This window comes from Mesorhizobium sp. WSM4829 (assembly GCF_055811475.1).
Window position 1 is genome coordinate 113,560 of record NZ_JBVVQJ010000012.1, and the last position, 55,477, is coordinate 169,036.

The window sequence follows — 55,477 nt, forward strand, 5'->3', positions numbered from 1 at the left end:
GGCAGTCTTCGCCCATCTCGTCATACAGCTGCAGGATGACCTCGGTGTCGCTCGACGTGCGAAAGCGCCGGCCCTTGGCTAAAAGCCCTTCGCGCAGTTCCAGGTAGTTGAAAATCTCGCCGTTGAACGCAATCGTCAAATTGCCTGACGCGTCGGACATCGGCTGCTGGCCATCGCCGATGCCGATCACCGACAGCCGCGCATGGCCGAGCCCAGCGTCGGCTGTCATAAATTTCCCTTGCTCATCCGGCCCACGATGGGCGATCGCAGCTGTCATCCGCGCAAGCAAAGCTTCCGCATCCCGGATCGAACCGAAATAGCCCCCGAATCCGCACATTGCTACGACTCATACATCGGTGAGGTACGGAACATAACCGTGAAAGCTGGCTCAAGCGTTAACCGGATAAGTTCGGCCAACGCATGGTTAACAACAATTAAAAGACAAGGTACTTTTTTGTTCTATTACCTCTTCCCGGATAGAGAAGTATATTTCAACGCGAAACGCAATTTTTTGTTCGAGCAACGGCGGCGCGCGACAGCGTTGCCCCGCATGACCGACTTGCGCAGCGACTCCAGTCCTCATCGGAGGTAGCTGATAGCACAGTACAGGCCGATGACTGGAGAGCAGGTGTGAGGCAGGATCAGCCCAACGCGGCCCTCGCGATCAGTCTGGCCAAAGCTCCCGCTTGCGTTCTTCAAAGCCGAGCACGCGTTTGCTATCGGTCCACCGCGCGACCTCGCCCTCCATTCCATCCGGGTCCTTGAAGGTCACAAGACGGACAGCGCCGAAATCTGTAATGGTCCCATCCGAAGCGCCGGCCTTCACCAGACGTCGCCTGACTTCCTGCAAGCAGTCTTCATCGTGTACCTTCAGCGCAAGATGATCTATGTGACCTCTCTTGCCCATCTGCATCGACCCATCTTCATACCCCGTTGGTTCCGGCATTTGGAACGGATGAAGGGCAAAGCCACCTCCAACGTCGATTAGTGAGTGACGAAGAGTGCCGCCACCGGGACCGGGCTCGGACAGATCGAACTTCGTTTCCGCGTCGAAGATTTCTTCATAAAAGCGAATGAAACGGTCCATGTCGTGTGTGAAAAGCGTCAGATGGTGCGCACCAACCGTTACAGGCATGCCGAACCTCCCTTGCCGATAATATGACGAACATACCATCTCGCGTTGAACCGGGCGACCTGGAGCCGCGGTACATCACTGAACGCGAACGGGCCGATTCGGTCCGCAAAGCGGCTGTTCGATACGGGTTTCGTGGCGGCTGCTGAACCGGAAAACCTCAAACCCTTGAGAAAACATGGTGGGCGATGACGCGCTCGAACCGCCGACACCTTCGGTGTAAACAATGCTCCCGCCCTTGCAGACCAGCATAAGAGCCGGCTTTACAACGTTACAGACGGGGCCGTGGCGGCAGTCGGGACTGCGGGCTACGCCAGCAATGGCGCTGGCGTTACCGTTACAAGCATAGGTGCGTGTCCCGTCGTGACTGGAAAAGCTTATAGGGTGGAACACCGTTGCACCAGCACCTGAGGAACGGATGATTTGGGTGCGGCGGCAGGCTATTCCGAGATTGAAATTTATACCCACGTCGAATTTTGGCGAAGAGACTGACTGTAGGTCTCCCAGACAAGCTATTCCCGCCTCATCAGCATGCAAAAGCCGGCAGATGTGCTGTTCGTCTCATTCCAATATTTCTTACGGTCCCAAACCGCAAGGATACTGGATGGCGAAAAGTCGTGCCTGATCTCTTTCATGTCCTCAAAAAGAAAGCGCATCCCGGAAGGGGTGGCCCGCCAATGGTCGCCAAAATACGGGCCTTCATGAACAGGGTAGAACCAGGGCATAGCGATGAAAAGGTGGCCGCCCGGCCGAACGAGGCCGGTTATGTTCGGAGCGGCAACCCACGGCCTGTCGATGTGTTCGATGACCGAGTTCGCGATTACCAAATCGTAGGTTCCGGCATCTGCCGGAAGATTCATTAAGTCCCCGTGGATATGGCGGGGGTCATCATGCGGGGCCAAGTCCAAGGTTCTGAAATCCGCGCCGGGGAAATAGTCTTCGTAAGCTCGGCCTTCCTTGTCTCTGTGGTTTGGCTTCGCGCCGACATTGAGAACCGTTTTTGCCCCCAGCGGTGAGCAAAAATCCTTCAGGCAGCGATTAACGTGCTTGCGCAAGACTGTCGTCCGGCCACGTCCGAAAATCCAAATCCGATTAAGCATCTGGCTTCGATAGCACTCAACAATGTGAGCGCGCAAGCCAGCGTTGTTCCTAGAATTCGGATTGGCGCATCGGGCTGTCTAGCCTTCGACAATACTGCAAAGGTTTACTGACATGCGCCGCTGGAAACTCTCGGCGGCTGCCGTTCTCTTTCCATGTCGGCAGGCCTTGCGACCATCCACGCCGCCGGCCGCGACCCCTATGTCGGCGAGTACAGCATGGAGTGCCCGCAAGCCCAGTGCTGGCTTGAGATCGAGAAGGGGGAAAGGGAAGACCTACAACGTCCGCTTCATTGCCGCCGACCGCGTGGATGCCTCCAAAGTCCTCTGTCGGGCGGATATCCCGATGGAAGGGGACCTTTGAGTTTCACCGCGACGGAACAGTATGAGGACGGTCTGTCCGGCTCTTACGGCGACGACCCGCTCGTCTGGATTCTGTCCTTCGGCAACGGCAGTGTCGGTTTTTATATCAACGACGACCGTGCGGGAAATTCGATATGCTCGGCGAGTACACCGCCATCGGCGATTGAGGCCCATTCGAACAAGTACGCTGGACCATCGCCACCATTTCAAGGCTTATATCGGTGGCGGTTGCCGAGGTCACCGGGAACTGGAAGCTGGTACCTATTGTGAATTTCCTTAAGAAATTTGGTGGGCGATGACGGGCTCGAACCGCCGACATCTTCGGTGTAAACGAAGCGCTCTACCAACTGAGCTAATCGCCCGCTCCGGGGCGGACCTTTAAGCAGTTAGGACCGGGTTCGCAAGGCCAAATGAGCGCGCAACGGCCTCGCCGCTGGTCGTTTTCGGCGGCAAAATCCGGCTTGTCAAAAAACCTTCTGCTGTTTGCTGTTATGCTGTCGCGCTCCGCTTGACACCCGGTGGCTTACGCCTTATCCACCGCCCCAACGACGAACACGGCTAACCGTGCTCGTCTTGCGCGGGTGTAGCTCAGTTGGTTAGAGTGCCGGCCTGTCACGCCGGAGGTCGCGGGTTCGAGCCCCGTCACTCGCGCCATTTTCAATCACTTAGCTGATTGGAAATGTAAAAAACTCTGAATGCCGGACCGGCAATTCAGATATTCGGGTCGACCTTGGCGCCCGATAAATTTCAGCGCTTGGCCTGATTTTCAGAAACCTGTTCGATCTGGCTCATCACCGCTTGCGGATCGACGTTCTGAGCTATCGGGGCAGTTCGTCATCTGCCGGCGTCGGAACCTTCAAACGCTCCGTCAGGGCGGTTTCGATCAGCCGCGTGGTCTCATGCTCGTTGAGCAGGCTGATCTGCAGATCCAGCTCGGCGCGGCGCTCGCGGCTTTCATAAGAGCATTTTCTCAACGCTCCGTGAGCCGATGCTCGGCACGTTCGCCGACCAAGCTCGGACTGGCTTCCGTGCAGAATTCGGGGACTCCGGGCTTCGGTGATCGGGATCGCTATTTTTGCCGCGGGTCTTCCAGGCCGATGCCGATCTGACGGAAACGGCCCGCCCGACGTTCGACGACCGCTTCGGCGAGCGAGCGGGCGGCATTGCGAACTTCTTCCTGGATTGTCTCGTCGGCATCGAGTTCATCATGGCTTGTAGCGTACGGCTTCCAGTAGCCGATGTAGCGGTCAAGCTCGGCGCTCGGGCCTGCCGGCGACAACTTCATGAAGCGCAGCCAGTCAGCGATGGAATGCCGCACATTCTCCGCACCTTCGACATCGCCGTGCACGATCACAGAAAACAGCCTGCCTGCCAGATGACGCGGATAGTCCCACCCGGCCAGTTCTACCTGCTTTGCCTTTGCCGCATCCTTGCCTTGTGTCAACGAGGGGTCTGGATTGCCACCGTCAGCGCAGACAAGCCTGTCCATCATCAGTTTGACAGGCGAGGAAACCTGATACCAATTCACCGGCGAGATGATCATGACGCCATGGGCGGCGACCCACATCGGGTAGATTTCGTTCATCCAGTCCTGCACTTGCCCAAGCGAATGGTTGGGATAGCAGGAACAGGGCCAATGGCAGAGCGGAGCGGCCGTCGAAAAGCACGCCTTGCACGGATGGATGTTCCTCCCGTATTCGGAAGCAAGCCGCGACAGATCGAGAATTTCGACTGCAAGTTTCGTTTCCTTGTCGATGGTCTCACGGGCGATTTCGGCGAGCCGGAAACTCTTCGACATCTCGCCGGGACAGGTGTGCTCGCTGCGCGACGACCCGTTGATGATCAACAGACGCGGCGGCACCGTTAGATCCTCGTACCGACGCTGCGCCTGCAGCACCGCTTCGTGCGCCGCAATCCAATCGACGGACAGATCGTAGTCGGGGTCGCTGAACGCAGGACCGGCTTTCCTCGTGATCGGGCTCTTGCGGGAATCCGCATAAGCCTGCCAGGCGATCGAAGCGATTTGCTCAATCGACTGGGCGAGCGGTTCGAACGCCGGGTCGACGAATTGCTGCTTGTATCTCGCCTTGAAGGCTTTCTCACTCAGTCTGGCACTAGCCATGCCCTTGCGAGGCGCCGGGGCTTTCCCGGCAAACTTGCCAACGAGACCAGCCATTTCCGAATTCCTTTCCCGAATTTTTCGTCCAGGAACGCGCAAGTCTTTGCAGTGATTTATTCATCCGTTCGTCGGCACCTCCCGCTCGGCGCTGGCTCTGAGCCACGATTCGGTGCAGGTGCGGCGGGCGCAGGTGAGCTCGTCCGGGATTGTGCCGGCGAAGCCAGCATGGCCAAAGCCGCGGCAATTGCTGTGGTCTTGTTTGCTGATGTCATCGTATTCTCCTTGGAGAATGGTGGACCGAACGTGTCGGCACCCAAGCCAAACCCGCTGCTCCCCCGCATGGTTCCTGGCGATTTGGCAGACGATCGCTGCATCTTTGGTCCCGACGAGCGACGCAATCCTTCGCGCTGCCGCGAATGAACGCTGTCACTAGAGACTCGACACAGTGACTTTGGCAGATCGGCGATCGGCAGCGAACGTCAATAAATTCCCGTCATTGGCGAATCGCAAACGTTGGAGCTTAGCCGACACACCCCTCCACTTCGTCATCCCAGGGCAAGCAAGGAGCGAAGCGACGCGCGCAGACCCTGGGATCCATGCCGTTACCTCAGCCGAGGAATGCAGCGGACCAGGATAAATGCTGATCTGTAGTGATCCTTCGCGCCCCCCTCTGTCCTGCCGGACATCTCCCCCACTTGGGGGGAGATTGGCAGCTTCGCTGACGGCGCCTGTTCATCAACGTTGGACATTGGCGAAAGCCGCAATGACGGCCGATCTCCCCCCAAGTGGGGGAGATGTCCGGCAGGACAGAGGGGGGCGCCTCGCTCCGCGATCAAAGGTTCTGCACCGCAGCAGCGCTCCGAGGTAACGGCATGGATCCCAGGGTCTCCGCGACGTCGCTTCGCTCCTGCTCCGCCCTGGGATGACGAAGGTGTGGTGGCCTGCGGCTAATCGCAGACGTTGGAGATTGCGCTGCTGGACCGTCGACAACCCTTTCAGGCTCGGTCGAAGAACCAAGTCCTCTGTGCGGAGGAACTAGGTTCCTTAATTACAAAAAGTTTCGACGTCGGTTTCCTGAGAGTTTCAACTTTTGTATTCGGTGCGTCACAAGCTGGCCATATGCGTTTGAGCATTGGATTTTCCCAGGCCCGGTCCCCACTTTCGGGTCCGATGCTCTAACGGAGAAGAAGCCTTGGATGCCCTGAAATCGCTCATCGAATCGCGCCGCTTCGACCTCGCGATCATGGTCCTGATCCTGATCAACGCCGTCACGCTCGGCCTCGAAACCTCGCCCGACGCGATTGCGGCCCTTGGCCCGCTTCTAACGGCCATCGACCGCGCGATCCTCGGCGTCTTCGTGCTCGAACTCGCGATCCGGCTGGTCGTCTACAGAACGCATTTCTTCCGCGATCCATGGCGCATATTCGACCTCTTCGTCGTCGGTTTCGCGCTCATCCCCACGACCGGCTCGCTCTCGGTGCTGCGGGCGCTGCGCATCCTGCGGGTGCTGCGCCTGATCAGCATCGTTCCGTCGCTGCGCCGCGTCGTCACCGGCTTCATCACCGCCTTGCCCGGCATGGGCTCGATCATGCTGCTGCTCGGGCTGGTGTTCTACGTCTTCGCGGTGATGGCGACGAAGCTCTACGGCTCGTCCTTTCCCGAACTGTTCGGCGGCATACCAAAATCGCTGTTCACGCTTTTCCAGGTCATGACTCTCGAAGGCTGGTCGGACGGCGTGGTGCGCCCGGTCATGGAGGTCTATCCGGCCGCCTGGCTGTTCTTCATCCCGTTCATCATCGCGACCTCGTTCACCGTGCTCAATCTGTTCATCGGCGTGATCGTTTCGGCGATGGAGGCCGAGCATGAAGCCGTGGAATCGGCCGACAGGGCGACGCTGCACAGCGATCAGGCCATGATCCTGGCGGAATTACAGGCGCTGCGGGCGGAGGTTCGCGAATTGTCCGGCGTTCGCGGCTAGATCGCCTCCGCGAGCCTTGCAAACACGGCCGTTCCTATCCGGCTTCTAATGGAGTAGCGCCGTGAGAGAGCCCGCCGCTCCATTTGCGAAGCGACGGGGCAGACTACCCCCCGATTGCCAGGTCAAAATTGCCCCCCCCCGGCATTGCTGACCGTGCAATTGCGGTGCCAGACCCTGTGACCCATTACGGGACACCTATGCCAAAGACGCAAGACAGGTTTGCCGATTCATATTCACTGTGGCTAATATGTCACCGTGGTCGGAATGGACTAAGTCGGGAGCGCCGCCGGCGCTGCGCGCTCACCCCTTGGCGGGCAACCCTCTTGCAGCGTCGGCATCGACGGCCCGGCCGCGTCAAATCACCGAAATGCCGCGCAGGCGAAGCGGACCGCCTGCAGCGGTTCCACCTGCGGATTTATTCACCCGTTTCGTCGGCACCTCCGTGGAAGAAGGATCGGATTTCCTCCCTGTCGACGCTGTCGTCGCCGTCCTCGTCGACGGCGTTGAAGATCCGCTCGACAAAATCCTGAACCTCAATTTGAGAAAGCGCACCATCGCCGTCGGCGTCGACTATGGCGACCATCATTCGCATCCGTGCGCCATGCATTATCCCGCCTCCCATTCGGCGTCCGTCATGCCGTCGGAAATCACGATGCCAACGGTCGCCACCTCGCCGTTCTGCTCGGGGGCGGCGATGCTCCGGCATTCTCTCCTCCAGCATCTCAGTCATCATCTCACGCATCGTTTGGCGCATGGAGTCTTCGGTTGGCCCGCCTGGCGATGGCTGTGAACCTTGTGCAGGTGCGGCGGGGGCAGGTGGGCTCGTCTGGGATAGCGCCGGCGAGGCCAGCATAGCCAACGCCGCGGCAACTGCTGTGGTTTTGCTTGCTGATGTCATCGTATTCTCCTTCGGAGAGACCGAACATGTCGTCCAAGCCAAACCCGCTGCTCCCGACATGGTTCCTGGCGCGTCGCAACGCTGGTGATTGGTCAAGGCGCCGATGACGGCCAATCTCCCCCCTTGAGGGGGAGATGCCCGGCAGGGCAGAGGGGGTCGGTTCGACCGGGCGCGGCCTTCTCTCTTGCGACAGTGGAGGTTGGAGCATTACGTGAGACGACCCCCTCTGTCGCCTTCGGCGACATCTCCCCCTCAAGGGGGGAGATCAGCAGCCTCAGCCCCTGGCGAGCAGCGCCTCGACCTCTTGCAGCGTCGGCATCGACGGCGCCGTGCCGGGTCGCGTCACCGAGATGCCGGCGACGGCGCAGGCGAAGCGGACCGCTTGCAGCGGGTCCACGCCTCTCGCAAGTGCTGCGGCCAGGCCGCCATTGAAGGCGTCGCCGGCGCCGGTGGTCTCGACCACGGGACCGGCTTTGATCGCGCCGACATGGTCGGAGCGGCTGGCCGTGTGCAACAGCGCGCCCTGTTCGCCGAGCGTCACGATAACCGCGCCGGCGCCTTTTTCGAGCAAACGATCGGCGGCGCGGCGGGCGTCGTCGATGGAGGACACCTTGATGCCGGTCAGTTCCTCGGCCTCGGTCTCGTTGGGCGTGACATAGTCGCAGAGCGTGTAGATGCGCTCAGGCAGGCTTGCCGCGGGCGCCGGGTTGAGGATGGTCGTCACCCCTGCCCCGCGCGCGATCTCCAGCGCCCGCATCGCCGCCTCGATCGGCTGCTCGAGCTGGGTTACGAAAACGCCGGCCGCGCGGATCAGTCCGGCGTTAGCCTCGATGTCGGCGGGCGAAATCAGCATGGCCGCACCCGGGCTGACGATGATGGCGTTGTTGCCACTCGTCTCCTCGACGAAGATATAGGCCGCACCCGTATAACTCTGCGGCGTGTCGATGACGGCGCTCTTCACCCCGGCCTGCGCCCAGGTCTGCCTGGCCATATCGGCAAAGGCATCGACGCCAAGGCGCGTCAGGAAAGTGATATCGGCGCCGAGACGGCCGGCCGCGACCGCCTGGTTGGAGCCCTTGCCGCCAGGGCCGAGGGTGAAGGACGTCCCGAGGATCGTCTCGCCCATCCGCGGCTGGCGGGCAGCGCGGTAGGCGGTGTCGGCGACGAAGACGCCCAAGATGACGACAGGCTTGATGACAGGCTTGCCTGACATCCCGCTACTCCGCGTCCGGCGGCACGACGCCCTTGCGGAAGGCGAAACAGCCATAGAAGCGGCGCTCGCCGGTCTGGATGACGCAATAGGCCTTTTTGGCACGTTCGTAGAAGGCGTAGCGCTCGACCGAAATCATCGGCCAGGCCTTGCCCTCCGCAGCATCGATCTCGCTTTGCACTTCTTGCTGCACGGCGGGGATCTCGTCCGGCTTGCCGACGACCTCCATGCGGGCGGCGGCATCGTCGACGAAAGTGTCCAGCGGATAGAGCGACAGCACCGCCTTGACCACGTCAGCCGCCGGCGCATCGATGCGCAGCAGCCGACCGAGCACCGTCTGGCGGGCCACCGAATCGGAGGGGAAGTTGGTGTCGGCGATGATCAAATCGTCGCCATGGCCCATCGCCCGCAACGCCTGGAGCACGTCGGCATTGAGCAGCGGATTGATCCCTTTGAGCATAGTTCCCTCCCGAACGGCTTTTTGATGCCAAGCCTGGCGCATGATCCCGAAGTGTTGTCGGTTTTCGGACAAGATCATGCGTAATTCAAAGTGTTTTAGAGACGATTGCCGGTCTCTGCGTCGAAGAGATGGACCTGGTCGAGCCGCGGTTTCAGGTGCAGCATGTCGCCCGGCTTGAAGTCGTGACGTTCACGGAACAGCGCCACCATCTCGCCCTCGCCGAAACGCAGGAACACCAGCGTTTCGGAACCGGTCGGCTCGACGACGGAAATCTTCGCCGGCACACCATCGGGGTGGATTTCGAGATGCTCGGGCCGGACGCCGTAGACGACATTGCGCCCGTCCTCCACCTTGCTGCTCGCAGCCATCGGGAACGGCGTCCCTGCGATCTCGACGATGGGCTTGTCGCCCTTGCGCACCACGCCCTTGAGCAGGTTCATCGACGGCGAGCCGATGAAGCCGGCGACGAACAGATTGGCCGGACGGTCGAACAGTTCCAGCGGCGCGCCGACCTGCTCGATGCGGCCGTCGCGCATCACGACGATCTTGTCGGCCATGGTCATCGCCTCGATCTGGTCGTGCGTGACATAGATGGTGGTGGTCTTCAGCCGCTGGTGCAGTTCCTTGATCTCGGTGCGCATCTGGACGCGCAGCTTGGCGTCGAGATTCGATAGCGGCTCGTCGAACAAGAACACCTGCGGGTTGCGCACGATGGCGCGACCCATGGCGACGCGCTGGCGCTGGCCGCCCGAGAGCTGGCGCGGATAGCGCTTGAGATAGGGATTGAGGTCAAGGATATCGGCGGCGCGCTTGACCCGCTCGGCGACATCGGCCGGATCGGTCTTCCGCAGTTTTAGCGCAAAGGCCATGTTCTGCTCGACCGTCTTGTGCGGATAGAGCGCGTAATTCTGGAACACCATCGCGATGTCGCGCTTGGCCGGCGGCAGATGGTTGACGACACGGTCGCCGATGGCGATCGTGCCGCCGGAAACGGTCTCCAGCCCCGCCACCATCCTGAGCAGCGTGGACTTGCCGCACCCCGAAGGGCCGACCAGCACCACGAACTGCCCGTCGGCGATGTCGACGCTGACACCGTGCAGGACCTTGACGGTTCCGAACGCCTTGGCCACATTGCTGATCGCGACTTGAGCCATCGGCCCCCCTTTCGTTGCGGTGAAGCTAAACAAGGCAAACGGCGAGGGCAAGTCAGTCTTTTATAGATAAAAAACCCTGTTCCCGTTTGACACGGCACCTGGTTGTGAGAATAGTGAACGGGCTCGGGTTTCGACCCTGTTCCGGGCGCGCCGGCACGCTGGTCCGGACCACGGAAATCGAAGCGTTGCGGGAGGAAAACTTGAGGAGGCGCTGTTGTTGGGGAACATTTCCAGCGCTCCAAACACCCGAACAATCACCATTGAGAATCGCCATTGAGATTCTCAATCATCACGAGATTCTGGGAGGAACGAAATGAAGGTCAGTCTTTACAACCAATTCATGCGCGCGGGAGCCACGCGCCGCGATGTCCTCAAGGGCGCGGCCAGCGTGGCCGCGATCGCAGCGGCATCCGGCGCCGGGCTTGGCGCGCTGACGCGCCCGGCTTCCGCGGCAAGCGAATTGCGCGCGCAGATCCTGCAGATCCCCGGTGTCGGCAAGGGCCAGCCGACCGATGCCGACTTCCAGCAGGTCGGCGAGCTTTGCCTGGAGGCGACCAAGGCCAGCGTCAAGGAAGGCGAATTCGCCGGCGTCCAGCTCACCTTCATGGGGCTCAACAACCAGAACCTGCACAATGTGCTGTTTCGCGGCTTCCTGAAGCCGTGGGAGACCTATACCGGCGCCAAGATCAACTGGATCGACCTGGCGCAGGCGGACTACAACGCTCGCCTGCAGCAGTCGATCGCCACCGGCACCGTCGATTTCGACATCATCGAGATGGGCGCGCCGTTCGAAGGCGACGTCTGCGGCAAGGGCCTGACCTCCGAAATGCCGGACTGGGTCAAGGACCAGATCGACATGAAGGACGTCGTGGCCTATCTGCAGCCACCGGTCGGCACCTGGGACGGCAAGCAGTACCGCGTGACCGTCGACGGCGACGCGCACAATTTCAACTACCGCACCGACGTGTTTGCCGATGCCGACCTCGCCAAGGCGTGGAAGGACGGCGGCGGTGGCGGTGAATGGGGCGTGCCGAAGACCTGGCAGCAGGTGCAGGCGGTGACAAAATTCCTCAAGGGCAAGCAGTTCCAGGGGCAGGACGTTTTTGGCTATCTCGACGCGCCCAAGGCCTGGGGCGGCTTCGGCTTCTATTTCCTCGGCAGCCGCGCCAGCGCCTATGCCAAGCATCCCGACGACAAGGCCTGGCTGTTCGATGCCGATACGATGAAGCCGCGCATCAACAATCCAGCCTGGGTGCGGGCGATCCAGGACGTGATCGACGCGCTACCTTCGCAGCCTGCCGACCAGATCAACGCCGACCCGAACACCACCGCCTTCCAGCAGTTCCTGGCCGGCACCGGTTCGATGCTCGCCTGGTGGGGCGACGTCGGTTCCAACGTCAAGACCAACGACAGTTCTGTCGTCGGCGACGTAACCGGCTTCTCGATCCTGCCCGGCTCGGATGACGTCTACAATTCCAAGACCGGCCAGTGGGACAAGCTCGCCAGCGGCCCGAATTATGCGCCGAACTGCGCCTATCTCGGCTGGGGCGTCTACGTCATGGCACGGGTCGACAGCGACGAAAAGAAGAAGAAGGCGGCCTGGTCCGCCGCGGCCCATCTTGGCGGCAAGGACCTGTCGCTCTGGTGCGCGGCATATCCGTCCGGATTCCAGCCCTACCGCAACTCGCATTTCGACATTCCGGAATGGGTGGCGGCCGGCTACGACGAGGCGTTCATCACCTCGTATCTGAAGTCGGAGGCCGACAGCTACAACCATCCGAACGCCGCGATCGAGCCGCGCATTCCCGGCATCTTCCAGTATTACAGCGCAGCCGAGGACATCCTGGCCAACACATTCGCCGGCAAGATGACGGCGCAGGAAGGCGCCGACGCCATTGCAGCCGCCTGGGAGAAGCAGACCGACCAGATCGGCCGCGAAAACCAGATCAAACTCTACAAGGCCTCGCTCGGCATGTAGGCTGAGACTGTGGTGAACCGTGATCCGGCGGCGCAAAGCCGCCGGACCCCAGTTTGACCGGCCAGCCGGTCATAACAGCTTGACCGGCCAGCCGGTCATAGCACCCTTCAGTGAACGGACGAGACGCGTGGCAGACCAGACTTTGCCCACCAGTGCGTGGCCGGCAAACGCCGCTCCATCCGATCTGATATCGCCGGGCCGGCGGCGGCTCGGCCGGGCGTTGATGGCTGTTGCGACGCTCGGCCTTCTGGCCGTGATCGCAATCCAGATCCTTTACAAGTCAGAGGTCAACACGATCGGCTTCGAGACCTGGCGGCCGGTCGTCTATGCCTACGTGCTGTGGGGTATAGCACTCGGCATCGGCCAGGTACTGACGCGCGGCGAAGACGGCCAGCGCGCGCTGTTCCTGCTGCCGGCGCTGCTGTTCACCATCGCCATGGTGATCTTCCCGACGCTGTTCGGCTTCTACATTGCGCTGACCGACTGGAACCTCAGTTCCTTCTCCGGCCGCAAGTTCAACGGGCTCGACAATTTCTGGCAGATGCTGGCCGATCCCTATTACCGCAACGCGCTGTTCAACATGGTGCTCTATGTTCTGGCGGTGCTGGTCGAATACGTCATCGCATTTGGTCTCGCTTTGCTGCTCAACGCACAAATCCGCGCGCGCAAATTCTTCCGTGTCGTCTTCCTGATGCCGTTGATGCTGTCGCCGGTCGCGGTGTCGTGGATGATCGGCAAGTCGCTGATGGAATACCGCTTCGGGCCAGCCGCGGCGCTGGCGCGCCAGCTCGGCTGGGAAAACCCCGCCTTCTTCTCAAACCCGATCACCGCCCGCATCTCGATCATGGTGCTGGATGCCTGGACGTTCATCCCGTTCATGATGATCATGCTGCTCGCCGGCCTTCAGGCGATGTCACGCGAGGTGCTTGAGGCGGCCAGGGTCGACGGCGCCAATGCTTGGCAGACGTTCTGGCAGGTCACGTTTCCGCTGATGCTGCCGGTATCGGTGACGGCGATCATCCTGCGCATCATCTTCAAGTTGAAGCTTGCCGACATCATCATCACCGTCACCTCGGGCGGCCCGGGCGGCGCGACCGATTCCGTGTCGAGCTTCATCTACCGCGAGTATCGCGACCGCTCGAATGTCGGCTACGGCACCATGCTGGCGATGGCCTACCTCATCATCATTATCGTGTTCGTGACGTGGCTGTTGAAATTCGCCAATCGCTTCGTGCGCAACGTCAACTGACAGGCGGCCAGATGAGCGTTCAGACCACCGACTATGCCGCTTCCGAAATCCGCTCGCCGGCGAGCTTTTTCGCCAACCGCGTCTTCATCTATGGCGCGCTGGTGTTCTGGGCCTTCATCTGCCTGTTCCCGATCTACTGGACGATAACCACCTCGTTCAAGACCGCGGTCGATGTCACCCAGGGCCATCTCATCCCGTTCGTCGACTTCCGGCCGGACTGGAAGGGCTGGCGCTCGCTCGGCCTGTCGCCGGATGCGATCTTCCGGACCTCGACGGTGCGCGACGAGTTCATCAAGCGCTTCATGAATTCGGTCATCACCTCGGTCGGCGCATCGAGCCTCGCTATCGTCATTGGCAGCCTCGCCGCCTACGGCCTCACCCGCTTCCGCTATCACTTCGCCTGGTTCAAGAATGAGGACATCTCCTTCTTCTTCCTGTCGCAGTTGATCCTGCCGCCGGTGGTGCTCGCCCTGCCCTTTCTCGTGCTATACCGGGAAGTCGGCATGCTCGACACGCGCATCGGGCTGATCCTGCTCTACACGCTGATGGTGCTGCCGATCGTCATCTGGATCATGCGCGACCAGTTCAATTCGATCCCGGTCGAACTGGAGGAAGCAGCCCTCGTCGACGGCCTGTCGATCTGGGGCGCCTTCTTCCGCATCGTCATGCCGATCGCGCTGCCGGGCATGGTCGCGGCCTTCATCCTGGCGATGGTGCTGTGCTGGAACGAGTATTTCTTCGCCGCGCTGCTGACCTCGACCGACGCAAAAACCATTCCCGTCATGGTGGCGAGCCAGACCGGCTCGCAGGGCATCAACTGGTGGTCGATGGCGGCCCTCGCCACCGCCGCGATAACGCCGCTCGCCGTCATCGGCATCGCACTGGAGCGCTACCTGATCATGGGCATGACCGCAGGCGCGGTGAAGTAGGCGGCTCCTTCTTCCCTTCTCCCCTTGTGGGAGAAGGTGGATCGGCGCGCAGCGCCGAGACGGTTGAGGGGTGTTGGACGGAATGAGGCGTCGGCGTTCCCTGGAACACCCCTCATCCGGCCGCTGCGCGGCCACCTTCTCCCACAAGGGGAGAAGGAAGAGCCGCGCTCAATGCACTATACGCAAATGAGGAAAACGGCAGCATATGAAGACACGGCGTTTCGACCGCATCGGCAATGGCGGCATCGCGTTCACGGAACTTGGCTTCGGCACGGCGCCGCTCGGCAATCTTTATCGTGCCGTCTCCGACGAGGATGCCAACGCCACCCTGGAGACTGCTTGGCGGGTCGGCTGCCGCTACTACGACACCGCACCGCTCTACGGGCTTGGCCTGTCGGAAACGCGGCTCAATCCGTTCCTGCGCTCGAAAAAGCGCGACGACTACGTGCTGTCGAGCAAGGTCGGCCGCATCATGCGCGCCTGCCCGCCGGACCAGCGCACCGGCATCGGCAAGTTCTTCGACACGCCGTCGCGCCGCGAGGTCTACGACTACAGCTATGACGGGGTCATGCGCTCCTTCGAAGCCTCGCTGGAACGCCTCGGCGTCGACCGCATCGACATTCTTTTCGCGCATGACGTCGACGTCTTCACGCATGGCAGCAAGGAGGCCGCGGACCAGCGCATCGAGGAGTTCATGCGCTCGGGCTATTACGGGCTGCTGTCCCTGCGTGACCAGGGCGTCATCAAGGCGTTCGGCGGCGGCATCAACGAATGGCAGGTTGCCCAGACACTTGCCGAGCGCGGCGACTTCGACCTGTTCCTGCTTGCCGGGCGCTATACGCTGCTGGAGCAGGAGGCGCTACAATCCTTCCTGCCGCTATGCCAGCAGCGCGGCATCGGCATCGTTCTCGGCGGGCCGTATAATTCCGGCATTCTGGCAACCGGACCGAAGCCCGGCGCCTATTACAATTATACCGAGGCGCCGCAGGACATCCTCGACCGCGTCACGCGCATCGAGGCCATCTGCAAACGCCACGGTGTGCGCCTGATCGAGGCGGCACTGCAATTTCCGCTGCTGCACCCTTCGGTCGTGTCGGTGATCCCCGGCGGCCAGCGGCCGAGCGAGGTCGAAAGCAACCGGTCGCTGCTCGACGCGAAGCTACCATCAGCACTCTGGGCCGATCTCAAGCAGGAAGGGCTGATGCGCGCCGATGCGCCGACGGCATAGAGCCGCCTGCTCCCATCACCTCGACGGTTGCCAGCCGAGACAAAAGATCGGGCGGAAAGGAAAAGCCGGGCATGCCCGGCTTTTCTGGTCCCTGAAACGGGTATGAAGGCCGCTTAGTTGACTGCGTCCTTGAGGCCCTTGCCGGCTGAAAACTTCGGCACGGTGCGCGCCGGAATCTGCACTTCGGCGCCGGTCTGCGGATTGCGGCCGGTCGAGGCAGCGCGTTTTGACACGGTGAAATTTCCGAAGCCGACAAGCCGGACATCGCCGCCCTTTTTCAGTTCGCCGGTGATGACGGAGAACACCGCATCGACCGCCGACTGCGCGTCACCCTTCGAAATACTCGCGGCGTCGGCGACAGCGGACACCAGTTCGTTCTTGTTCATAAAAATTCCCTTCCATGAGAAACCGGAACGTACGACTCATCCGGCAGGAAACGGACTTTAGAAAGAAGCGCTTCCGCAACCAAGTCGAAAAGCGTCAAAAGAGTCGAAAAAACCCCGGAATTCCGGGGTTTTTTACAAGAAAGAGCCGGGCTGTAGGCCCCGCGGGGCGGTTTGGAATTCAACATTATCCCGGTCAAAATCGCGACCCCCAAAACCGGGTTGGGGTTTGGGGAAGGATCACGCATAGACTCAATAGCGTTAGAGCGTCCTTTGCGCGTCCAATTGGACGCGCGGCGCTCTAATGAGCTAGCGACTTGCTGGCGTCGTCTCCGGCATCCACCGCAGCCGGCGCATTGACCGGCTCGACCCACTCGATCGCCTCCGGCATACGCACCAGCGCATGGCGCAAGACTTCACCGACCCGCCCGACCGGAACGATCTCCATACCGTTCTTCACGTTGTCCGGAATCTCCGCCAGATCCTTGGCGTTGTCTTCCGGGATCAGCACCTTCTTGATGCCGCCGCGCAGTGCTGCAAGCAGCTTCTCCTTGAGCCCGCCGATCGGCAGCACTCTGCCGCGCAGCGTGATCTCGCCGGTCATCGCCACGTCGGCCCTGACCGGGATGCCGGTCAGCACCGAGACGATCGCCGTCGCCATCGCCACGCCCGCCGACGGTCCGTCCTTGGGCGTTGCGCCTTCGGGCACGTGCACGTGGATGTCGCGCTTGTCGAACAGCGGCGGCTCGACGCCGAAATCGAGAGCCCGCGAGCGGACGTAGGAGGCCGCCGCCGAGATCGATTCCTTCATCACGTCGCGCAGATTGCCGGTCACCGTCATGCGGCCCTTGCCGGGCATCATGACGCCTTCGATCGTCAGCAGCTCGCCGCCGACTTCCGTCCAGGCCAGCCCGGTGACAACGCCGACCTGATCGTCGGCCTCGACCTGGCCGAAGCGGAAGCGCGGAACACCAAGGTAATCGGCGAGATTGTCCGCCGTGATGTCGACCGTCTTCTTTTTCGTCTTCAGGATCTCGGTCACCGCCTTGCGGCCGAGCTTCATCAGCTCGCGCTCCAGGCTCCTGACGCCCGCCTCACGGGTGTAGGTCTGGATGATGCCGCGGATCGCGTCCTCGCCGACGGAGAACTCCTTCGGCTGCAGCGCGTGATCGCGGATCACCTTCGGCATCAGGTGGCGCTTGGCGATCTCGATCTTCTCGTCCTCGGTGTAGCCGGCGATACGGATGATCTCCATGCGGTCCATCAAGGGCGCAGGGATGTTCAGCGTGTTCGCCGTCGTCACGAACATCACGCTCGACAGATCGTATTCGACCTCGAGATAGTGGTCCATGAACGTCGAGTTCTGCTCGGGATCGAGCACCTCGAGCAACGCCGACGACGGATCGCCGCGGAAATCCTGGCCCATCTTGTCGATCTCGTCGAGCAGGAAGAGCGGGTTGGACTTCTTCGCCTTCTTCATCGACTGGATGACCTTGCCGGGCATCGAGCCGATATAGGTGCGCCGGTGACCGCGGATCTCGGCCTCGTCGCGCACGCCGCCCAGCGCCATGCGGATGAACTCGCGGCCGGTCGCCTTGGCGATCGACTTGCCGAGCGAGGTCTTGCCGACGCCGGGAGGTCCGACGAGGCACAGGATCGGCCCCTTCAGCTTCTTCTGGCGGCTCTGCACGGCGAGATATTCGACGATGCGGTCCTTGACCTTGTCGAGGCCGAAATGGTCGGTGTCGAGCACGTTCTGCGCGAAGGCCAGATCCTGCTTGACCTTGGAGTTCTTGCCCCACGGTATCGACAGGATCCAGTCGAGATAGTTGCGCACGACGGTCGATTCAGCCGACATCGGCGACATCGTCCGCAGCTTCTTCAGTTCGGCTTCCGCCTTTTCGCGGGCCTCCTTGGAGAGCTTGGTCTTCTTGATGCGCGCCTCGATCTCGGCGGCCTCGTCGCGGCCGTCCTCGCCCTCGCCGAGTTCCTTCTGGATCGCCTTCATCTGCTCGTTGAGATAGTATTCGCGCTGCGTCTTCTCCATCTGGCGCTTGACGCGCGAGCGGATGCGCTTCTCGACCTGCAGGACGGAGATTTCGGCTTCCATGAAGCCCATCGCCTTTTCCAGCCGCTCCTTGACCGAAAGCGTGGCCAGCATCTCCTGCTTCTCGGGGATCTTGATGGCGAGATGCGAGGCGACCGTATCGGCGAGCTTGGAATAGTCGTCGATCTGGCTGGCGGCACCGACCACTTCGGGCGAGATCTTCTTGTTCAGCTTGACGTAGTTCTCGAAGTCGGTGACGACGGAACGGGCCAGCGCCTCGACCTCGACCTCTTCCTCATCCGGTTCGACCAGCGCCGCGGCGCGGGCCTCGTGGAAGTCGGGACGGTCGGTGAACGAAACGATTTTCGCGCGCGAGGCGCCTTCAACCAGAACCTTGACGGTGCCGTCCGGCAGCTTCAGCAATTGCAGCACATTGGCGAGCGTGCCGATGTCGAAAATCGCATCGGACTCGGGATCGTCATCGGCGGCATTCATCTGGGTCGCAAGCAGGATCTGCTTTTCCTGACCCATCACCTCTTCCAGCGCCTTGATCGACTTTTCACGCCCGACAAAGAGCGGAACGATCATGTGCGGGAACACCACGATGTCGCGCAGTGGGAGGACTGCGAAGACGCCGTCGCTGGGAGCCTTGGATATTTTGGCCATTGTCCAACCTTTCATGTCGCGACCGCCAATCGGCCAACCGCGATTCTCATATTAACGACCGGGGATGGTTCCGCCTACCACCGTTTGTGACGGGAGTTTTACAGCACAGAATTCGGCGCCACGGCCTTCTTCCGTTAGTTGGAGGCACGCGAGGCAAAGATCAAGGGTCGACACGAAACCGTTCATCCAATCCGTCATAATCCGTTCATCATAGCCTGCCCATCCGCAAACGGCAAAACGGCGCCTTGCGGCGCCGTTTGAAGAACTCCACTACAGGACTGACGTCAGGCGCTGACGTTGCCCTTCTTTTCCTTCTGCTCGGAATAGATGTAGAGCGGCCTGGCGTTGCCGGACACCACCTCTTCCGAAATAACCACTTCGCGCACGCCTTCCAGCGCCGGCAGCTCGAACATCGTGTCGAGCAGGATCGCCTCCATGATCGAGCGCAGGCCGCGCGCGCCGGTCTTGCGCTCGATGGCGCGCTTGGCGATCGCCGACAGCGCATTCTCGTGGAAGGTCAGGTCGACATTCTCCATCTCGAACAGCCGCTGGTACTGCTTGACCAGCGCGTTCTTCGGCTCGGTCAGGATCTGGATCAGCGCCGGCTCGTCGAGGTCCTCAAGCGTTGCCAGGACCGGCAGACGGCCGACGAACTCGGGAATGAGGCCGAACTTCAACAGATCTTCCGGCTCGACCAGACGGAAAACGTCGCCGGTGCGGCGATCCTCGGGCGACGCGACGGTGGCGCCGAAGCCGATCGAGGTCTTGCGGCCGCGATCCGAGATGATCTTGTCCAGCCCGGCGAAGGCGCCACCGCAGATGAACAGGATGTTGGCGGTGTCGACCTGGAGGAATTCCTGCTGCGGATGCTTCCTGCCGCCCTGCGGCGGCACGGAAGCGACCGTGCCTTCCATGATCTTCAACAGCGCCTGCTGGACGCCCTCGCCCGACACGTCACGGGTGATCGAGGGATTGTCCGACTTGCGCGAAATCTTGTCGATCTCGTCGATGTAGACGATGCCGCGCTGGGCGCGCTCGACATTGTAGTCGGCCGACTGCAACAGCTTGAGGATGATGTTCTCGACGTCCTCGCCGACATAGCCGGCCTCAGTCAGCGTCGTCGCATCGGCCATGGTGAACGGCACGTCGATGATGCGGGCCAGCGTCTGCGCGAGCAGCGTCTTGCCGCAGCCGGTCGGGCCGATCAGCAAAATGTTGGACTTCGCCAGTTCGACGTCGTTGTTCTTGCCGGCATGCGCGAGGCGCTTGTAGTGGTTGTGGACCGCCACCGACAGCACGCGCTTGGCGTAGGGCTGGCCGATGACGTAGTCGTCGAGAACCTTGAGGATCTCCTGCGGGGTCGGCACGCCCTCGCGCGACTTCACCATCGAGGTCTTGTTCTCCTCGCGGATGATGTCCATGCAGAGCTCGACACATTCGTCGCAGATGAACACCGTCGGGCCGGCGATCAGCTTGCGCACTTCGTGCTGGCTTTTCCCGCAAAACGAGCAATAAAGCGTGTTCTTGGAATCACCGCCGCTGTTGCCGACCTTGCTCATTTTCATGTCCTTTCATAGCCGCCCGCCGATGGTCTGGTTGAAAGGGCGCATAACTCAATCTATCGCGGGAAATCGCCGCCGCCAGTAGTCCGGCTCCCGCAACGCATTCCATACGAAACACATATCAGAAAACGTCGCAATGATTCGCATCAACCCCGCACAAAGCTAAGCCGTCGAAAATCAACATAGGCTTAACGTAGGCAATCGCTCCCGTCGAGGGAACAGCCAATTGTGGCCGAAATGCCGCAAGCGGCATCAAAAGCGTGTTTTCGCACCATCCAGCTGCCACCGGGCTTATGTCGCAAGACCCTCGATCGGCTCACGCGACGAAATGACCTTGTCGATGAGGCCGAAATCCCTGGCCTCGTCGGAGGTCATGAAATGGTCGCGGTCGAGCGTCCTTTCGATCTCGTCGTAGCTTTTGCCGGTGTGCTTGACATAGACCTCGTTGAGGCGGCGCTTCAGCTTGATGATATCCTGGGCGTGGCGCTCGATGTCGGAAGCCTGGCCCTGAAAACCACCGGAAGGCTGGTGGACCATGATGCGGGCGTTCGGCGTGGCGAAGCGCATGCCCTTTTCGCCGGCGGTGAGAAGCAGCGAGCCCATCGAGGCGGCCTGGCCGATGCACAGCGTCGCCACCGCCGGCTTGATGAACTGCATGGTGTCGTAGATCGCCATGCCCGAAGTGACGACGCCGCCGGGCGAATTGATGTAGAGGTTGATTTCCTTCTTCGGATTCTCCGCTTCGAGGAACAGGAGCTGCGCGCAGACCAGCGTCGCCATGCCGTCCTCGACCGGACCGGTGATGAAAATGATGCGCTCTTTCAGGAGCCGCGAGAAAATGTCGTAGGCCCGCTCGCCGCGATTGGTCTGCTCGACCACCATCGGAACGAGGTTCATGTAGGTTTCGACGGGGTTCTTCATGGACTATCCCTTATTGAAGATGGGATTCCGGCGCCGGAGATGAGCAAGTCGGGCAGAATCGGTTCTGGATCGTTATCCCTGTAAATAGGATGTCGGCTCACCCTAGCGCAAGGCCGCCCCTCCTAGCCATCCGGTTAAGTCGAATCAAGGTTTCTGCACAGAATTCGCCCGAAGCTGCGCCGGCTGCTGTTGAAGCGGCGCGGCTGCGCTGCCGGGTAACAGTTTCTTAACCGCGTCGCTTAACGAAATGTGCCGAAACCGCTTTCCCGCGACACGGCTTCCCCTACAATTCAACGTTGAGCTTGCGTGGAAAGTTCAAACTGGGGGGAGTGCAATGATCGGGAAAACGGCTTCCTCGGCCATCGCCAGCCTCGCCGTCCTCGGCATGGTGTCCGAAACGGCTGCCGGCGGGCGCCCCGTCGAGTGCTACGAGCAGGTCAACAGGCCGGCCGTCTACGAGACCGTCTACGAAAACGTGCTCGTCAGCCCGGCCGGTCAGCAGGTGGAATCCGTTCCGGCGATCTACGGGACGCGCGAGCGGGTGGTGCAGATCGCACCGGCGCGTGTCAGCTACGAGATCGTGCCTGCCATTACCCGCACCATCTACCGCACGGTGAAGGTCGATGGCGGCTACTCCTGGGAATGGCGCGTCATCAACGGCCGCAAGGTGCTGTGCAAGGTCAGGCACAAGGCGCGCTATCAACGGGTGGCCGAGACAGTAGTCGTGCAGTCGGAGCGCCAGCGGCGCGTCGTCAGTCCCGCCGAGTACGAGAGCGTCGCCGAGGAGGTTCTGGTGCAGCCGGAGCAGCGGCGGATCGTCAATTTTCCCGCCACCTACCAGACAGTGGCGCGCCGGGTTCTGGTCCGTGAGGGCTCGTCACGCTGGCGGCAGGTGCGTATTGCGCGGCACTGCCGGTTTTAGGTCAGACCGCCTCGGCCCGCAGCCACGCTTTCAAGCCGCCGACGTCGCCATTGCCGACGGTCGCTGCGACACGCCTGCCGACCGCCGCGCCGAACTTGTAGCCGTGGCCGGAGCAGGCCGAGACGACAAGGCATTTGCCCTTCTCATGCGCCAGGAACTTTTCGTCGGCGGTGAAGGTGTAGGCACAGGTGACGACCTCGGTGACCTTGTATTCTTCGACACGGGCGATCGGCGGCGAAAACAGGTCGCGGATCGCCTCGCCCTCGCCGGCCACCGGCTGGCGGTTCCAGTCGGCATCGCTGGTCGGCACCCTGTGCAGCCCTGAGCCGAATTTCATGCCGGCACCGCCGGACGGCGGGATCACGTAGCCGTCGACGGCGCCGCCGACATCGAGGATGACCGGGGCCGAATGCCATGCTGCTTTCAGATCCGCCGGCGGTTCGACATAGGCGAGCGCAGTGCGCCAGGTCTTCAGCTCGCCGCCCAGCTCCGGAAACAGTTTCAGCACCCAGGCGCCTGCGGCGACGACGATGCGGTCGGCCTGCATCGTCTCGCCGCTTTCAAGCACGAGGCGGCCAGCCTCGGCGTCGACCTCCATCACCTTGCTGTTTTCGTAGACATTGGCGCCGGTTCTCCGCAGCCATTCGGCGAGGCGGGAGGCAATCTTGCGACAATGCAGCGCACCACCGTCCGGTGAAAAATACGCGTAGCGGAACGAGCCGGGCTGCAGGAAGCGCCAGCGCTTGGCCGCGGCGTCCGGCTCGAACAGTTCGATCGGGTAGTTCCCGGCTTCCATGCCCTCGCGGTATTCCTCGGCTTCGTCTCCCGGCTCGCGCGAAATGCAGATGAAGCCGCGCGGGTCGAGATGGTTCTCGCCGAGATCGGCCCACATCTCGTCCCAGGCCGCATAGGCTTCGGTGATCAGCCGGCCATAACCCGAGGCTGCGCCATAGGCGCGGCGGATGATGCGGTGATGGTCGCCCGAGGCGGCAAGCGGATTGGGAATCGGTCCCTGCTCGACAATCGAGACCCGGTGCCCGGCCTTGACCAGCGACCAGGCCGTCGACAGCCCTGCAATGCCTGCGCCAACCACGATCACATTCATCAAGTCAGTCTTTCCGCAGCCGCGCCGGCTGGCCAACACGAAGGATCACCGGGCGCCAACATACGGTCTGGCGTCAAGCTGGCAAGCCGCGCTAATGATCCACAATGACCGATTTGGTGCCACCGACTTACCTGGCCTTCAATCCGGCCACCCGCCATGTGCGGCTCGATCCGCACGAGCCGGCTTTCTTCCAGAACCCCTACGCGGCCTATGCCTTCATGCATGGCGCATCGAATGTCTTCTTCTGGGAAGAGTTCGGCTTCTGGTGCTTTGGCGGCTTCGACGTCGTCAGCCGGCTGCTGCGCGACCGGCGCTTCGGCCGCCACAACCCGGCCGGCACCCCTGACAGAAGCGCCGTCGGCGAGGATCGCAGCCATCTCGGCAGCTTCGACGGCATCGAGGCCAATTCGATGCTGGAGCTGGAACCGCCCGTTCACACCAGGCTCAGAACGCTGGTCACCCGCGCCTTCGTCTCGCGCCAGGTCGAGCGGCTGAAGCCGCGCGTCGAGGCGCTGGCCAACGAGCTGATCGACCGTTTCGAACCGGGCCCGGTCGACCTGCTGCCAGCCTTCGCATCGCCTTTGCCGATCACCATCATTGCCGAAATGCTCGGCGTGCCGGTCGAGATGGGACCGCAACTCCTCGACTGGTCGCATCGGATGGTCGCCATGTACATGCACGGCCGCACCCGCCAAACGGAAGAGACGGCCAATCGCGCAGCACATGATTTTTCGGATTTCCTGCGCGGCCATGTTGCCGAGCGGCGCAAAAAACCCGGCGACGATCTGTTGTCGCTGCTGATCTCGGCGCAAGACGATGGCCAAAGACTCTCTGAGGACGAGCTGGTGTCCTCGGCGATCCTGCTGCTCAATGCCGGCCACGAGGCGACCGTCCACCAGACCGGCAATGCGGTGCGCGCGATTCTCGCGCAAGGCGGCGACCCGCGCCGCTTCTTCACCTCGCCGCAAACGACCACCGCCACGGTCGAGGAATGCCTGCGCTTCGACGCGCCGCTGCACATGTTCACGCGTTATGCCTATGAAGAGATCGAGGTCGGTCCCGGTATCATCGTGCGGCCGGGCCAGACGATCGGCCTGCTGCTCGGCATGGCCAATCACGACCCGGCGGCCTTTGCCGAACCCTTCGCCTTCCGGCCGGATCGCGCCGACCAGAAGAACGTCTCGTTCGGCGCCGGCATCCATTTCTGCATCGGCGCGCCGCTCGCCCGGCTCGAATTGCAGGTATCGCTGAAAACCTTGTTCGACCGGCGACCGCGGCTGCATCTGGCCGAACAGCAGCGTTTTCGCGACAGCTATCATTTCCACGGGCTGGAAAGACTCGTCGTGCACACCGGGCAATGATCAAAGCTTGATCACATACTCCTTGCGTGTCGTTTCAAGCACTTCCCAGCTTCCCTTAAAGCCTGGCCTGAGCACGAAACTATCGCCTGCCCTGACGGTACGCGCCTCGCCGCCTTCCTCCGATATCACCGAGACGCCGGAAAGAATGTGGCAAAACTCCCACTCGTCGTATTCGATGCGCCATTTGCCCGGCGTCGCCTCCCAGATGCCGGCATAGAGGCCACCGTCGCGTTCCTCGACATTCCAGGTGCGGAACTTTGGATCGCCTGAAATCAGGCGATCCGGCGCTGGCGCGCCAGGTTCCGGCTCGACGCTTTCAATATCGACGGAGAGGAAATTCGGCGCGGTCATGGAAACTCCTTGCAGCAGGGGTCAGACGTTGGCGAGAGCCTGTTCCAGATCGGCGACGATGTCGTTGACATCCTCGATGCCGACCGACAGCCTGACCGTATCCGGCCCAGCGCCCGCAGCGACCTTCTGCTCGTCGGACAGTTGCCGATGCGTGGTCGATGCCGGATGGATAACCAGCGACTTGGTGTCGCCGACATTGGCGAGGTGCGAGAACAGTTCGAGCGCCTCGACGAATTTGATGCCCGCCGCATAGCCGCCCTTCAGGCCGAAGGTGAACACGGCACCGGCGCCAAGCGGCGAGTACTTCTTCTGCAGCGCATTGTTGTTGTCGCTGGGCAGGCCGGGATAGGACACCCAGGCGATTTTTGGGTGGTTGGACAGCCACGCGGCGACGGTGACCGCATTGTCGCAATGGCGCTGCATCCTGAGCGGCAGGGTTTCCAGGCCGGTCAGGATCAAGAACGCATTGAAGGGCGAGATCGCCGGGCCCATGTCGCGCAGGCCGAGCACGCGCGCGGCAATGGCGAAAGCGAAATTGCCAAATGTTTCGTGCAGGACGAGGCCGCCATATTCGGGGCGCGGCTCAGACAGCATCGGATATTTGCCGGATTTCGACCAGTCGAAGGTGCCGCCGTCAACAATGGCGCCGCCGATGGAATTGCCGTGGCCGCCGATGAACTTGGTCAGCGAATGCACGACAATGTCGGCGCCATGCTCGATCGGCCGCACCAGATAGGGCGAGGCCAGCGTGTTATCGACGATCAGCGGCAGGCCATGCTTGCGGGCGACGTCGCCGATCTTTTCGATGTCGACGAAGACACCGCCCGGATTGGCCAGGCTCTCGATGAAGATCGCCTTGGTCCTTTCGTCGATCTGGCTTTCGAAGGTCGAGATGTCGTTGGTGTCGGCCCAGCGCACCTGCCAGCCGAAATTCTTGAAGGCGTGGCCGAACTGGTTGATCGAGCCGCCGTAAAGCCTTGTCGCGGCGACGAAATTGTCGCCGGGCTGCATCAGGCTGTGGAACACGAGCACCTGCGCGGCATGGCCCGACGCGACGGCCAAACCCGCGGTGCCGCCTTCGAGTGCCGCGATACGCTCTTCCAGCACCGCCTGCGTCGGGTTCATGATCCGGGTGTAGATGTTGCCGAAGGCTTTTAGCCCGAACAGCGAAGCGGCATGGTCGGCATCATCGAAGACAAAGGAGGTCGTCTGGTAGATCGGCGTGGCACGCGCGCCGGTCGCCGGATCGGGCTTGGCGCCGGCATGGACGGCGAGCGTGTTGAAACCGGGCGTGCGGGTCATGGATTACCTCCCCTGAATGCTGAATGGTGAATGGTGAATGGTGAATGGTGAATGGTGAATGCTGAATGCTGAGTGGTGAATGGTGAATGGTGAATGGTGAATGGTGAATGCTGAGTGGTGAAGGGTGAAGGGTGAAGGGTGAAGGGTGAAGGGTGAAGGGTGAAGGCAAGGTCGGCCAGCCCCATCCTGATTGCAAGCGGCTCATATGCCGCTGTGGCCGCCTTCCGGAAAAATCCTTCTATTCACCATTCACTATTCACTATTCACCATTCACCACCTACTTCCGGCGGACGCCAAAACTCTGGAATCCCGGCCGCATCAGCGGCTTCTTCGACGACAGCACGCCTGAGTTGACGCCGGTCCAGCCGATCTCGCCCGACAGCTTGCCATATTCGATCTTGGGGCAGCGGTTCATCACCACCTTGATGCCGGCGGCCTCGGCGCGTGCGGCTGCCTCGTCATGGCGCACGCCAAGCTGCATCCAGATGACGTTCGGCAACGGATCGAGCCGCAAGACCTCGTCGACAACGCCCGGCACCGCCGCCGAGCCGCGAAAGACGTCGACCATGTCGATCGGCTCGGGAACATCGGCGAGCCTGGCATAGGTCATCCGGCCAAGGATTTCCTTGCCGGCCTGGCCGGGGTTGATCGGGAACACGGAAAACCCCTTGCCCAGCAGGTATTTCAGCACGAAATAGCTCGGCCGCACATCGTTGGCGGACGCGCCGACCATGGCGATGGTCTTCACCGAATTGAGGATGCCGGCGATATAGGCATTGTCATAGGCGTCATGGTTCATGCCTCTTCCTCATACAGAGCCTCGGCGAGAAAACCATCCGGATCGTTGCAGAAAACTGCGCATCATGCGGAAATGATCGGTATCGTCGAAAGCGGTGGGAAACGCGCTCAACCCGGTAGCGAGATGCTGCCGTCTTCCGCGATCGGAAAAGCCGGATTGTGCGCCACTTCCCAAACATGCCCTTCGGTGTCGGCGAAATAGCCATACCAGCCGCCCCAGAAGGCGCGGCCGGCCGGCTTGACGATGCGGCCGCCGGCCTTCTCGGCCATCGTCAGCACGTCATCGACCTCCGCGTCGGAGCGGGTGTTGTAGGCGAGGTAGATCGCCGACGGCGCCGTGCCGAAGGTGATGCCCGAATCCTCTTCGGCGCTTGCGCGCGGGAACAGGCCGAGAATGACGCCGCCCATCTGGAAGAAGGCGACGCCGTCGGTGATGCCGGCATGGCGGGTCAGGCCCATCGCCTCGTAGAAGCGTGTGGCGCGCTCGAGATCGTCGACGGCGATGGTGATGATGGAGATGCGGGCTTCCATATCTAGTCGTCCGTCCATTCGGGCTTGCGCTTGCCGATGAAGGCGCCGATGCCTTCTTCTGCGTCGCGCGCCAGCATGTTGTCGACCATGACGCGGCCGGTATAGGCGTAGGCCTCGGCCAGCCCCATCTCGGCCTGCGCGTAAAAGGCTTCCTTGCCGGTCTTGACCACCAAAGACGATTTGGCAGCAATGGTTTGCGCATATTTGGTGACAATCTGATTCAGATATTCGCGCGGCACCACGCGATTGATGAGACCGAATTCCTTGGCCGTCGCTGCATCGATGGTCTCGCCGGTCAAAAGCATCTCCATCGCGTGCTTGCGCGAAACGTTGCGCGACAGCGCCACCATCGGCGTCGAGCAGAACAGCCCGATATTGACGCCCGGCGTGCAGAAGGTCGCCTCGTGCGAGGCGATCGCCAGATCGCAGCTCGCGACCAGTTGTGCCCCGGCCGCCGTCGCCAGGCCATCGACCTCGGCGATCACCGGCCTGGGATGGCGCACAATCGCCTGCATCAGTGCCCCGCAGGCGGAAAACGTCTCCTCGAAGAACGCCTTGCCGCGATCGGCATCGCTGCGGCGCGCGGTCATTTCCTTGAGGTCGTGTCCGGCGCAGAACATTTTTCCGGCGGCCGCCAGGATGATGACGCGGACGGATCTGTCGGATTTGGCGCGGTCGAGTTCCGCCGTCAGCGCCGCCATCACCGCCAGCGACAGCGCATTGGCCGGCGGATTGGCGAGCGTCAGGCGGAGCACGCCCTCGTCCAGTCTCGCGATAACAGGACCTTCGGCAACAGCCGGCTTGATGGCGACGATTTCGGCCATGATCTCCAACCTCTTCATCGGCCGGCGGCATCGGATTCGCCGGCCATGGAACAAAAGAACTAGCACGCTGCCGATTGAAGAACAGGCTTAAGGCGTGTTTTCTCGGCGGCGCAGCCTCGGCCAAGCGCCCTCGCCTTGAAAACCGCCGGCTATGCCGAAGCCACAAACAGGAAACCGCTTATGCCTGCCCAAAACAATCTCAAGCCGGTGCTGACCGCGGCGCAGGTCAATGCGTTGATGGAGACCGTCTACCCGCAGCTCAACGACCAGTTCACCATCTACGAGGCGATCGAGGTGTTTGCGGGCGGCTGCACGGTGCGCCTGAATGCCGACGAGCGGCATTTGCGCCCCGGCGGAACCGTTTCCGGCCCGTCGCTGTTCACTTTGGCCGACATTGGCGGCTATGTCTGCGTACTTTCGCATGCCGGGCCGGATGCGCTTTCGGTCACCACCAATCTCAATATCAATTTCGTCCGCAAAGCCGAGGCAGGCCCGATCGACGGCCATTGCCGCATCCTGAAGCTGGGTAAGAGCCTGATGGTGTTCGATATCGACATCATCGCTGGAGCGGACGGACACACGGTAGCGCACGCGACGGGAACCTATTCGATCCCGCCGAAGAAGAGCTTTCAATCGCAGGCCTGATTTGCAGGACGGATACGTGTTTCCGCTCGTTCCAACGGAACGAAATGTCGGACAACACGTTCGCAGGTCCAATCAGGTCTGCAAAAACATGCCCGAACTTCCCACTTATTTGGCATTCCTGGTCGCTGTGCTCGGCTACCAACTGTCCGGTCCGGGGCCGGACATGCTTCTGGTGATCAGCCGCGGTATCGGACAGGGTTGGCGGGCAGCACTGGCAACGGCGACCGGCTGCGTTTTCGCGGGCGTGATCCAGATTCCGCTGTTGGCAATGGGACTTGCATCGCTGGTCACGTCCTCGCCTGTCGCGTATGGCCTGCTGCAACTGCTCGGAGCGGCGTACTTGATCGCAATCGGGACGAAGTTCTTGCTCACGCGCAAGAGGGCCGAAACAACCAACATCGTCGCAGCCAAAGAGGGAGGTTTGGCAGGTGCCTTTCGGCAAGGCATGATCTGCAACCTGACTAACCCTACCGCACTGGTTTTCATGCTCGCAGTACTGCCGCAGTTCGTTCATTCCTCCACAGGATCGCCGGCGATGCAATTTATCGTGCTCGGAGCCACCATGAAGGCTACGGGCCTTCTGGTCCTGGGAGCTGTAGCCTTGGCCTCAGGCGCGGTCGGCCACTGGCTGGCACGCTACGCCGGTTTTCTTGTCTGGCAAGAACGCCTGGCTGGTACGATCATGATTGCTGTCGGGATCAAACTGCTGCTGACTGCGATTATTCCGGGACGGCGCTAGTCAAATTGTCGGAGTCATACGTGGTATAATAATACCTCAAAACTAACCTCTTGATTTAGCAAGGCAATCCTTCCGAGGTGGCCAGATATGCAACTTGACTGGCTAATTCCCCTCGCCTATAAGCCCTCACGGAACAGCGGCCCGCCAAAGGCCGCCGTTTTGTTATTGGCGGCGGGCGAGCGCCCGGCGTCAAGTCAAGCAACAAGAAACGCCTTCCCTTTTCGTTCGTGAATGGGGGAAGGTCCGAACCGAAAGCAACAAATCCATGACAACCTTTTCGCAGAAGCCTGCGGATGTGGTGAAGAAGTGGGTGCTGATCGACGCCGAGGGTCTCGTCGTCGGCCGTCTCGCCACTGTCATCGCCAACCATCTTCGCGGCAAACACAAGCCCACCTTCACCCCGCATGTCGACGACGGCGACAACGTCATCGTCATCAATGCCGACAAGGTGGTGTTCACCGGCAAGAAATTCACCGACAAGGTCTATTACTGGCACACCGGCCACCCCGGCGGCATCAAGGAGCGCACCGCGCGCCAGCTGCTCGAGGGCCGTTTCCCCGAGCGTGTCGTCGAGAAGGCCGTCGAACGCATGATCCCGCGTGGTCCGCTCGGCCGTCGCCAGATGAAGAATCTCCGCGTCTATGCAGGCACGGAACATCCGCATGTCGCCCAGCAGCCCGTCACGCTCGACGTGGCCAAGCTGAACGCCAAGAACAAGAAGGTTTCGTAAAATGGCTGAGCTTTCCTCGCTCGCAGAACTCGGAACTGCCACCGGCAACACCAACACGCAGCCGGCTGCACCCGTCCATGTCCAGAAGCTCGACAAGTCGGGCCGCGCCTATGCCACCGGCAAGCGCAAGAACGCCATCGCCCGTGTCTGGGTGAAGCCCGGCTCCGGCAAGATCGTCGTCAACGACAAGGTGTTCGCCGAATATTTCGCGCGCCCGGTCCTGCAGATGATCCTCAACCAGCCGATCATCGCCGCCAACCGCGCCGGCCAGTACGATATCGTCGCCACCGTCATCGGCGGCGGCCTTTCCGGCCAGGCCGGTGCCGTGCGCCACGGCATCTCCAAGGCGCTGACCTATTACGAGCCGGCGCTGCGCGGCGTGCTCAAGAAGGGCGGCTTCCTGACCCGCGACAGCCGCGTCGTCGAGCGCAAGAAGTACGGCAAGGCGAAGGCCCGCCGCTCGTTCCAGTTCTCGAAGCGCTAAGCACTGCTTCAGCTTCAGACATTCGAAAAGGCCGCCTCCGGGCGGCCTTTTCTTTTGGTGAACCTGGCCCAAATTTAGGAACGATCGGCCGGTACCTTGATGAAGTCGATAAACGCCCGCAACGGCGCCGGCACGAGACGCCGGCCGGGATAATAGAGGAACGGCCCGGGGAAGCTCTGCCACCAAGGTTCGAGGACGGGTTCGAGCGCACCGCTCTCAAAGTAAGGGCGAAGCCAATCCTCGAACAGGCTGACAATGCCGGTACCGGCGATGGCTGCATCGACGGCGAGATCGGCCGCTCCGCCCAGGGTCACGAGAAGCGGCCCCGTCGGATCGACCCGCACCACCTCGCCGTCGCGCTCGAATTCCCATGGCGGCATCGCCCCGCTGGCGAAGCGGCCGCGCAGGCAAGCGTGGCCGAGCAGATCGCGCGGGTGTTGCGGCCGGCCATGGCGATCAAGGTAGGCAGGGCTGGCGGCGGTGGCAAAGCACTGCAGGCGCGGTCCGATCGGCACCGCGATCATGTCCTGTTCCAGCCGCTCGTCGTAACGGATGCCGGCATCGCAGCCTGCCGCCAGGACGTCGACAAAGCTCTCCTCGGCGATCACCTCCAGCCGGATGCCGGGACAGGCAGCAAGAAAACCCGGGACGATGCTGGGCAGCACCAGCCGCGCCGCGCTGACCGGCACGTTGAGGCGCAACGTACCTGCAGGCCTGTCGCGGAAGCCATTCACAACGTCGAGGGCCGATTCCACCTCGGTCAAGGCAGGGCCGAGCCGAGCCAGCAAGCTCGCGCCCGCTTCGGTCAGGACGACGCTGCGGGTCGTCCGGTTGAGCAGCCTGACACCGAGCTGCGTCTCGAGGCGGCGCACCGCCTCGCTCAAGCCCGACGCACTGCCGCCGCTGGCGCGGGCGGCATCGCGAAAACCCTTGGCCCGCGCAACGGCGACGAAGGCGTTGAGGTCTCCGAGGTCGATCTTCATTGTTCGATATTCCGTACAGCCCGTGCGGAATGTACCCAATTATCGTGAGATCGGACAGCGCCTATCTCAACCTGAACGGAGATAGACCATGTCCAGCATTGACCTTTCCGGCACGTTCACTCTCGGCGACCGCACCGTGAAGCGGCTCGGCTACGGCGCCATGCAGCTCGCAGGACCCGGCGTCTTTGGTCCGCCCAAGAACCATGGCGCGGCATTGGCCGTGCTGCGCGAAGCTGTTGCGCGCGGCGTCAATCACATAGACACCAGCGATTTCTACGGCCCGCACGTTACCAATCTACTCATCCGTGAAGCGCTCGCGCCCTATTCCGACGATCTGACGATCGTCACCAAGATCGGTGCCCGTCGCGGCGCGGATGGCTCGTGGCTCCCGGCCTTCTCGCCCGAAGCGCTGACGGAGGCGGTGCACGACAATCTGCGCAATCTCGGGCTCGACGTGCTGGACGTCGTCAATCTCAGGATCATGTTCGACGTGCATGGCCCGGCCGAAGGCTCGATCGAGGCGCCGCTCACTGTGCTGGCCGAGCTTCAGCGACAGGGCCTGGTGCGTCATATCGGGCTCAGCAATGTCACGTCTGCACAGATCGAAGAGGCGCGACGGATCGCCAGGATCGTCTGCGTGCAGAACCAATACAACCTGGCGCACCGGGGCGACGATGCCTTGATCGACCAACTCGCCCGCGACGGTATCGCCTATGTGCCGTTCTTTCCGCTCGGCGGCTTCAACCCGCTGCAGTCGTCTACCCTGTCCGGCGTCGCTCAGCGCCTGGGCGCCACGCCCATGCAGGTCGCGCTCGCCTGGCTGCTCGGTCGCGCGCCCAACATCCTGCTTATCCCCGGCACGTCTTCCGTTGCGCATTTGCGGGAGAACCTCGCCGCGGCCGAACTCGATCTGCCGGAGGATGCCGTCAGGGATCTGGACGGCGTGGCGATGGCGGCCTGAGGATTGGCGAAAGCGGCAACGAGCCAATCTCGCCGTGATCGACAGGGCTGGCGGGACAGCGCCCGGACAGCGCCCCCCTGTCCTGCCGGGCCTCTCCCCCACAAGGGCCACGAGGGGGGAGATCAGCAGCTTCGCTGACAGCGTCCTTTTTGCAGGGTTGGTGGTTGGCGAAATCAGTGGTGACGGCCAATCTCCCCCCTTGTGGGGGAGATGTCCGGCAGGACAGAGGGGGGCGCCTCGCTCCGCCATCGAAGATTCTGCACCGTCGTGACGCTCTGAGGTAACGGTATGGATCCCAGGGTCTGCGCCGCGTCGCTTCGCTCCTTGCTTCGCCCTGGGATGACGAAGGCGCGGGGGCTTACGGCTAATCGCAGACGTTGGAGATTGGCAGATGCAGGCCGGCCGGCAGCGCGACCGCCGGTCAAAGAATCCCCTGTGCAGAGGAACTAATTGATGCTCGCCGTATTCGCCGGCTCCGCCGGGCGCGCCTCATCCGAATATGGCACGCGGTAGCCGTTTGCCGCCAGCCACTCGATCGCCGCTTTCGGCTCGTCGGTCTGGATGATGGTGGCGCCGCGCTCGGCCCAGAAGCCGTAGGTCTCGCGCGGCAGGCTGGCGAACACCGCCAGTTCATCGCCGCGACCGCCGGCGAGGAAGCCGCCCGGCTTGTTGACGATGGCGTAGGTATTGGCCCAGATGTGCCAGTCGCCCCTTATCGCCGCGGCGCGCATGCGCGGGCTGAACAGCGGACCGCCGGTCTCAGTCAGCGTCTCGGCGCCGTCCCGCCAGTTGATCATCTCGACCGCGCGCGGCGAAAAGGCGCCGCTGACCTTCTCGGCAAAACCGGCGTCGCGAACCGCGTCGTCGGCAATGATCGGCATGAATTGGAAACCGCTGCCGATCGCGCCCATGGCTGCCTTGACAGTGGTGATCCTGGCCGGGTTCCACAGGTTCTCCTTGACGATCACCTGTTCGGCCATGCCAAGGTCACGCGCCACCGCGATCATGCCGGCCAGGCTGTCGACGTCGAGCTTGTTGTCGATGTTGACGAGGATTCTGTCCCTGGTCGCCATCAGCATCTCGCGCAGCGTCGAAACCGGCTCGTCGGTGACGGCGCCGGTGCCTTCGATCACCAGCCGGCAGGTTTTGAGTTCGGCCACGGTGCGCTTGACCACCTCGCCCTTGCAGTTCGTCGTGCGGTCGAGCCAGCTGTCATGCATGACGACGAACTGGCCGTCCTTCGAGCGCCTGACATCGACCTCGACGATTTCGGCGCCAAGCGCGATCGATGCCTCGAGGGCGGCGATCGAGTTCTCCGCAAACAGCGTCTTGCGGGCCTGCAGGCTGCCGGCGCGGTGCGCCGCCACCATGACATGGTCGCGCCACTGGTTGGCGTGTTCGAAACGGTCGAGAATCTGCCTGGCGCGTGTTTCGCCAGCCAATGCCGAGCCAGTGAACAGCACCGAGGCGGCGGCAAGCACAAGTTTCAGCCAGGTCGTTCGCATGAGAATCGCTCCTACCGGATGCAAACCCGGATAAGCGACGCACGTGACAGCCCAGTGAACGAAGCCGGCTTGGCAAATGCCGGAAAGTCAGGTCAATGCCGGCTGACACGATGCCACGAGGGTGACGAATTGCAGCTTTCGGTTGTATTCATGCTGCGCAATTCAGGGTTGCCATGCGGGCTCACCTGGCAAGCAAGATTTTGTGACCGAGTTCGGGTCGCATTTCTGAGAATTATAGCCAATAAGGTTGCGCCTCGACGCACAGGAGATCTTCATGCCGAACACCAACATCGACCACGCCTTCACCGCCCGGGCCAGGACGGGTGCGTCCTTCGAGCCGACCTATGCCGGCGCGCTGTCGTTCATGCGACGCAAATACTCGAAGGACGTGAAGGGCGCGGACGCGGTGGTGTGGGGCATCCCCTTCGACGCCGCCGTCACCAACCGGCCGGGCGCGCGTTTCGGACCGCAGGCGATTCGCCGCGCCTCGACCATTCTCGACAACGACCCGCAATACCCGTTCTCGCGCGATCTGTTCGAACATCTCGCCGTGGTCGACTATGGCGATTGCCTGCTCGACAGCGGAAACCACCAGAAGACGCCGGGGACGATCGAGCGCGAGGCGGCAAAGATCCTGAAATCCGGCGCCTTCCTGCTATCGCTCGGCGGCGACCATTTCGTCACCTGGCCGCTGCTCAAGGCGCATGCCGCCATCCACGGTCCGCTGGCCCTGGTGCAGTTCGACGCCCACCAGGACACCTGGCCGGACGACGGCAAGCGCATCGATCACGGCTCCTTCGTCGGCCGTGCGGTCAAGGAGGGGATTATCGACCCCGACCGTTCGATCCAGATCGGCATCCGCACCCATGCGCCCGACAGCTTCGGCATCAAGATCCTGTACGGCCACGAAATCGAGGACATGCGCGCGTCCGATATCGCCTATGCCATCGTCGACCGCACCGGCGGCAAGAAGGCCTACGTCACCTTCGACATCGATTGCCTCGACCCGGCCTTCGCGCCCGGCACCGGCACACCGGTCGCCGGCGGGCCGTCCTCGGCAAAGATCCTGTCGGTGCTGCGCCAGATCAATCAGCTCGATATCGTCGGCGCCGATGTCGTGGAGGTTGCGCCGGCCTATGATCACGCCGATATAACGGCAATTGCCGGATCGACGGTGGCCATGCACTATCTCGGGCTGCTGGCGGAACGAAAGGCCCGGCTCGAAGAGCTGAACAACGGCAATCACATTGTTGCCGGATTGAACCAGGCAAGTGGCATATGATTTCGAACTATCAGGGAATTCAGGCAGGCAAATGAAACCGAAAATCTTCATCGACGGCGAGCACGGCACCACCGGTCTCCAGATCAGGGCGCTGCTTGCCGAGCGCGGCGACCTGGAGATCATCTCGATTCCGACCGAGCGCCGCAAGGAACCGGCAGCCAGAGCCGAGTTCCTCAACGCCGCCGATGTCGCGATCCTGTGCCTGCCGGACGCAGCCGCGAAAGAAAGCGTCTCGCTGATCAGCAACGACACGACAAGGGTTATCGACGCCTCGACCGCGCATCGCGTGGCAGAAGGTTGGGAATATGGTTTTGCCGAAATGGACAAGGCTCAGGGTCGCAAGATCGCTTCGGCGAAGCGCGTCACCAATCCAGGCTGCTGGCCGCAAGGGCCGATCGCGACACTGAGGCCGCTGGTCGCGGCCGGGCTGTTGCCGCCGGATTTTCCGGTCACCGTCAACGGCATTACGGGCTACTCGGGCGGCGGCCGGCCGATGATCGAGGACTATGTCGCCAAGGGCGAGGATGCCTCGGAATTCCTGCCCTACGGGCTGACCCTGCAGCACAAGCATGTGCCGGAGCTCAGGACCTATGCGAAGCTGTCGCATGATCCGATCATGCAGCCGGCGGTCGGCAATTTCGCGCAAGGCATGATCACCGTGGTGCCGCTGCAACTCGGCGGCCTCGACTATGTGCCGACCGGCGCCGAGCTTCATGCGGCGATCGCCGACCATTTCGCCGCGATCGATGGCGGCGTGGTCGAGGTGGCGCCCTATGCGCATCTCGAGCGCGTGCCGGAGATCGATCCCGAAGTCTACAACGGCACCAACCGGATGATGCTCCATGTCTTCGCCAACGACGACAGGGCCCAGGCGCTGCTGTTCGCCGTCTACGACAATCTCGGCAAGGGCGCCTCGGGCGCTGCCGTGCAGAACATGGATCTGATGCTCGGTCTCAAGCACTGAATGGACGCGCCGGCATTCCCAGGCCTCTGGAAGGTCGACGCGCCAGAACTGATTGCCGAGACGTTCAGCAGCCGCATCTGGAAGGTTGTTCGCGAGGACGGTTCGCCGGCGGTCGTCAAGGCCCTCAAGGCTTTCGACGACGTCGAAGACGAGTTGCGCGGCGAGCATTTCCTCGCCTGGCGGCGCGGCGAAGGCGCGGTGCGGCTGCTTGGCCGCAACGGCCACTGCATGCTGCTCGAATATGCCGGCAAAACCCTGCTGTCACAGGTTCTCGCCGAGCAAGGCGACAATGCCGCTACAGCAATCGCGGCCGAAGTGATGGCAAGACTGTTCTCGCCATCCTACCACCCTGCCCCACCAGATCTTCAGCCGCTGCGGGCACGGTTTTCCAGTCTGTTCAACAAGGCGAGGATCGATCGCGACGCCGGCGAAAAGAGCTTTTATGTCGAAGCGGCTGCGACCGCGGAACGGCTGTTAACCGATCCTGTCGAGGTGCTGCCGCTGCATGGCGACCTGCATCACGACAACATCATGCAGGGAGCGCGCGGCTGGCTGGCGATCGACCCGAAGGGCGTTCTCGGCGATCCCGGCTTCGACGCGGCGAACATGTTCTACAATCCGCTCGTCCGCGACGAGCTTTGCCGTGATCCCAACCGGATTGCCGACATGGCCGAGATTTTCGCCAGAACGCTCGGCCAGACGCCGCCAGCCATTCTGGATCACGCCATCGCCTATGGCTGCCTGTCGGCGTCATGGCATCATGAAGACGGCAATGCGGTCGAGGAAAGCCGCGAATTGTCCATTGCCACTGATATCAGGACGGTGCGGCTCAGCCTCTGACGGCGACCTGATCGGGCAGCGGACAGTCTGGCAGGCGCCTTTCCCTCTACGGTGCAGTGAATACCGGTTTCGGGCCCGCAAATCGGGCCGTTCATGGGTCCCGCTCCTATTCGTCCGAGTCTGAGACAAATATTAGTTTGACTCTCGGAGAAACTATGTTAGCTTGCCCTCACAAACGAGAGCTGGCGGAACCATGCAGACCTCCACGATCAGGCACTACCACGCGTCGCGGATTTTCCATGCGATCCGGCTCACACCCGGCATCTCGCAGCGGGAGATCGCAGGCAAGACCGGAGCCGACAAATCGACGGTCTCCACGGTCATCAAGGGGTTCGAAGCCGCGGGCCTCATCGAGCGAACGCAGCGCGTCTCCGACAACAGGCCGGGCCGTCCGGGCGAAGGCATCTACATCTCCTCCAAAGGCTGGCTTCTCGCCGGCGTCTATTTTCACCCCGACCGGATCGACTACGTGATCGGCGGGCTCGACGGCACAGTCCTGAAGACCAGCAGCGGCATCATGCCCTTCGAACCCAGCCGAGTCGGTGAGGTCGTCAACCAGACGATGACCGACATGTGCGCGGTTCTCGGCCGGAGCGCCAACGATCTGCTCGCGCTCGGCGTCTCGGTGCCGGGCCTGGTGACGATGGCGGGCAAGGTCGCCCGCTCGCCGAACCTCGGCTGGGTCGACGTCCAACTGCGCGACATCCTCGAACGCGCCATCAGCGTACCCGTGTACATCGACAACGACGCCAACGGCGCCGCCCTTGCGGAAAGCCTGCTCGGTGCGGGCGTCGACCGGGAGCATTTCATCTATATCGAAAGCGGGTCCGGTGTCGGTGGCGGCCTCGTGCTTGACGGCAACATCTACCGCGGCTTTTCGGGTTTCGGCGGCGAAATCGGTCACAACAAGATCGTTCCGAACGGCCGGGAATGCCATTGCGGAAAACGCGGATGCCTCTCGGCCTACGTGGCCGACTACGCCCTGCTTGCCCGCGCCCATGACAAGGGCCTGGCGGTGTCGTCGGTCTCGGAATTGGCCGGGCTGGCCGATTCCGGAGACCAGGGCGCGCTGGAAATCTTCCACGAAGCCGCAGATCACCTCGGCATCGGTCTCGCCAACATCGCCAACACCTTTAATCCCTCTGCCATCGTGCTTGGCGGCCTTCTCGCCCGCTACTCCCGGCACTTCGTCGGTCGCACCAAGCAGGCCTTCAACGCTCTGGCCGTCTCCGCCGTCGCCGACGTCTGCGCCATCGAAGCCTCGGCGCTCGGCGACGGGCCGCCGCTCGGCGCTCTCGCGATCGCTCTCTATGGCTGCACCAGCGCGGAGGCCAGCGACGTGACCCCATGGCGTCTCGGCAACGATGCCGTTTCCGAACTCTCGAAAAAATAATCCAGGAGTTATTGCATGCCCGTGCGTTTGGCGAATGTTGAAGTCCCCGGTATCGAGGTGCCCGTTCAGCGGCCACGCACACCCGCGTCGACCTACGAACGCCGTTGCCGCGACGCCTGCCGCGCCGCGGGCCTCGACTGGCTGGTCGTGTACGCGGACCGTGAGCACTCGGCCAACATGATGTTTCTCGCCGGCTTCGATCCCCGCTTCGAGGAGGCGCTGCTTCTCCTCGGCCCGAGCGGCCGCAAAATCCTCGTCTGCGGCAACGAGAGCTATCATTACGCCCCACGGGCCGGACTTCAGGATTTCGAGCTCGTGCTCTGCCAGACGCTGAGCCTGATGGGCCAGGACAGGTCGGTGGCGCCGAGTCTCGAAGCGGTCCTGCGGGAAGCGGGCATCGGCAAGGGGCAGACGGTCGGCATCGTCGGCTGGAAGTACCTTGAAGCCGACGCATGGGAGCTGAACGGCGCGTCCTACTTCGTGCCCGCCATGCTCGTCTCGACGCTGCAGCGCATCGTCGTCGATGCCGCGGCGCTCTCCGATGCCACGTCGGTCCTCATGCACCAGACGACAGGCCTTCGGGCGGTCGTCGGCGCCGACTCCATCGCCGCCTTTGAATGGGCCGCTGCCCGTGCCTCTACCGCCGTCTGGTCGATCGTGCAAGGCGCGAAGGTCGGCGACACGGAACTCGCGGCCGCTGCCCGGATGGGCTACGCAGGCGAACCGATGAGCTGCCACATGATGTTCTCGTCCAGCGATGCGACTGGAGAGGTCGTCGGTCTTGCGAGCCCGACGGCCCGTGTCCTCAAGCGCGGCGACGGCGTCACCACCGCCGTGGGCTACTGGGGTGCGCTGTCTTCACGAGCAGGTCTCCTCGAGGAGTCGAACGACGAGTTCCTCGCCGTAGCCGCAGGCTATTTCAAGGGTCTCGCCTCCTGGTACCAGGCGGCAGACATCGGAGCGAACGGCGGCGACATCTATTCGGCCGTCGAAGAGACGCTGGCACAATCCGGTCTTCGCCCCGCGCTCAATCCCGGCCACCTGGTCAGCTACGACGAGTGGAGCAACACGCCGATCCGGCGCGGCAGCACCGACGCCATCGCGTCCGGCATGCCGTTCCAGGTGGACATCATCCCCGTCCCGCAGCGCACCGGACACGCACTTAACTGCGAGGATAGCATGGTGTTCGCCGACGAACGCCTCCGTCGCGAGATCGAGGAAAGATATCCCGCGGTCTGGCAGCGCATCCAGAAGCGTCGAGCCTTCATGCGCGACAAGATCGGCGTCGATCTCAAACCCTCGATCCTGCCTCTCTCCAACACGCCGCTGTGCCTTCCGCCCTTCTGGCTGGCACCGGAAAAGCTCCTGGTGACCGAATGACCATGGTTTTCGAAAAACAGCGGCTCACGACGGGCGCCCTCAATGGCATGTGGCGGCCCCGCGTGCCGGGTTCGCTTGTGGCGATCGGCCCCTCGTTCGGCATCACGCTGCTCTTCATCTACGGCTTCATCGGCTGGACCGCATACATCTCGTTCTCGGCGTCGAAGATGACGCCGAACGCCAAGCTGGTCGGGCTCGCGAACTACTACAAGCTCTGGCAGTTCGACTCCTGGGTCGTCGCCGTTTCCAACCTCTTCATATTCACGGTCCTCTATATGGCGATCGGCATGGCGGTGGGCCTGGGCCTGGCGATCCTCCTCGACCAGCGCGTCCGAGCCGAAGGGTTGTTCCGGACGATCTTCCTCTATCCGGCGGCGCTGTCGCTGGTCGTGACCGGCGTCGTCTGGAAATGGCTCCTCAATCCCGGAACTGGCATCGAGGCGCTGGCGCATGACCTCGGGCTGGCGGCGTTCAAATTCGACTGGATCATCAACGAGTCGACGGTGCTCTACGCCGTCGTCATCGCCGCCGTCTGGCAGGTCGCGGGTTTCTCGATGGCAATCTTCCTTTCGGGACTGCGCGGCGTCAACGAGGAAGTGGTGAAGGCGGCCCGTCTCGATGGGGCGAGCACGGCGCGGCTCTACTGGCACGTCATCATCCCCGCCATCCGCTCCTCTTTCGTCACGGTCTTCGTGCTGTTGACGGCGTTCGCGCTCAAGACGTTCGACCTGGTCGTCGCGATGACCGCCGAAGGCCCGGGCTACGCTTCGACCTTCCCGGCGACCTTCATGTACGAGATGTCCTTCGCCCGGAACCAGCTCGGGGTCGGCGCGGCGAGCGCCATGGCGCTCCTCGTCTTCTCGCTCGTCCTTGTGTCCCCGTACGTTCTGATGGGAGGAAAACGTGGCAGCAACGCTTGAAATCGCGGCGGACAACACCGCCGGCGCGGTGGCGTCGCGCGCCCTGCTCTACTTCGTCCTGATCGTGCTGGCGGCAATGTTCGCCGTCCCGGCCCTCGTCATGGTGATGACGTCGCTCCGGCCGACCAGCGAAATCGCGTCGGGCGCCCTCCTGTCGTTCCCCAGGGAGATCACCTTCGACGCCTGGGTAAAGGCCTGGACCACGGCATGCATCGGAACCCGATGCGAGGGCCTGCAGGCTTCGTTCCTCAACTCGGTGCTGGCCACGGTGCCCGTCGTGCTGTTGACCACCACTCTCGGCGCGATCAACGGCTTCGCCCTCACCAAGATGAAGTTCAGGGGCGCGGACACGGTGTTCACGATGATCTGGCTCGGCTGTTTCATTCCCTACCAGGCCGTCCTGATCCCCATCGCCCAGACTCTCGGCGCGATGCGGCTCTCCGGCTCCACCTACGGCCTGTGGCTCGTCTACACCGCCTACAGCATCCCGTTCACGACCCTGTTCTTCCGGAACTACTACACCACCATTCCGGACGAGCTGGTCCGCTCGGCGAAGATTGACGGCGCGGGTTTCTTCGGCACCTTCTGGCACATCATCCTGCCGATCTCGCCGCCGATGATCGTCGTCTCGCTGATCTTTCAGTTCACGAGCATCTGGAACGAGTTCCTGTTCGCCGCCTCCTTCACCTCCGGAGGAGCGCAGACCATCACCGTCAGCCTGAACAACCTGGTGAACACGACTTTCGGTGCGAAGGAATACAACGTGGACATGGCGGGAGCCCTGATCACGTCGCTGCCGACGCTTCTCGTCTACATTCTGGCGGGTCGGTACTTCATGCGCGGCCTGACGGCCGGCTCGGTAAAGGGATAACCAAAATGGGCGCGCTCACCCTCAACAATGTCAAACGCAGCTATGGCCCCGTCGAAGTGCTCAAGGGTATTGACCTCGACGTCCCCGCTGGTGCCTTCCTAGTCCTGCTAGGACCATCGGGTTGCGGGAAGTCGACGCTGCTCAGCCTTATCGCCGGGCTCGACCGCAGCACCGATGGCGACATCAGCATCGGTGGCAGGGTGGTAAACGAGGTGGCCCCGAAGGACCGGGACATCGCCATGGTCTTCCAGTCCTACGCACTCTACCCGAGCATGACCGCCCGCGACAACATCGCATTCGGCCTGCGCATGCGGGGCGTGTCGCGGGAGGAACGGAGCCGGGCGACCACCGCCGCAGCCGAGACTTTACGCATCGGTCATCTGCTCGACCGCAAGCCTGCGCACCTGTCGGGAGGTCAGAGGCAGCGCGTGGCCATGGCGCGAGCGCTGGTCCGCCAGCCTAAAATCTTCCTGTTCGACGAACCGCTGTCGAACCTCGACGCCCAGCTGCGCACCGAGATGCGCGCTGAGATCAAGAAGCTCCACGAAAAGCTCGGCACCACCATCGTCTACGTGACGCACGACCAGATCGAGGCCATGACCATGGCCACGAAGATCGCGATCATGCAGGACGGCAACGTCATGCAGTACGGCTCGCCGGACGAAATCTACCGCGCGCCTGCCAACCTCTTCGTCGCCAGGTTCGTCGGGTCGCCGACCATCAACCTCATCAAGGCGAGCATTGGTTTTTCGGGCGCGTCGGCGACGCTTCGCCTGTTGGAAAGCGACAGCCGCGCCGCGATCATGGAATTCCCGCAGACCTCGCTGGCGGAGGGTGTCCGCGACGGCCAGGATGTCTTGCTCGGCATCCGCCCGGAATGCGTCCGCATCGTGGACGCCATCGTCCCCCAAGCCAGGGGCACCTGCGAACTCGACGGCGTCGTTTCTGCGACCGAGAACACCGGATCCGACCTCATCGCCACCGTCAACTTCCATGGCGGCACCATCGTCGCGCGGCTCCGGCCGGGCGCGGCGCAGGCCAACGCGCTGATCCGCATCGCCTTCGACATCAAGGACGTCCTGGTCTTCGACGCCTCCACCGAACGCCGCCTGAACATCGTCAAGGAGCATGCCGCGTGCTGAAGAGCGAATTCACCCAGGTGCCGGGCTATTACAAGGTCATCGTCGGCGACATCGAGGTCATCTGCGTGAACGACGGCTCGCTGTCGAGCGACATCAACGCCGTAAGGGGCGTTTCGACCGAAGAGTGCGGACAGCTGTTCGCGGACTCGTTCTTCCCCGCCGAGCCTCGCTGCACGACGAACGTTTTCATCATCCGGTCGCGGGGACGGAGCGCGCTGGTGGACACGGGAGCAGGCCCTCATATCGACACCACCGCGGGCAAGCTCTTCCAAAACGCCGCTGCGGCGGGGGTTTCGCCCGAAGACGTCGACACCATTCTCTTCACCCACGTCCATCCGGACCATGTCAGCGGGCTGCTCGACGCCGACGGCGGCAAGGTTTTTCCGCACGTGAAGCTCAAGATGGCGCTTTCGGAACAATTATTCTGGCTCTCGGACAAACCCGCTTCAAAAGACATCGAGCACGTCAGGCATGAGGCCGACCACGTCATCCGGTTCCTGACCCCCTATGCCGACCAGATCGAGCCGTTCGCCGTCGACGACGAGGTGTTTCCTGGTGTGACGGCCGTCCCCCTGCCCGGCCACACTCCCGGCCATACCGGCTACCTGATCAAGTCGGGTGACGACGAGCTCCTCATCTGGGGCGATGTCATCCACTGGCCGATCGTGCAGTTCCGGCGGCCGGAGGCGGCGATGTCCTACGATGTCGACCCGGTGCAGGCGGCCGTGACCCGCCGCCAAATCCTCGAGGACACGGCCGCGCGCGGCCGTCTGGTCGCGGGCATGCACCTCTTCTTTCCAGGTCTCACACGGGTTCGCCGGGACGGCGACGCCTTCGCGATGGTGCCCTACCCCTGGGGGCACGCAGACGCGATCCGGACCTTGCAGGGTCATGAGACCGACAAGGCCAATCAGAAACGACCCTCCACGGGAACAAACCTCAGCGCACATCTTCGCAAAATGGGAGAATGACAATGAAGTACAATCGGCTTTACGCATGCGGCCTGATCGCCGCTGTCGGCTTCGCTGTGACCGCCAGCCATGCGTTGGCGCAGAACGACAAGAGCGTCTCAGTCCTGCACTATTGGACGGCGGGCGGAGAGGCCGCTGCCATGAACGCCGCGAAGACGGCTTTCGAGAAGCTCGGCGGCACATGGATCGACCAGCCTGTTTCCGGCGGCGGCGGCGACACCCATGACCAGGTCCTCCGGTCCCGCATCCTGGCGGGCGACGCTCCGAGCGCCGCGATCCCCAAGGTGGCCGACGCAAAGTCCTGGTATGACGAGAGCTATCTGGTCAACTTCGACGCGGTCGCCGAGAAGGAGAAGTGGGATTCGGTTCTCCCGGCCTCGATTGCCGACGTGCTTAAGGTCGACGGGCACTACATGTCGGTTCCTACGAACATCCACCGCTTCAACGCCATGTGGGCGAACGCGAAAATCCTCGGGGAACACGGCATCGAGATGCCGAAGACCTGGGACGAGTTCAATGCCGCGGCCGAGAAGCTGAAGGCGGCGGGAATCGTGCCGCTGGCCCATGGCGGTCAGTCCTGGCAGGAGTCCATTCTATTCGAGATCGTGGTCGCCGGCATCGGCGGGCCTGAATTCTTCCGCAAGACGGTCATCGAATATGACGAGGCCTCGCTCAAGAGCGATACGATGATGAAAGTCTTTGACCAACTGCGCAAGCTCCGCAGCGATGTCGACCCGAACTTCTCGGGCCGTGACTGGAACATCGCGACATCGATGGTCATCAAGGGGGAAGCGGCTTTCCAGTTCATGGGCGACTGGGCCAAGGGCGAGGTCACCGCGGCGAAGGTCGCTCCGGGCATCGACATCCTGTGCTCGGCAGCCCCAAGCAACTATCCGGGCGTGTTCCTCTACGTTGCGAACGCGTTCACCCTCTTCAAGACGGGCGACGGAAACGTGACGCCGGGCCAGGAGCTTCTGGCGTCGACGCTGATGACACCGGAGGTTCAGGCGAGCTTCAACATCGCCAAGGGTTCCGTTCCGGCGGTCACCGGGGTCGATCTCTCAAACTTCGACAAGTGCGCGCAGGACACCGCGCATGATCTGACGGCGGCGGACAAGGGCAACGCCCTCCTACCCGCCCTCAACGGCGGCATGCTCAGCAGCGGAGAGATGCGCGGCGCGGTGGCGGACGCCATCACGAAGTTCTTCAACTCCGACCTGTCCTCCGAAGAAGGCGTGGAGCTTCTGCTGAAGCAGATCGACACCGCTCGCTGACGTCAGGGCGGACCGGGCGGCGTGGTCGCGTCCGATCCGCCAACTGGCGTCGCGGACCGCTTGCAGTCAGCGCCGCCGGATTGCCGACATGGCCGAGATTTTCGCCAGAACGCTCGGCCAGACGCCGCCAGCCATTCTGGATCACGCCATCGCCTATGGCTGCCTGTCGGCGTCATGGCATCATGAAGACGGCAATGCGGTCGAGGAAAGCCGCGAATTGTCCATTGCCACTGATATCAGGACGGTGCGGCTCAGCCTCTGACGGCGACCTGGTTGGGCATGGGATAAGCGCCCTTGGTGCCGCGCCAATGCGCTGCGGCAAAGCCCAGCAGGACAAGCGCGAAAGCCTGATGCGTCAGCGCCATGTGCAGCGGCACCTGCATCAGCAGCGTCCCGATGCCGATCAGGGCCTGCAGCAGCACCAGTAGAAACAGCAGCGTCGCGCGGCGCGCATGGGTGGTGCCGGGCTGGCTCCGGTGCGTCGCGATCATGTGCCAAAGTGCTGCGACGAACATCGCGTAGGCCCCGAGCCGGTGGATGAACTGCACTGTCTTCGGGCTCTCGAAGAAGTTGCGCCATGCCGGCTCGAGGATCAACAGGTCGCCTGGGATAAGCTGGCCGTCCATCAGCGGCCAGGTGTTGTAGCTCAGGCCGGCATCGAGCCCGGCGACCAGCCCGCCGAGATAGATCTGGATCAGCGCCAGCAGCACCAGAAAGCCGGCCAGACGCTGGTTCGAGCGGTCGGCGGCGGGCTCGGAGTGCGGGGCCAATCCCCGCGCGACCACCATGGTCGCGGTGAAGATCAGCGCCGCCAGCGTCAGATGCGTCGCCAGCCGGTACTGGCTGACGGAGACGCGGTCGACCAGCCCGGACGCCACCATCCACCAGCCGATCGCGCCCTGCAGGCCGCCGAGAAGAAGAATGCCCAATAATTTCGGACCAAGACCGCGTTCGATGCGGCGCGTCGCGCAGAAAAACACCAGCGGCACGGCGAAAACCACGCCGACACCGCGCGCCAGGATCCTGTGCAACCATTCCCACCAGAAGATCGACTTGAACGCTTCGATGCTCATGCCCTTGTTGAGCTCGGCATATTGCGGGATCTGCTGGTAGCGCTGGAATTCCTCCTGCCATTCGGCGTCGTTGAGCGGCGGGATGACGCCGTGGATCGGCTTCCATTCGGTGATCGAAAGGCCGGATTCGGTGAGCCTGGTGGCGCCGCCGACCAGCACCAGCACAAACAGCACCAGGAGCACGACGTAGAGCCAGCCGCGCACCAGCGCCCGGTTGCGCAGGTCGCGGTCGCGGGCCGCGAAAGGCGCGGCAGCTGATATGGCAGCCATGGTCTTGTCCCGGCGTGTTGCAGTCGCGGATTGGTGAACCATCGCAATCCAACTGGCAAGACCGGACAGCGCGGCACGCCGTCGCGCCGCTTCTTGGCTGTTGCGTGCCTCTTCCGTTGGGCCTAAGCGATAGGGATCAACCGGATCGCGAAATGCCCATTCGCCTGAAAAAGCTGATCGGAACAATCCTGCTGGTGGCGCTGGTCATCGTCTATGCGCTGGTCGCATCGATCGTGGCGGTTGCGCAACTGGCGGAATCGGGACCGTGGGCGCATTTCCTGTTCTTCCTGCTCAGCGGCATGCTCTGGGTGCTGCCGGCCATGGGCATCATCAAATGGCTGATCCTGGAGCCGCCGCGGCCGAAGAACTGAGGCTCGCTCGCCGCCGCGGTGAAAGCCTGACGCCCGAGGAAACTCAGGGTGGTTTTCTGCCTACCGTGTCGCCAATCGGAACGCGCCGGCGGCGCCATTTCGCGACATTCATGGCCCGTCTCAAAAGCTGCCGTTCGCGCAACGGCTCGAGTCGACCCTTCTCTGCCCTACCGCTGCAGAGCCTGAAGCGGAAGTCCTGACCCTAAGCGGACGTCAAATTCAAATGGCTGTGACGAGCACCTGCCGCGCGCACATCCTCATGGAGCTCTTAGTAAACCATCTGTCGCCTCGAAGACTGGAGGGGTTTCTTTGGGGGCTGGCCGGGCCTGGGTCTAGGACACCTCCGAGGCCTCCGTGTGCGCCGCCCTCAGTGGTTTCGGGTGTCTGCGCGTTTATGCCGGCCGATCTAGGACCGCGCCGATCCGGCACGCTTGGAAATACAAGCATTGACAGTGTGACGATTCCGGAGAGTGTGGGCCTGCTGCCTGCCCGCTGAGAACGGGCACTTGCCCTGCGCAGCCTGAAAACTTCCACGAGTTTTCCAGACTCATAGAAGGGGACACGCCATGGATATTAAGCGCAGGGACTTGTTCACCGGTGGGTTGGCCGGTGCGGCGCTCGTCGCGCTGCCGCAACGTGCTGCAGCGGCGGTTGACATTGGGATGAACTATCCTGTCGGCGACTTCGTTCTAAGTCGGACTGAGAAGGGGCTGAGCGTCACGCACAAGCAGACTCCAGATCGCGTCCTCTGGGCGACGCAGTCGAGGGGAAATTTCCTCGCTGCCGAGGAAGCGTCGGCGGCAGTGACAGAAGTCGGTTCGCCAGAAGGCACCTTCAAAATCAACGACGCGGTGACGACCCGGTATGAATCCCCGACGATCAATGACATTCAGGTCGCGGGAAGCGCGGCGACGGTCTCTGGGACGATATCGGGCCCGGCCGATAGCGTCGCATATACGCTCGTCTTCAGTGCGGTTTCGCCGACCCACCTGCAGTTCGCCATCAAGCTCACGGGCGACAAATCGTCTTCACTGAACAGGGTCGTCTTGGCTATCGACTCATCGAAGGATGAGGCCATTTTCGGCTGTGGGTCCCAGCTGACTTACTTCAATCAAAAAGGAAAGCTCGTCCCGATCCTTGTGCAGGAGCATGGCATCGGGAGAGGCAAACCCATTGTGACCGAACTGGTCAACCTATTGGACTACGACAGCGGTGGAACGCCCTTCCACACGGGGAAGCCGATCCCGTACATCATGACAAGCCGGCTTCGCTGCATATTTCTGGAGGACTACGAATACAGTGAATTCGACATGCGCAAGGCGGACGCCATCCAGATCAAGATCTGGTCTGGCAAGATGTCTGGTCGCATCCTCTACGGCAAGACACCGGTCGACCTACTCGAAGCATACACCGAATACACGGGCCGCATGCGCAAGCTGCCGGAGTGGGTCCACAGCGGCATTATCCTCGGCATCATGGGCGGCACCGACAAAGTGCGCGAGCGGATCCAGCGCACGAAGGATGCTGGTGTTCCGGTCGCTGGCCTTTGGCTTCAGGATTGGGTTGGAACGCATCCGACGAGTGCGGGAACGCAGCTCTTCTGGAACTGGTTTCTGGATGAAGCCTACTACCCTGGTTGGCGGCAGCTAGTCGACGACATCGCCAAGGACGGAGGCAAGATTCTCACCTACATCAACCCGTTCCTTGCAACCATCGAAGGTCACGACCAGCTTTTCCAAGAGGGTAAGGCGAAGGGGTATCTGGTCCAGCACGCGGATGGATCTCCATACCTCATCAAGAATGCCAATTTCATGGTCGGGATGATCGATCTGAGTAATCCGGCAACACGCTCCTGGATCAAAAATGTCATGAAGACGAACATGGTTGGGACTGGCGCCGGCGGATGGATGAATGACTTCGGCGAGGCCCTGCCTCTGGATGCAAAGCTGTACGGCGGTGCGGATCCCTGGGTCTGGCACAATAAATTTCCAGAAGAGTGGCAACGCCTAAGCCGAGAGGTCATCGAGGAGACCGGTCACGGCGACGAGATGGTTTTCTTTTCTCGCTCCGGTTACACGCGAAGCCCGGGCATCTCGACGCTGTTTTGGCTCGGTGATCAGCTAATGACCTGGGACGAGTATGACGGCATCAAAACGGCACTGGTCGGAATATTGTCAGGCGGCATATCGGGCTTCAGCATGATGCACAGCGACATCGGCGGATACGTGGCCCTGAAGCTGGACATCGCCGGGCAAGAGATACCGATCATCAATCGGACGCCAGAATTGATGATGCGGTGGATGGAGCTCAATGCATTCACCGCGGTGATGCGCACGCAGGAAGGGATAACACCGAACCTTTCGATAGAGGCGGATAGCACGCCAGAGATGCTGGAGCATCTCCGCCTTTGCGGGTCGATCTATCGTGCTCTCACCCCCTATCGAAAGTCTCTCGTGGATGAGGCCAACGGGCGGGGCCTTCCATTGGTCCGCCACCTCTTCCTGCATTATCCAGATGATCCCAACACGCATGACATTCGCTACCAGTTTCTCCTTGGCGAAGACCTCATGGTGGCGCCGGTTCTCGACAAGGGCGCCGATTCCGTTGATGTCTACTTTCCGACAGGAAGTGCTTGGAACGATGCATGGACAGGGAAAGACGCGGGTCAGCCAGGAGAGTGGGCTCGCATGCCTGCGCCGCTCGGGAAACCCGCCGTGTTCATACGGAAGGGTTCTCCCGACGCTACGGCTCTCGCGACGTACCTTAAGGACGCAACCGCCGCGAACTGATATTAGGAAGGCAAGCGCGGCGGCACCCAGGGCCGGCCAATCGCCGGGGCTTATTCTTTCCATCCGTCCTCTGAATCCGCCGCTCGTGCGGAGCTGGAGCGTCAGGGCGCGAAGGCGTGGCACGACCTACGGACTGCCATACGATCCGAACGCTCTGTCGGAAGAGGATGATGAAGTGCCGCGCGGCGCGATCTTCCAGTTCGTCAGCGCCAGGGCCATGGCGACGCTCGAATTCCTCCAGCAAGAGTGAATCAACGTGGCAATTTCATCGGCGCGGGCCGCGAGCGTGACCGGATCATCGGGCGCCACGAGGAAGGGGCGCCTTTCACCATTCCGAGGGAGCCGGTTAGACGGCGCATCCACGGCATCCAGACGTTCGATGTGCTTTGCGACAGCGAGTACTTCTTCATGCCGAGCATATCTGCATTGAAGTGGCTCACGAATCTGAGCGGATGAAGGAGGCAAACGATATCCGATCACGTTGACGGTCCGCGGTCGATTGGCGAGCTCGCGGCCGACGGATCCGTTCTAGCTTCGATGCAATCAGTTGGGCGCAAATCCGCTTTTGTGCACAACCTGCTTGTCCCGATGAGCGAGGCGAACGACGGCCTTCCACCCTCTCGCGACGAAGAGCGCGTCACGAAGTCCGGCCGAACCAATTGCTCCCATTCGGCTCGGTTGCGCCATATGCGGAAATTCAGGGCAACGTTGACCAACGGCCGGTGTCAGAGGCAAAGGCGGACGTTCATTCGGGAAGGCCCGCCTTCAGCAAGCCTTCGCGCAGGTGCTCGGCATCCGCCGGGTATCGGTAGTGCGGCATCTCTGCGTGCACGCTGAAATGCGGCTTGCGGCGGAGCACTTCGACTGTGAGCGCGTGAGCTTCGTCAAGACGCCCAAGGTCGCATTCTTTGGAAAACCCATCGATCGGACGGGCGCCGGGTGCATGCTCGGCGACCACGGCAAGGCTGTTGCCCAGCCCGTAGCCACCATGCGTGATGAACGGCACCAGCGTCTTGCCCGAAAGGTCGTGCTGCGACAGGAACGAGCGGATGACGGAAGGCGCGGTCATCCCCCAGATCGGAAAGCCCAGAAACACGGTCTCATAGGAGCTCAGATCCGGCACCGTCGCCTGCAACGGCGGCTCGTAGCCGCGCTGCCGTTCGTCCTCTGCCTGCGCGACCTGTGCCTCGTAGTCTTCCGGATAGGCCGCCGCCGGCACGATCTGAAACAGCGTTGCTTCGAGTGCGCGGGCAATCTGGGTGGCGATCAGGCGCGTGTTGCCGGTCCGGGTAAAGTAGGCCACCAGGACCGTGGCGCTGCGACCGGCCGCAGCAGGTTCGGCGCTTGCCGCCGAACTCACTCCCGCCACCAAAGGCAGCAGGAGTGAGCGTTGCAGGGCCTGCCGGCGCGAGATGGTTGTAGTCGAAATCATCCAGGGCTCTCGTTATGGCCAGTGAATGCGATCAGACTTTCGGAGGCGCTTCCACGCCCGAGAAGACCAGCACTCGGTCAGGAAGGCGCGCGCCCCTGATCTCGATCGTGGCCACGGCCGCATTGAGCTCCGCCATTTCTGCGGGCGTGAACTGGACTTCAGCCGCGCCCATGTTCTCGATCATGTGCGGCATCTGTGTCGACCCGGGGATCGGCACGATCCACGGCTTCTGCGCCAGCAGCCAGGCCAGCGCGATCTGGGCGGATGTGGCCTGCTTCCGTTCGGCCCAGCTCTTCACCAGTTCCACCAGCGCCAGATTGTGTGGCAAGTTGTCCGGCGAGAAACGGGACTCGATCCCACGGATGTCGCCTTCGGCAAACCGGGTCCTGGCATCGATGGCGCCGGTCAGGAATCCGACCCCAAGCGGGCTCCAGGGCACGAAGCCGATGCCCAGCTCTTCGCAAAGTGGAATGACTTCCTTCTCAGGCCCGCGCCACAGCATCGAGTATTCGTTCTGAACCGCGGTGACAGGTAATGCGGTATGAGCACGACGCAGCGTCTTAAGGCCCATCTCGGAAAGGCCCCAATGCAGAACCTTCCCCTCCGTCATCAGGTCTTTGACCGCCCCGGCGACGTCCTCGATCGGCACTTCAGGGTCGACGCGGTGCTGATATAGGAGATCGATGCGGTCGGTGCGAAGGCGCTTGAGCATGCCCTCGACCACGCGTTTGATGTGGTCCGGGCGGCTGATGAGCCCCGGCCGACGTTCGCCGGTCTCCTGATCGATGTTCCAGCCAAACTTCGAGGTAATCACAATCTGGTCGCGGAACGGCGCGATGGCTTCGCCGAGGATCCGCTCGCACTCATGCGGCCCGTAGGCCTCGGCGGTGTCGAAGAAGGTGACGCCATGGTCGTGGGCAGCTCGGATGATGTTCAGCATCTCGGGTCGGGTGGGGACCGTTGTCTGGTAGGTCCGGTGCATGTTCTGGACACCGAGGCCGACGCTTGAGACTTCCAGCTGGCCCAGCTTTCGCCGCCCGCTCGCCCGGGCTGCGCTCTCGCTGCCAGAACCAGTTGCCTGAGCGAAGGCCTGCGAACCCGTTCCTGCGAGCAGTGGCGCAGCGGCGAGAGTTGCCGCTGCTCCCAGAAAACCACGTCGTCTCAATGTTATGCGTTCGGTTGTCATCTCAATCGTCCTTTCACCGGGGCTCGGATTCGTCTCGACCCGAGGGGAATTTCTTATCGATGGTCTCGCTTAGCGGTGGGTATCAGGCGCGGTTCAGCGGTTGACGAAGCGCTGAAGCGAGGCGGGGTAGCGATCGCCCTTCACTTCGACGCTGGCGAGCGTCCGCTCGATGCGGGCGAGATCGTCAGCCGTCAGTTCCACGTCCGCGGCGCCGAGATTCTCCTCCAGACGGTGGAGCTTCCTGGTGCCGGTGATCGGCGCGATCCAGGGACGCTGGGCGAGTAGCCAAGCGAGAGCGATCTGCGCGGGGGTCACACCTTTGGCCGAAGCGATCGATTCGATGAGATCGACGAGTGCCTGGTTCGCCTTGAGCGCCTCGGGCGAGAAGCGTGGCACGATGCGGCGGAAATCACTTTCACCGAAGGCGGTGTTCGGGTCGATCTTGCCGGTCAGGAAGCCCTTGCCGAGAGGACTGAACGGCACAAAGCCGATGCCAAGCGCTTCGAGCGTCGGCAGGATTTCTTTCTCGGGCTCGCGCCACCATAGCGAAAATTCGCTCTGAAGCGCGGCGACCGGCTGAACCGCATGGGCGCGGCGGATCGTCTCGGCGCCGGCCTCCGACAGACCGAAGTGTCGGACCTTGCCTTGGGCGATGAGATCGCGGACGGTGCCGGCGACATCCTCGATCGGCACAGTCGGGTCGACCCGGTGTTGGTAGAATAGGTCAATCACGTCAGTTCGCAGACGCTTCAGCGCCTCGTCCGCGACCTGTCGGATTCGCTCAGGTTGGCTGTCGAGACCATTCGCCGGAATGCCGTCCTTGAAGCCGAACTTGGTCGCGATCACCACCTGGTCACGGACAGGCTCAAGCGCCTCGCCCACAACCTCCTCATTGATACCAGGGCCATAGGCCTCGGCGGTGTCAAAGAATGTGACGCCTCGATCATGGGCAGCGCGGATGAGCTTGATGGCCTCACCGCGATCGGTCGCCGGCCCGTAGCCGTAGCTCAGGCCCATGCAGCCGAGACCAATTGCCGATACGCTCGGACCGTTCAGCCCTAATGTTCGTTTCTGCATGATCGTCCTCTCGCTGGTGGTCGGCATCGCAGCGCCTTCGATCCGGAGAAGATATGCCCTCCGTGTCCTAGCGATTAGACAGGGCAAGTCGCATGGGCTTATGACTCCATGTCATCAACAGCGGAGTGACAGCCATGCGACGTGAGGATCTGGGCAGTTTGGCAATGTTCCTGGCGGTCGCCGAAGAACAGAGCTTCACCAGAGCAGCTGCAAAGCTTGGCATCTCCCAGTCGGCGCTCAGCCACGCGATGCGGCGGCTGGAGGCCAAGCTGGGCCTGCGCCTGCTGACCCGCACGACGCGCAGTGTAGCACCGACCGAGGCTGGCGAGCGGCTGGTCGAGACCCTCCGGCCTGCGCTGGACGACATCGACGCCAAGCTTGCCGCGCTGACAGAACTGCGCGAGCGACCGGCCGGCACAATCCGGATCACCACGTCGGAACTCGCTGCTCAAAAGGTCCTCTGGCCAGTGGTCAATCGGCTTACAGCCGAGCATCCCGATATTCAGGTCGAACTCAACATCGAGTCGGGCCTGACCGACATCGTCGCCGAGCGCTACGACGCGGGCGTTCGCCTTGGGGAACGGTTGGTGAAGGATATGATCGCGGTTCGGATCGGACCCAGGTTGCGGATGGCCGCAGTTGGCTCTCCGGCCTACTTTGCGCAGCACGGGCGGCCGCTGACGCCTCACGATCTGGCGAAGCATTCCTGCATCAATCTCCGCATGGTGAGCGGGAGCATCTACGCTTGGGAGTTCGAGAAGGACGGGCGCGAGCTGAAGGTCAAAGTCGAGGGTCAGCTGACGTTCAATAATATCGAACTTATCCTTGCTGCCGCCGTCGCAGGACATGGCATTGCATTGTTGGTCGAGGACCGCGCAGCAGCGTTGCTGGCCGAGGGAGCTTTGGTCCGTGTCCTTGAAGACTGGTGCGAGCCGTTCGACGGCTACTATCTTTACTACCCCAGCCGGCGGCAGCCATCGCCAGCCTTCAGCCTGCTTCTGGAAGGTCTGCGCTTCAGAGATTAGGACGAGCTACGTCGTGCCCCCGGGGATGCGTGTGTGTCTCATGCCGACGGGCCGAGGCAGCGAACGAGTGAAGATGCCGCGAGCGACCGGAATTGGCCGAAGCCGCCATTCGTCCTGTTGGAGACGAACGCCGTCTTGGGGTCACGACGTTCCCTTGACCTCCCATCAGGGATGTGTTTGGACTGGAGACATCGCGAACAGGTGTGCGAGGACATCGCGAACAGTTTTGCCATCCTATCGATCAATGGCATTGAGGTCGATGGTTTCTATTTTCTGATGTCTGAACCAGGCGTCGAAGACGCCGTCGGCAGCGGTTGGGCGAAAGGCGACGGACCTTCCGGTGAAGGCCCGGCACAGGCGCACGTTGTGGCCGAGGATGGAGACGAAGCCATGCTGCTGAACGCGGCGGATGAGATCGTCCTTGGCATAGTCGAACGGCTCGACGATTTCGCGATACTGGCGCTGCGAGACGCGGTAGCGGTCGAGCGGCACGGCGCCGCCAAGCGCGTCGTGCGGACGCACGGTGTTGTAGACGTGACGCCAGCGATCGAAGGCGTCCTGGGCCTTGGGGAGATCGGCAAAGGGCGGTCCCTGCAGCGCTT

The 55,477-nt window shown here is 62.3% G+C and carries 53 protein-coding genes, 2 tRNA genes and 1 pseudogene (1 of these 56 cut by a window edge); 29 read left to right on the top strand and 27 right to left on the bottom strand.

The window, feature by feature from the left end; translation table 11 throughout:
* From asnB to AC0L17_RS14345, 4 genes are all read right to left on the bottom strand, one after another.
* Positions 1–337, bottom strand: the 5' portion of a protein-coding gene (gene asnB, locus AC0L17_RS14330; protein WP_473516300.1) for an asparagine synthase (glutamine-hydrolyzing). It extends 1,601 nt beyond the left edge of the window; only the first 337 of its 1,938 coding nucleotides appear in the window; its start codon is at positions 335–337; its stop codon lies off the left edge, out of view.
* Positions 338–664: 327 nt separating this feature from the next.
* Positions 665–1,135, bottom strand: a complete 471-nt coding sequence (locus tag AC0L17_RS14335; protein WP_473516301.1) for a VOC family protein — start codon at positions 1,133–1,135, stop codon at positions 665–667.
* Positions 1,136–1,644: 509 nt separating this feature from the next.
* Positions 1,645–2,187, bottom strand: a complete 543-nt coding sequence (locus AC0L17_RS14340; RefSeq protein WP_473516302.1) for a class I SAM-dependent methyltransferase — start codon at positions 2,185–2,187, stop codon at positions 1,645–1,647.
* Between the two features lie 691 nt (positions 2,188–2,878).
* Positions 2,879–2,954 (bottom strand) — tRNA-Val (locus AC0L17_RS14345).
* A 215-nt stretch (positions 2,955–3,169) separates the two neighbouring features.
* Here AC0L17_RS14345 and AC0L17_RS14350 point away from each other — a divergent pair.
* Positions 3,170–3,246: transfer RNA gene (locus AC0L17_RS14350), tRNA-Asp, on the top strand.
* A gap of 164 nt (positions 3,247–3,410) precedes the next feature.
* Here the strand turns inward: AC0L17_RS14350 and AC0L17_RS14355 are convergent.
* Complete coding sequence (locus tag AC0L17_RS14355) at positions 3,411–3,566, bottom strand: hypothetical protein (protein WP_473516303.1); 156 nt, start codon at positions 3,564–3,566, stop codon at positions 3,411–3,413.
* A 95-nt stretch (positions 3,567–3,661) separates the two neighbouring features.
* Entirely contained in the window at positions 3,662–4,768 is a 1,107-nt protein-coding gene (locus tag AC0L17_RS14360) for a flavodoxin family protein (protein ID WP_473516304.1), read from the bottom strand.
* A gap of 168 nt (positions 4,769–4,936) precedes the next feature.
* Here AC0L17_RS14360 and AC0L17_RS14365 point away from each other — a divergent pair, with 168 nt between their 5' ends.
* Positions 4,937–5,131, top strand: coding sequence for a hypothetical protein (locus AC0L17_RS14365; RefSeq protein ID WP_473516305.1), 195 nt, complete (start codon positions 4,937–4,939; stop codon positions 5,129–5,131).
* Between the two features lie 772 nt (positions 5,132–5,903).
* Entirely contained in the window at positions 5,904–6,689 is a 786-nt protein-coding gene (locus tag AC0L17_RS14370; protein WP_473516306.1) for an ion transporter, read from the top strand.
* Positions 6,690–7,104: 415 nt separating this feature from the next.
* Here the strand turns inward: AC0L17_RS14370 and AC0L17_RS14375 are convergent, their stop codons facing one another.
* From AC0L17_RS14375 to AC0L17_RS14390, 4 genes are all read right to left on the bottom strand, one after another.
* Positions 7,105–7,587, bottom strand: coding sequence for an EF-hand domain-containing protein (locus AC0L17_RS14375; protein ID WP_473516307.1), 483 nt, complete (start codon positions 7,585–7,587; stop codon positions 7,105–7,107).
* A 274-nt stretch (positions 7,588–7,861) separates the two neighbouring features.
* Complete coding sequence (rbsK, locus tag AC0L17_RS14380; RefSeq protein WP_473516308.1) at positions 7,862–8,800, bottom strand: ribokinase; 939 nt, start codon at positions 8,798–8,800, stop codon at positions 7,862–7,864.
* A gap of 4 nt (positions 8,801–8,804) precedes the next feature.
* A complete protein-coding gene (locus AC0L17_RS14385) occupies positions 8,805–9,257 on the bottom strand; it encodes an RbsD/FucU family protein (protein WP_473516309.1) in 453 nt (150 codons plus the stop codon).
* A gap of 95 nt (positions 9,258–9,352) precedes the next feature.
* Positions 9,353–10,411: an ABC transporter ATP-binding protein gene (locus AC0L17_RS14390; protein ID WP_473516310.1), complete on the bottom strand. Its 1,059-nt coding sequence runs from the start codon at positions 10,409–10,411 to the stop codon at positions 9,353–9,355.
* 313 nt (positions 10,412–10,724) lie between these two features.
* Here AC0L17_RS14390 and AC0L17_RS14395 point away from each other — a divergent pair, with 313 nt between their 5' ends.
* From AC0L17_RS14395 to AC0L17_RS14410, 4 genes are all read left to right on the top strand, one after another.
* Positions 10,725–12,389: an ABC transporter substrate-binding protein gene (locus AC0L17_RS14395; RefSeq protein WP_473516311.1), complete on the top strand. Its 1,665-nt coding sequence runs from the start codon at positions 10,725–10,727 to the stop codon at positions 12,387–12,389.
* Positions 12,390–12,516: 127 nt separating this feature from the next.
* Entirely contained in the window at positions 12,517–13,638 is a 1,122-nt protein-coding gene (locus AC0L17_RS14400; protein ID WP_473516312.1) for a carbohydrate ABC transporter permease, read from the top strand.
* Positions 13,639–13,649: 11 nt separating this feature from the next.
* Positions 13,650–14,567, top strand: a complete 918-nt coding sequence (locus AC0L17_RS14405) for a carbohydrate ABC transporter permease (protein ID WP_023798337.1) — start codon at positions 13,650–13,652, stop codon at positions 14,565–14,567.
* A 205-nt stretch (positions 14,568–14,772) separates the two neighbouring features.
* Entirely contained in the window at positions 14,773–15,795 is a 1,023-nt protein-coding gene (locus AC0L17_RS14410; protein ID WP_473516313.1) for an aldo/keto reductase, read from the top strand.
* A 113-nt stretch (positions 15,796–15,908) separates the two neighbouring features.
* On the opposite strand, the gene AC0L17_RS14415 is transcribed toward AC0L17_RS14410, so the two are convergent.
* From AC0L17_RS14415 to clpP, 4 genes are all read right to left on the bottom strand, one after another.
* Positions 15,909–16,181, bottom strand: coding sequence for an HU family DNA-binding protein (locus AC0L17_RS14415; RefSeq protein ID WP_023798342.1), 273 nt, complete (start codon positions 16,179–16,181; stop codon positions 15,909–15,911).
* Between the two features lie 298 nt (positions 16,182–16,479).
* Positions 16,480–18,891 carry an endopeptidase La gene (gene lon / locus AC0L17_RS14420; RefSeq protein WP_128182053.1) on the bottom strand — a complete coding sequence of 804 codons (2,412 nt, stop codon included), beginning with the start codon at positions 18,889–18,891 and terminating at the stop codon, positions 16,480–16,482.
* Positions 18,892–19,175: 284 nt separating this feature from the next.
* Positions 19,176–20,450: an ATP-dependent Clp protease ATP-binding subunit ClpX gene (clpX, locus tag AC0L17_RS14425; RefSeq protein ID WP_027155315.1), complete on the bottom strand. Its 1,275-nt coding sequence runs from the start codon at positions 20,448–20,450 to the stop codon at positions 19,176–19,178.
* A gap of 294 nt (positions 20,451–20,744) precedes the next feature.
* Positions 20,745–21,374 (bottom strand): ATP-dependent Clp endopeptidase proteolytic subunit ClpP, encoded by a 630-nt coding sequence (gene clpP, locus AC0L17_RS14430; protein WP_091591479.1) that lies wholly within the window; start codon positions 21,372–21,374, stop codon positions 20,745–20,747.
* Positions 21,375–21,708: 334 nt separating this feature from the next.
* Between clpP and AC0L17_RS14435 the strand changes: the two genes are divergently transcribed.
* Complete coding sequence (locus AC0L17_RS14435; RefSeq protein WP_473516314.1) at positions 21,709–22,296, top strand: hypothetical protein; 588 nt, start codon at positions 21,709–21,711, stop codon at positions 22,294–22,296.
* Position 22,297: 1 nt separating this feature from the next.
* Here the strand turns inward: AC0L17_RS14435 and AC0L17_RS14440 are convergent, their stop codons facing one another.
* Positions 22,298–23,401, bottom strand: coding sequence for an NAD(P)/FAD-dependent oxidoreductase (locus AC0L17_RS14440; RefSeq protein ID WP_473516342.1), 1,104 nt, complete (start codon positions 23,399–23,401; stop codon positions 22,298–22,300).
* Positions 23,402–23,505: 104 nt separating this feature from the next.
* Between AC0L17_RS14440 and AC0L17_RS14445 the strand changes: the two genes are divergently transcribed.
* On the top strand, positions 23,506–24,762 hold the full coding sequence (locus AC0L17_RS14445) for a cytochrome P450 (protein WP_473516315.1): 1,257 nt from the start codon (positions 23,506–23,508) through the stop codon (positions 24,760–24,762).
* Here AC0L17_RS14445 and AC0L17_RS14450 read toward each other — a convergent pair whose 3' ends face one another.
* The 5 genes from AC0L17_RS14450 to AC0L17_RS14470 form a co-directional block, all read right to left on the bottom strand.
* On the bottom strand, positions 24,763–25,113 hold the full coding sequence (locus tag AC0L17_RS14450) for a cupin domain-containing protein (RefSeq protein WP_287120399.1): 351 nt from the start codon (positions 25,111–25,113) through the stop codon (positions 24,763–24,765).
* A gap of 21 nt (positions 25,114–25,134) precedes the next feature.
* Entirely contained in the window at positions 25,135–26,415 is a 1,281-nt protein-coding gene (locus AC0L17_RS14455; protein ID WP_287120400.1) for an O-acetylhomoserine aminocarboxypropyltransferase, read from the bottom strand.
* A gap of 277 nt (positions 26,416–26,692) precedes the next feature.
* Positions 26,693–27,214, bottom strand: a complete 522-nt coding sequence (locus AC0L17_RS14460; protein WP_287120401.1) for a CoA-binding protein — start codon at positions 27,212–27,214, stop codon at positions 26,693–26,695.
* Positions 27,215–27,321: 107 nt separating this feature from the next.
* On the bottom strand, positions 27,322–27,744 hold the full coding sequence (locus AC0L17_RS14465) for a VOC family protein (protein ID WP_287054895.1): 423 nt from the start codon (positions 27,742–27,744) through the stop codon (positions 27,322–27,324).
* 2 nt (positions 27,745–27,746) lie between these two features.
* The gene (locus AC0L17_RS14470; protein WP_473516316.1) at positions 27,747–28,568 is read right to left on the bottom strand and encodes an enoyl-CoA hydratase; all 822 of its coding nucleotides are present in this window, start codon (positions 28,566–28,568) and stop codon (positions 27,747–27,749) included.
* 180 nt (positions 28,569–28,748) lie between these two features.
* On the opposite strand from AC0L17_RS14470, the gene AC0L17_RS14475 reads away from it, so the two are divergent.
* The 4 genes from AC0L17_RS14475 to rpsI all read left to right on the top strand — a co-directional run bounded on the left by AC0L17_RS14475 (position 28,749) and on the right by rpsI (position 31,166).
* Positions 28,749–29,213 (top strand): PaaI family thioesterase, encoded by a 465-nt coding sequence (locus AC0L17_RS14475; protein ID WP_473516317.1) that lies wholly within the window; start codon positions 28,749–28,751, stop codon positions 29,211–29,213.
* An 88-nt stretch (positions 29,214–29,301) separates the two neighbouring features.
* Positions 29,302–29,952: a LysE family translocator gene (locus AC0L17_RS14480; RefSeq protein ID WP_473516318.1), complete on the top strand. Its 651-nt coding sequence runs from the start codon at positions 29,302–29,304 to the stop codon at positions 29,950–29,952.
* Positions 29,953–30,217: 265 nt separating this feature from the next.
* On the top strand, positions 30,218–30,682 hold the full coding sequence (gene rplM / locus AC0L17_RS14485) for a 50S ribosomal protein L13 (protein WP_091591498.1): 465 nt from the start codon (positions 30,218–30,220) through the stop codon (positions 30,680–30,682).
* A gap of 1 nt (position 30,683) precedes the next feature.
* Complete coding sequence (rpsI, locus tag AC0L17_RS14490) at positions 30,684–31,166, top strand: 30S ribosomal protein S9 (RefSeq protein ID WP_027155304.1); 483 nt, start codon at positions 30,684–30,686, stop codon at positions 31,164–31,166.
* A 74-nt stretch (positions 31,167–31,240) separates the two neighbouring features.
* Here the strand turns inward: rpsI and AC0L17_RS14495 are convergent, their stop codons facing one another.
* Positions 31,241–32,149 carry a LysR family transcriptional regulator gene (locus tag AC0L17_RS14495; RefSeq protein ID WP_473516319.1) on the bottom strand — a complete coding sequence of 303 codons (909 nt, stop codon included), beginning with the start codon at positions 32,147–32,149 and terminating at the stop codon, positions 31,241–31,243.
* Between the two features lie 88 nt (positions 32,150–32,237).
* On the opposite strand from AC0L17_RS14495, the gene AC0L17_RS14500 reads away from it, so the two are divergent.
* Complete coding sequence (locus tag AC0L17_RS14500) at positions 32,238–33,110, top strand: aldo/keto reductase family oxidoreductase (RefSeq protein WP_473516320.1); 873 nt, start codon at positions 32,238–32,240, stop codon at positions 33,108–33,110.
* 446 nt (positions 33,111–33,556) lie between these two features.
* On the opposite strand, the gene AC0L17_RS14505 is transcribed toward AC0L17_RS14500, so the two are convergent.
* The gene (locus tag AC0L17_RS14505; RefSeq protein WP_473516321.1) at positions 33,557–34,615 is read right to left on the bottom strand and encodes a glycerophosphodiester phosphodiesterase family protein; all 1,059 of its coding nucleotides are present in this window, start codon (positions 34,613–34,615) and stop codon (positions 33,557–33,559) included.
* A 274-nt stretch (positions 34,616–34,889) separates the two neighbouring features.
* Between AC0L17_RS14505 and speB the strand changes: the two genes are divergently transcribed.
* The 11 genes and pseudogenes from speB to AC0L17_RS14560 all read left to right on the top strand — a co-directional run.
* Positions 34,890–35,897: an agmatinase gene (speB, locus tag AC0L17_RS14510; protein WP_128246689.1), complete on the top strand. Its 1,008-nt coding sequence runs from the start codon at positions 34,890–34,892 to the stop codon at positions 35,895–35,897.
* Positions 35,898–35,928: 31 nt separating this feature from the next.
* Positions 35,929–36,861: an N-acetyl-gamma-glutamyl-phosphate reductase gene (gene argC / locus AC0L17_RS14515; protein ID WP_473516322.1), complete on the top strand. Its 933-nt coding sequence runs from the start codon at positions 35,929–35,931 to the stop codon at positions 36,859–36,861.
* Positions 36,862–37,701 carry an aminoglycoside phosphotransferase family protein gene (locus tag AC0L17_RS14520; RefSeq protein WP_473516323.1) on the top strand — a complete coding sequence of 280 codons (840 nt, stop codon included), beginning with the start codon at positions 36,862–36,864 and terminating at the stop codon, positions 37,699–37,701.
* A gap of 193 nt (positions 37,702–37,894) precedes the next feature.
* Positions 37,895–39,094: an ROK family transcriptional regulator gene (locus tag AC0L17_RS14525; protein ID WP_473516324.1), complete on the top strand. Its 1,200-nt coding sequence runs from the start codon at positions 37,895–37,897 to the stop codon at positions 39,092–39,094.
* Between the two features lie 15 nt (positions 39,095–39,109).
* Positions 39,110–40,474, top strand: coding sequence for a M24 family metallopeptidase (locus tag AC0L17_RS14530; RefSeq protein ID WP_473516325.1), 1,365 nt, complete (start codon positions 39,110–39,112; stop codon positions 40,472–40,474).
* On the top strand, positions 40,471–41,394 hold the full coding sequence (locus AC0L17_RS14535; RefSeq protein WP_473516326.1) for a carbohydrate ABC transporter permease: 924 nt from the start codon (positions 40,471–40,473) through the stop codon (positions 41,392–41,394). The genes AC0L17_RS14530 and AC0L17_RS14535 overlap by 4 nt, the downstream gene beginning before the upstream one ends.
* Positions 41,378–42,265: a carbohydrate ABC transporter permease gene (locus AC0L17_RS14540; protein ID WP_473516327.1), complete on the top strand. Its 888-nt coding sequence runs from the start codon at positions 41,378–41,380 to the stop codon at positions 42,263–42,265. Before AC0L17_RS14535 ends, AC0L17_RS14540 begins: the two co-directional genes overlap by 17 nt.
* A 5-nt stretch (positions 42,266–42,270) precedes the next feature.
* Positions 42,271–43,407 carry an ABC transporter ATP-binding protein gene (locus tag AC0L17_RS14545; RefSeq protein ID WP_473516328.1) on the top strand — a complete coding sequence of 379 codons (1,137 nt, stop codon included), beginning with the start codon at positions 42,271–42,273 and terminating at the stop codon, positions 43,405–43,407.
* Positions 43,401–44,378, top strand: a complete 978-nt coding sequence (locus AC0L17_RS14550; RefSeq protein WP_473516329.1) for an MBL fold metallo-hydrolase — start codon at positions 43,401–43,403, stop codon at positions 44,376–44,378. The genes AC0L17_RS14545 and AC0L17_RS14550 overlap by 7 nt, the downstream gene beginning before the upstream one ends.
* 2 nt (positions 44,379–44,380) lie before the next feature.
* Positions 44,381–45,652: an ABC transporter substrate-binding protein gene (locus tag AC0L17_RS14555; protein WP_473516330.1), complete on the top strand. Its 1,272-nt coding sequence runs from the start codon at positions 44,381–44,383 to the stop codon at positions 45,650–45,652.
* A gap of 61 nt (positions 45,653–45,713) precedes the next feature.
* Positions 45,714–45,914 (top strand): annotated as a pseudogene (locus AC0L17_RS14560) (3'-kinase); the annotation flags it as partial.
* Here the strand turns inward: AC0L17_RS14560 and AC0L17_RS14565 are convergent.
* Entirely contained in the window at positions 45,904–46,995 is a 1,092-nt protein-coding gene (locus AC0L17_RS14565; protein ID WP_473516331.1) for a COX15/CtaA family protein, read from the bottom strand. The pseudogene AC0L17_RS14560 and the gene AC0L17_RS14565 overlap by 11 nt on opposite strands.
* A gap of 152 nt (positions 46,996–47,147) precedes the next feature.
* Between AC0L17_RS14565 and AC0L17_RS14570 the strand changes: the two genes are divergently transcribed.
* From AC0L17_RS14570 to AC0L17_RS14580, 3 genes are all read left to right on the top strand, one after another.
* Complete coding sequence (locus AC0L17_RS14570; RefSeq protein ID WP_023798362.1) at positions 47,148–47,366, top strand: DUF2842 domain-containing protein; 219 nt, start codon at positions 47,148–47,150, stop codon at positions 47,364–47,366.
* A gap of 566 nt (positions 47,367–47,932) precedes the next feature.
* Positions 47,933–50,155 (top strand): alpha-glucosidase, encoded by a 2,223-nt coding sequence (locus AC0L17_RS14575; protein WP_473516332.1) that lies wholly within the window; start codon positions 47,933–47,935, stop codon positions 50,153–50,155.
* A gap of 85 nt (positions 50,156–50,240) precedes the next feature.
* Positions 50,241–50,405: a hypothetical protein gene (locus AC0L17_RS14580; protein WP_473516333.1), complete on the top strand. Its 165-nt coding sequence runs from the start codon at positions 50,241–50,243 to the stop codon at positions 50,403–50,405.
* A 495-nt stretch (positions 50,406–50,900) separates the two neighbouring features.
* On the opposite strand, the gene AC0L17_RS14585 is transcribed toward AC0L17_RS14580, so the two are convergent.
* From AC0L17_RS14585 to AC0L17_RS14595, 3 genes are all read right to left on the bottom strand, one after another.
* Complete coding sequence (locus AC0L17_RS14585; RefSeq protein ID WP_473516334.1) at positions 50,901–51,587, bottom strand: flavodoxin; 687 nt, start codon at positions 51,585–51,587, stop codon at positions 50,901–50,903.
* 31 nt (positions 51,588–51,618) lie between these two features.
* Positions 51,619–52,773 carry an aldo/keto reductase gene (locus AC0L17_RS14590; protein ID WP_473516335.1) on the bottom strand — a complete coding sequence of 385 codons (1,155 nt, stop codon included), beginning with the start codon at positions 52,771–52,773 and terminating at the stop codon, positions 51,619–51,621.
* A gap of 93 nt (positions 52,774–52,866) precedes the next feature.
* Positions 52,867–53,850: an aldo/keto reductase gene (locus tag AC0L17_RS14595; RefSeq protein WP_473516343.1), complete on the bottom strand. Its 984-nt coding sequence runs from the start codon at positions 53,848–53,850 to the stop codon at positions 52,867–52,869.
* A gap of 134 nt (positions 53,851–53,984) precedes the next feature.
* Between AC0L17_RS14595 and AC0L17_RS14600 the strand changes: the two genes are divergently transcribed.
* Positions 53,985–54,875 carry a LysR family transcriptional regulator gene (locus AC0L17_RS14600; RefSeq protein ID WP_473516336.1) on the top strand — a complete coding sequence of 297 codons (891 nt, stop codon included), beginning with the start codon at positions 53,985–53,987 and terminating at the stop codon, positions 54,873–54,875.
* A gap of 234 nt (positions 54,876–55,109) precedes the next feature.
* On the opposite strand, the gene AC0L17_RS14605 is transcribed toward AC0L17_RS14600, so the two are convergent.
* A partial coding sequence (locus tag AC0L17_RS14605; RefSeq protein ID WP_473516337.1) for an integrase core domain-containing protein occupies positions 55,110–55,477 on the bottom strand: 368 nt, incomplete at its 5' end.

Bases quoted from the DNA above. Each gene is read 5' to 3' on its own strand.
- AC0L17_RS14395 (WP_473516311.1), top strand. From the start codon at position 10,725: ATGAAGGTCAGTCTTTACAACCAATTCATGCGCGCGGGAGCCACGCGC.
- AC0L17_RS14475 (WP_473516317.1), top strand. From the start codon at position 28,749: ATGCCTGCCCAAAACAATCTCAAGCCGGTGCTGACCGCGGCGCAGGTC.
- AC0L17_RS14520 (WP_473516323.1), top strand. From the start codon at position 36,862: ATGGACGCGCCGGCATTCCCAGGCCTCTGGAAGGTCGACGCGCCAGAA.
- clpP (WP_091591479.1), bottom strand. From the start codon at position 21,374: ATGAAGAACCCCGTCGAAACCTACATGAACCTCGTTCCGATGGTGGTC.
- rplM (WP_091591498.1), top strand. From the start codon at position 30,218: ATGACAACCTTTTCGCAGAAGCCTGCGGATGTGGTGAAGAAGTGGGTG.
- AC0L17_RS14440 (WP_473516342.1), bottom strand. From the start codon at position 23,401: ATGAATGTGATCGTGGTTGGCGCAGGCATTGCAGGGCTGTCGACGGCC.
- AC0L17_RS14445 (WP_473516315.1), top strand. From the start codon at position 23,506: ATGACCGATTTGGTGCCACCGACTTACCTGGCCTTCAATCCGGCCACC.
- AC0L17_RS14585 (WP_473516334.1), bottom strand. From the start codon at position 51,587: ATGATTTCGACTACAACCATCTCGCGCCGGCAGGCCCTGCAACGCTCA.
- AC0L17_RS14415 (WP_023798342.1), bottom strand. From the start codon at position 16,181: ATGAACAAGAACGAACTGGTGTCCGCTGTCGCCGACGCCGCGAGTATT.
- AC0L17_RS14525 (WP_473516324.1), top strand. From the start codon at position 37,895: ATGCAGACCTCCACGATCAGGCACTACCACGCGTCGCGGATTTTCCAT.
- rbsK (WP_473516308.1), bottom strand. From the start codon at position 8,800: ATGTCAGGCAAGCCTGTCATCAAGCCTGTCGTCATCTTGGGCGTCTTC.
- AC0L17_RS14435 (WP_473516314.1), top strand. From the start codon at position 21,709: ATGATCGGGAAAACGGCTTCCTCGGCCATCGCCAGCCTCGCCGTCCTC.
- AC0L17_RS14455 (WP_287120400.1), bottom strand. From the start codon at position 26,415: ATGACCCGCACGCCCGGTTTCAACACGCTCGCCGTCCATGCCGGCGCC.
- AC0L17_RS14465 (WP_287054895.1), bottom strand. From the start codon at position 27,744: ATGGAAGCCCGCATCTCCATCATCACCATCGCCGTCGACGATCTCGAG.
- AC0L17_RS14460 (WP_287120401.1), bottom strand. From the start codon at position 27,214: ATGAACCATGACGCCTATGACAATGCCTATATCGCCGGCATCCTCAAT.
- AC0L17_RS14505 (WP_473516321.1), bottom strand. From the start codon at position 34,615: ATGCGAACGACCTGGCTGAAACTTGTGCTTGCCGCCGCCTCGGTGCTG.
- AC0L17_RS14450 (WP_287120399.1), bottom strand. From the start codon at position 25,113: ATGACCGCGCCGAATTTCCTCTCCGTCGATATTGAAAGCGTCGAGCCG.
- AC0L17_RS14570 (WP_023798362.1), top strand. From the start codon at position 47,148: ATGCCCATTCGCCTGAAAAAGCTGATCGGAACAATCCTGCTGGTGGCG.
- AC0L17_RS14360 (WP_473516304.1), bottom strand. From the start codon at position 4,768: ATGGCTGGTCTCGTTGGCAAGTTTGCCGGGAAAGCCCCGGCGCCTCGC.
- lon (WP_128182053.1), bottom strand. From the start codon at position 18,891: ATGGCCAAAATATCCAAGGCTCCCAGCGACGGCGTCTTCGCAGTCCTC.
- AC0L17_RS14575 (WP_473516332.1), top strand. From the start codon at position 47,933: ATGGATATTAAGCGCAGGGACTTGTTCACCGGTGGGTTGGCCGGTGCG.
- argC (WP_473516322.1), top strand. From the start codon at position 35,929: ATGAAACCGAAAATCTTCATCGACGGCGAGCACGGCACCACCGGTCTC.
- AC0L17_RS14600 (WP_473516336.1), top strand. From the start codon at position 53,985: ATGCGACGTGAGGATCTGGGCAGTTTGGCAATGTTCCTGGCGGTCGCC.
- AC0L17_RS14390 (WP_473516310.1), bottom strand. From the start codon at position 10,411: ATGGCTCAAGTCGCGATCAGCAATGTGGCCAAGGCGTTCGGAACCGTC.
- AC0L17_RS14530 (WP_473516325.1), top strand. From the start codon at position 39,110: ATGCCCGTGCGTTTGGCGAATGTTGAAGTCCCCGGTATCGAGGTGCCC.
- AC0L17_RS14480 (WP_473516318.1), top strand. From the start codon at position 29,302: ATGCCCGAACTTCCCACTTATTTGGCATTCCTGGTCGCTGTGCTCGGC.
- AC0L17_RS14535 (WP_473516326.1), top strand. From the start codon at position 40,471: ATGACCATGGTTTTCGAAAAACAGCGGCTCACGACGGGCGCCCTCAAT.
- AC0L17_RS14500 (WP_473516320.1), top strand. From the start codon at position 32,238: ATGTCCAGCATTGACCTTTCCGGCACGTTCACTCTCGGCGACCGCACC.
- AC0L17_RS14365 (WP_473516305.1), top strand. From the start codon at position 4,937: ATGGCCAAAGCCGCGGCAATTGCTGTGGTCTTGTTTGCTGATGTCATC.
- AC0L17_RS14470 (WP_473516316.1), bottom strand. From the start codon at position 28,568: ATGGCCGAAATCGTCGCCATCAAGCCGGCTGTTGCCGAAGGTCCTGTT.
- AC0L17_RS14565 (WP_473516331.1), bottom strand. From the start codon at position 46,995: ATGGCTGCCATATCAGCTGCCGCGCCTTTCGCGGCCCGCGACCGCGAC.
- AC0L17_RS14385 (WP_473516309.1), bottom strand. From the start codon at position 9,257: ATGCTCAAAGGGATCAATCCGCTGCTCAATGCCGACGTGCTCCAGGCG.
- AC0L17_RS14545 (WP_473516328.1), top strand. From the start codon at position 42,271: ATGGGCGCGCTCACCCTCAACAATGTCAAACGCAGCTATGGCCCCGTC.
- rpsI (WP_027155304.1), top strand. From the start codon at position 30,684: ATGGCTGAGCTTTCCTCGCTCGCAGAACTCGGAACTGCCACCGGCAAC.
- AC0L17_RS14375 (WP_473516307.1), bottom strand. From the start codon at position 7,587: ATGACATCAGCAAGCAAAACCACAGCAGTTGCCGCGGCGTTGGCTATG.
- AC0L17_RS14595 (WP_473516343.1), bottom strand. From the start codon at position 53,850: ATGCAGAAACGAACATTAGGGCTGAACGGTCCGAGCGTATCGGCAATT.
- clpX (WP_027155315.1), bottom strand. From the start codon at position 20,450: ATGAGCAAGGTCGGCAACAGCGGCGGTGATTCCAAGAACACGCTTTAT.
- AC0L17_RS14495 (WP_473516319.1), bottom strand. From the start codon at position 32,149: ATGAAGATCGACCTCGGAGACCTCAACGCCTTCGTCGCCGTTGCGCGG.
- AC0L17_RS14590 (WP_473516335.1), bottom strand. From the start codon at position 52,773: ATGACAACCGAACGCATAACATTGAGACGACGTGGTTTTCTGGGAGCA.
- AC0L17_RS14405 (WP_023798337.1), top strand. From the start codon at position 13,650: ATGAGCGTTCAGACCACCGACTATGCCGCTTCCGAAATCCGCTCGCCG.
- AC0L17_RS14410 (WP_473516313.1), top strand. From the start codon at position 14,773: ATGAAGACACGGCGTTTCGACCGCATCGGCAATGGCGGCATCGCGTTC.
- AC0L17_RS14335 (WP_473516301.1), bottom strand. From the start codon at position 1,135: ATGCCTGTAACGGTTGGTGCGCACCATCTGACGCTTTTCACACACGAC.
- AC0L17_RS14555 (WP_473516330.1), top strand. From the start codon at position 44,381: ATGAAGTACAATCGGCTTTACGCATGCGGCCTGATCGCCGCTGTCGGC.
- speB (WP_128246689.1), top strand. From the start codon at position 34,890: ATGCCGAACACCAACATCGACCACGCCTTCACCGCCCGGGCCAGGACG.